The sequence below is a fragment of the Lentzea nigeriaca genome (assembly GCF_016907955.1).
Classification (GTDB): Bacteria; Actinomycetota; Actinomycetes; order Mycobacteriales; family Pseudonocardiaceae; genus Lentzea; species Lentzea nigeriaca.
This window is the reverse complement of record NZ_JAFBCX010000025.1, coordinates 1-56261: the sequence shown is the minus strand read 5'-3', so window position 1 is coordinate 56261 and position 56261 is coordinate 1. Positions and strand designations below refer to the sequence as shown.

54 protein-coding genes (2 of these 54 only partly in view) are annotated in these 56261 nt (G+C 68.9%); 25 read left to right on the top strand and 29 right to left on the bottom strand.

Annotation, left to right across the window (positions count from 1 at the left end; genetic code table 11):
- Nucleotides 1-12 carry the final stretch of a universal stress protein gene (locus JOD27_RS41865; protein ID WP_204767943.1) on the top strand. It extends 429 nt beyond the left edge of the window, so 12 of the gene's 441 nt are visible here — the last part of the coding sequence; its start codon lies off the left edge, out of view; the stop codon is at nt 10-12.
- A protein-coding gene (locus JOD27_RS41860) for an ABC transporter ATP-binding protein (RefSeq protein ID WP_204767942.1) crosses the window boundary here: on the top strand, nt 1-892 show its 3' portion. 32 nt of this gene lie to the left of the window's left edge; only the last 892 of its 924 coding nucleotides appear in the window; its start codon lies beyond the left edge, outside the window; the stop codon is at nt 890-892. The genes JOD27_RS41865 and JOD27_RS41860 overlap by 44 nt, the downstream gene beginning before the upstream one ends.
- Before the next feature lie 3 nt (nt 893-895).
- On the top strand, nt 896-2065 hold the full coding sequence (locus JOD27_RS41855) for an ABC transporter permease (protein ID WP_204767941.1): 1170 nt from the start codon (nt 896-898) through the stop codon (nt 2063-2065).
- Nucleotides 2062-3159, top strand: a complete 1098-nt coding sequence (locus JOD27_RS41850; RefSeq protein ID WP_204767940.1) for an ABC transporter permease — start codon at nt 2062-2064, stop codon at nt 3157-3159. Before JOD27_RS41855 ends, JOD27_RS41850 begins: the two co-directional genes overlap by 4 nt.
- On the opposite strand, the gene JOD27_RS41845 is transcribed toward JOD27_RS41850, so the two are convergent.
- Nucleotides 3116-4426: a wax ester/triacylglycerol synthase family O-acyltransferase gene (locus JOD27_RS41845; RefSeq protein WP_204767939.1), complete on the bottom strand. Its 1311-nt coding sequence runs from the start codon at nt 4424-4426 to the stop codon at nt 3116-3118. The genes JOD27_RS41850 and JOD27_RS41845 overlap by 44 nt on opposite strands.
- 94 nt (nt 4427-4520) lie before the next feature.
- On the bottom strand, nt 4521-5219 hold the full coding sequence (locus tag JOD27_RS41840; protein WP_204767938.1) for a CPBP family intramembrane glutamic endopeptidase: 699 nt from the start codon (nt 5217-5219) through the stop codon (nt 4521-4523).
- Nucleotides 5220-5231: 12 nt separating this feature from the next.
- On the opposite strand from JOD27_RS41840, the gene JOD27_RS41835 reads away from it, so the two are divergent.
- Complete coding sequence (locus tag JOD27_RS41835) at nt 5232-6287, top strand: acyltransferase family protein (RefSeq protein WP_204767937.1); 1056 nt, start codon at nt 5232-5234, stop codon at nt 6285-6287.
- A complete protein-coding gene (locus tag JOD27_RS41830; protein WP_204767936.1) occupies nt 6284-7084 on the top strand; it encodes a 2-oxo acid dehydrogenase subunit E2 in 801 nt (266 codons plus the stop codon). The genes JOD27_RS41835 and JOD27_RS41830 overlap by 4 nt, the downstream gene beginning before the upstream one ends.
- 317 nt (nt 7085-7401) lie before the next feature.
- Here the strand turns inward: JOD27_RS41830 and JOD27_RS41825 are convergent, their stop codons facing one another.
- Nucleotides 7402-7653, bottom strand: coding sequence for a hypothetical protein (locus JOD27_RS41825; RefSeq protein WP_204767935.1), 252 nt, complete (start codon nt 7651-7653; stop codon nt 7402-7404).
- Nucleotides 7654-7817: 164 nt separating this feature from the next.
- On the opposite strand from JOD27_RS41825, the gene JOD27_RS41820 reads away from it, so the two are divergent.
- The 5 genes from JOD27_RS41820 to JOD27_RS41800 all read left to right on the top strand — a co-directional run bounded on the left by JOD27_RS41820 (nt 7818) and on the right by JOD27_RS41800 (nt 12334).
- On the top strand, nt 7818-8969 hold the full coding sequence (locus JOD27_RS41820; protein WP_204767934.1) for a site-2 protease family protein: 1152 nt from the start codon (nt 7818-7820) through the stop codon (nt 8967-8969).
- A complete protein-coding gene (locus JOD27_RS41815; protein ID WP_204767933.1) occupies nt 8966-10267 on the top strand; it encodes a phosphoribosyltransferase family protein in 1302 nt (433 codons plus the stop codon). Before JOD27_RS41820 ends, JOD27_RS41815 begins: the two co-directional genes overlap by 4 nt.
- Nucleotides 10264-11367, top strand: a complete 1104-nt coding sequence (locus tag JOD27_RS41810) for a carboxylate-amine ligase (protein WP_204767932.1) — start codon at nt 10264-10266, stop codon at nt 11365-11367. The genes JOD27_RS41815 and JOD27_RS41810 overlap by 4 nt, the downstream gene beginning before the upstream one ends.
- Before the next feature lie 62 nt (nt 11368-11429).
- Entirely contained in the window at nt 11430-11684 is a 255-nt protein-coding gene (locus tag JOD27_RS41805; protein ID WP_204767931.1) for a DUF4342 domain-containing protein, read from the top strand.
- Nucleotides 11681-12334: a LiaF transmembrane domain-containing protein gene (locus JOD27_RS41800; protein ID WP_204767930.1), complete on the top strand. Its 654-nt coding sequence runs from the start codon at nt 11681-11683 to the stop codon at nt 12332-12334. Before JOD27_RS41805 ends, JOD27_RS41800 begins: the two co-directional genes overlap by 4 nt.
- A 426-nt stretch (nt 12335-12760) precedes the next feature.
- Here JOD27_RS41800 and JOD27_RS41795 read toward each other — a convergent pair whose 3' ends face one another.
- The 6 genes from JOD27_RS41795 to JOD27_RS41770 form a co-directional block, all read right to left on the bottom strand.
- Nucleotides 12761-14143, bottom strand: coding sequence for a DUF4389 domain-containing protein (locus JOD27_RS41795; RefSeq protein WP_204767929.1), 1383 nt, complete (start codon nt 14141-14143; stop codon nt 12761-12763).
- 10 nt (nt 14144-14153) lie between these two features.
- Entirely contained in the window at nt 14154-14606 is a 453-nt protein-coding gene (locus JOD27_RS41790) for a universal stress protein (RefSeq protein ID WP_204767928.1), read from the bottom strand.
- 85 nt (nt 14607-14691) lie between these two features.
- Entirely contained in the window at nt 14692-15126 is a 435-nt protein-coding gene (locus JOD27_RS41785) for a universal stress protein (protein WP_204767927.1), read from the bottom strand.
- 73 nt (nt 15127-15199) lie between these two features.
- Nucleotides 15200-15760 (bottom strand): CBS domain-containing protein, encoded by a 561-nt coding sequence (locus JOD27_RS41780; RefSeq protein WP_204767926.1) that lies wholly within the window; start codon nt 15758-15760, stop codon nt 15200-15202.
- Between the two features lie 78 nt (nt 15761-15838).
- Nucleotides 15839-16744, bottom strand: coding sequence for a universal stress protein (locus JOD27_RS41775; protein ID WP_204767925.1), 906 nt, complete (start codon nt 16742-16744; stop codon nt 15839-15841).
- 147 nt (nt 16745-16891) lie between these two features.
- Nucleotides 16892-18007 carry a lycopene cyclase family protein gene (locus JOD27_RS41770; RefSeq protein WP_204767924.1) on the bottom strand — a complete coding sequence of 372 codons (1116 nt, stop codon included), beginning with the start codon at nt 18005-18007 and terminating at the stop codon, nt 16892-16894.
- 106 nt (nt 18008-18113) lie between these two features.
- Here JOD27_RS41770 and JOD27_RS41765 point away from each other — a divergent pair, with 106 nt between their 5' ends.
- Together JOD27_RS41765 and JOD27_RS41760 are read left to right on the top strand one after the other, a co-directional pair.
- The gene (locus tag JOD27_RS41765; protein ID WP_204767923.1) at nt 18114-18716 is read left to right on the top strand and encodes a hypothetical protein; all 603 of its coding nucleotides are present in this window, start codon (nt 18114-18116) and stop codon (nt 18714-18716) included.
- 1 nt (nt 18717) lies between these two features.
- Nucleotides 18718-19560 carry a hypothetical protein gene (locus JOD27_RS41760; protein WP_204767922.1) on the top strand — a complete coding sequence of 281 codons (843 nt, stop codon included), beginning with the start codon at nt 18718-18720 and terminating at the stop codon, nt 19558-19560.
- Between the two features lie 409 nt (nt 19561-19969).
- On the opposite strand, the gene JOD27_RS41755 is transcribed toward JOD27_RS41760, so the two are convergent.
- Genes JOD27_RS41755 through JOD27_RS41740 form a run of 4 tightly spaced genes read right to left on the bottom strand, consistent with a single transcriptional unit; the run spans nt 19970 to nt 24376 of the window.
- A complete protein-coding gene (locus JOD27_RS41755) occupies nt 19970-22237 on the bottom strand; it encodes a heavy metal translocating P-type ATPase (protein WP_204767921.1) in 2268 nt (755 codons plus the stop codon).
- The gene (locus tag JOD27_RS41750) at nt 22234-23634 is read right to left on the bottom strand and encodes a multicopper oxidase family protein (RefSeq protein ID WP_204767920.1); all 1401 of its coding nucleotides are present in this window, start codon (nt 23632-23634) and stop codon (nt 22234-22236) included. The genes JOD27_RS41755 and JOD27_RS41750 overlap by 4 nt, the downstream gene beginning before the upstream one ends.
- Nucleotides 23631-24158, bottom strand: coding sequence for a hypothetical protein (locus tag JOD27_RS41745; RefSeq protein ID WP_204767919.1), 528 nt, complete (start codon nt 24156-24158; stop codon nt 23631-23633). The genes JOD27_RS41750 and JOD27_RS41745 overlap by 4 nt, the downstream gene beginning before the upstream one ends.
- Nucleotides 24159-24175: 17 nt before the next feature.
- The gene (locus JOD27_RS41740; protein WP_204767918.1) at nt 24176-24376 is read right to left on the bottom strand and encodes a DUF2933 domain-containing protein; all 201 of its coding nucleotides are present in this window, start codon (nt 24374-24376) and stop codon (nt 24176-24178) included.
- 253 nt (nt 24377-24629) lie between these two features.
- Between JOD27_RS41740 and JOD27_RS41735 the strand changes: the two genes are divergently transcribed.
- Together JOD27_RS41735 and JOD27_RS41730 are read left to right on the top strand one after the other, a co-directional pair.
- A complete protein-coding gene (locus tag JOD27_RS41735; RefSeq protein WP_204767917.1) occupies nt 24630-25253 on the top strand; it encodes an SRPBCC family protein in 624 nt (207 codons plus the stop codon).
- Nucleotides 25250-26473, top strand: coding sequence for a wax ester/triacylglycerol synthase domain-containing protein (locus JOD27_RS41730; protein ID WP_204767916.1), 1224 nt, complete (start codon nt 25250-25252; stop codon nt 26471-26473). Before JOD27_RS41735 ends, JOD27_RS41730 begins: the two co-directional genes overlap by 4 nt.
- A gap of 146 nt (nt 26474-26619) precedes the next feature.
- Here the strand turns inward: JOD27_RS41730 and JOD27_RS41725 are convergent, their stop codons facing one another.
- Genes JOD27_RS41725 through JOD27_RS41715 form a run of 3 tightly spaced genes read right to left on the bottom strand, consistent with a single transcriptional unit; the run spans nt 26620 to nt 29158 of the window.
- Complete coding sequence (locus JOD27_RS41725) at nt 26620-27399, bottom strand: ABC transporter permease (RefSeq protein ID WP_307830628.1); 780 nt, start codon at nt 27397-27399, stop codon at nt 26620-26622.
- The gene (locus tag JOD27_RS41720) at nt 27396-28307 is read right to left on the bottom strand and encodes an ABC transporter ATP-binding protein (protein WP_204767914.1); all 912 of its coding nucleotides are present in this window, start codon (nt 28305-28307) and stop codon (nt 27396-27398) included. The genes JOD27_RS41725 and JOD27_RS41720 overlap by 4 nt, the downstream gene beginning before the upstream one ends.
- Nucleotides 28304-29158 (bottom strand): SAM-dependent methyltransferase, encoded by an 855-nt coding sequence (locus tag JOD27_RS41715; protein ID WP_307830627.1) that lies wholly within the window; start codon nt 29156-29158, stop codon nt 28304-28306. Before JOD27_RS41715 ends, JOD27_RS41720 begins: the two co-directional genes overlap by 4 nt.
- 131 nt (nt 29159-29289) lie before the next feature.
- Between JOD27_RS41715 and JOD27_RS41710 the strand changes: the two genes are divergently transcribed.
- Complete coding sequence (locus JOD27_RS41710) at nt 29290-29733, top strand: DUF3592 domain-containing protein (protein ID WP_204767913.1); 444 nt, start codon at nt 29290-29292, stop codon at nt 29731-29733.
- 172 nt (nt 29734-29905) lie between these two features.
- Here the strand turns inward: JOD27_RS41710 and JOD27_RS41705 are convergent, their stop codons facing one another.
- Together JOD27_RS41705 and JOD27_RS41700 are read right to left on the bottom strand one after the other, a co-directional pair.
- Nucleotides 29906-30304, bottom strand: coding sequence for a hypothetical protein (locus tag JOD27_RS41705; RefSeq protein ID WP_204767912.1), 399 nt, complete (start codon nt 30302-30304; stop codon nt 29906-29908).
- Between the two features lie 64 nt (nt 30305-30368).
- The gene (locus JOD27_RS41700) at nt 30369-31898 is read right to left on the bottom strand and encodes a hypothetical protein (protein ID WP_204767911.1); all 1530 of its coding nucleotides are present in this window, start codon (nt 31896-31898) and stop codon (nt 30369-30371) included.
- Between the two features lie 1241 nt (nt 31899-33139).
- Between JOD27_RS41700 and JOD27_RS41695 the strand changes: the two genes are divergently transcribed.
- The 3 genes from JOD27_RS41695 (at nt 33140) to JOD27_RS41685 (ending at nt 34391) form a co-directional block, all read left to right on the top strand.
- Nucleotides 33140-33379 carry a hexameric tyrosine-coordinated heme protein gene (locus tag JOD27_RS41695; RefSeq protein ID WP_307830626.1) on the top strand — a complete coding sequence of 80 codons (240 nt, stop codon included), beginning with the start codon at nt 33140-33142 and terminating at the stop codon, nt 33377-33379.
- 8 nt (nt 33380-33387) lie between these two features.
- On the top strand, nt 33388-33828 hold the full coding sequence (locus tag JOD27_RS41690; protein WP_204767910.1) for a MarR family winged helix-turn-helix transcriptional regulator: 441 nt from the start codon (nt 33388-33390) through the stop codon (nt 33826-33828).
- Nucleotides 33829-34148: 320 nt separating this feature from the next.
- A complete protein-coding gene (locus tag JOD27_RS41685; RefSeq protein ID WP_204767909.1) occupies nt 34149-34391 on the top strand; it encodes a hypothetical protein in 243 nt (80 codons plus the stop codon).
- Nucleotides 34392-34928: 537 nt separating this feature from the next.
- Here JOD27_RS41685 and JOD27_RS47035 read toward each other — a convergent pair.
- Nucleotides 34929-35972, bottom strand: a complete 1044-nt coding sequence (locus JOD27_RS47035) for a GGDEF domain-containing protein (RefSeq protein WP_204767908.1) — start codon at nt 35970-35972, stop codon at nt 34929-34931.
- Nucleotides 35973-36392: 420 nt separating this feature from the next.
- Nucleotides 36393-37922: a S8 family serine peptidase gene (locus tag JOD27_RS41675; RefSeq protein WP_239571433.1), complete on the bottom strand. Its 1530-nt coding sequence runs from the start codon at nt 37920-37922 to the stop codon at nt 36393-36395.
- Nucleotides 37923-38157: 235 nt separating this feature from the next.
- Here JOD27_RS41675 and JOD27_RS41670 point away from each other — a divergent pair, with 235 nt between their 5' ends.
- Together JOD27_RS41670 and JOD27_RS41665 are read left to right on the top strand one after the other, a co-directional pair.
- Nucleotides 38158-38703 carry an ATP-binding protein gene (locus JOD27_RS41670; protein WP_204767907.1) on the top strand — a complete coding sequence of 182 codons (546 nt, stop codon included), beginning with the start codon at nt 38158-38160 and terminating at the stop codon, nt 38701-38703.
- Between the two features lie 339 nt (nt 38704-39042).
- The gene (locus JOD27_RS41665; RefSeq protein WP_307830625.1) at nt 39043-41526 is read left to right on the top strand and encodes an AMP-binding protein; all 2484 of its coding nucleotides are present in this window, start codon (nt 39043-39045) and stop codon (nt 41524-41526) included.
- Here the strand turns inward: JOD27_RS41665 and JOD27_RS41660 are convergent.
- The 4 genes from JOD27_RS41660 to JOD27_RS41645 all read right to left on the bottom strand — a co-directional run bounded on the left by JOD27_RS41660 (nt 41444) and on the right by JOD27_RS41645 (nt 45338).
- The gene (locus tag JOD27_RS41660; RefSeq protein WP_204767905.1) at nt 41444-42478 is read right to left on the bottom strand and encodes an ABC transporter ATP-binding protein; all 1035 of its coding nucleotides are present in this window, start codon (nt 42476-42478) and stop codon (nt 41444-41446) included. The two genes, JOD27_RS41665 and JOD27_RS41660, sit on opposite strands and share 83 nt — an antisense overlap.
- Nucleotides 42475-44016, bottom strand: a complete 1542-nt coding sequence (locus JOD27_RS41655; RefSeq protein WP_204767904.1) for an ABC transporter permease — start codon at nt 44014-44016, stop codon at nt 42475-42477. The genes JOD27_RS41660 and JOD27_RS41655 overlap by 4 nt, the downstream gene beginning before the upstream one ends.
- Complete coding sequence (locus JOD27_RS41650; RefSeq protein ID WP_204767903.1) at nt 44017-45027, bottom strand: iron ABC transporter substrate-binding protein; 1011 nt, start codon at nt 45025-45027, stop codon at nt 44017-44019.
- Nucleotides 45028-45098: 71 nt separating this feature from the next.
- The gene (locus tag JOD27_RS41645) at nt 45099-45338 is read right to left on the bottom strand and encodes a ferredoxin reductase domain-containing protein (RefSeq protein ID WP_204767902.1); all 240 of its coding nucleotides are present in this window, start codon (nt 45336-45338) and stop codon (nt 45099-45101) included.
- 249 nt (nt 45339-45587) lie between these two features.
- On the opposite strand from JOD27_RS41645, the gene JOD27_RS41640 reads away from it, so the two are divergent.
- The gene (locus JOD27_RS41640) at nt 45588-46286 is read left to right on the top strand and encodes an SAM-dependent methyltransferase (RefSeq protein WP_204767901.1); all 699 of its coding nucleotides are present in this window, start codon (nt 45588-45590) and stop codon (nt 46284-46286) included.
- 140 nt (nt 46287-46426) lie between these two features.
- Here the strand turns inward: JOD27_RS41640 and JOD27_RS41635 are convergent, their stop codons facing one another.
- From JOD27_RS41635 to JOD27_RS41620, 4 genes are all read right to left on the bottom strand, one after another.
- Nucleotides 46427-47884, bottom strand: a complete 1458-nt coding sequence (locus tag JOD27_RS41635; RefSeq protein WP_204767900.1) for an NAD-dependent succinate-semialdehyde dehydrogenase — start codon at nt 47882-47884, stop codon at nt 46427-46429.
- Between the two features lie 39 nt (nt 47885-47923).
- Complete coding sequence (locus JOD27_RS41630) at nt 47924-48973, bottom strand: phosphotransferase (RefSeq protein WP_204767899.1); 1050 nt, start codon at nt 48971-48973, stop codon at nt 47924-47926.
- A 21-nt stretch (nt 48974-48994) separates the two neighbouring features.
- Nucleotides 48995-50344, bottom strand: a complete 1350-nt coding sequence (locus tag JOD27_RS41625; RefSeq protein WP_204767898.1) for an aspartate aminotransferase family protein — start codon at nt 50342-50344, stop codon at nt 48995-48997.
- A 136-nt stretch (nt 50345-50480) separates the two neighbouring features.
- Nucleotides 50481-51653: an ROK family transcriptional regulator gene (locus tag JOD27_RS41620; RefSeq protein WP_204767897.1), complete on the bottom strand. Its 1173-nt coding sequence runs from the start codon at nt 51651-51653 to the stop codon at nt 50481-50483.
- Nucleotides 51654-51839: 186 nt separating this feature from the next.
- Here JOD27_RS41620 and JOD27_RS41615 point away from each other — a divergent pair, with 186 nt between their 5' ends.
- Both JOD27_RS41615 and JOD27_RS41610 read left to right on the top strand, forming a co-directional pair.
- On the top strand, nt 51840-53114 hold the full coding sequence (locus tag JOD27_RS41615) for an NAD(P)/FAD-dependent oxidoreductase (protein ID WP_204767896.1): 1275 nt from the start codon (nt 51840-51842) through the stop codon (nt 53112-53114).
- Between the two features lie 174 nt (nt 53115-53288).
- Nucleotides 53289-53771 carry a (Fe-S)-binding protein gene (locus JOD27_RS41610; protein WP_204767895.1) on the top strand — a complete coding sequence of 161 codons (483 nt, stop codon included), beginning with the start codon at nt 53289-53291 and terminating at the stop codon, nt 53769-53771.
- 230 nt (nt 53772-54001) lie between these two features.
- Here the strand turns inward: JOD27_RS41610 and JOD27_RS41605 are convergent, their stop codons facing one another.
- Entirely contained in the window at nt 54002-54670 is a 669-nt protein-coding gene (locus JOD27_RS41605; protein ID WP_204767894.1) for a haloacid dehalogenase type II, read from the bottom strand.
- A 495-nt stretch (nt 54671-55165) separates the two neighbouring features.
- On the opposite strand from JOD27_RS41605, the gene JOD27_RS41600 reads away from it, so the two are divergent.
- The gene (locus tag JOD27_RS41600) at nt 55166-56101 is read left to right on the top strand and encodes an ABC transporter substrate-binding protein (RefSeq protein ID WP_204767893.1); all 936 of its coding nucleotides are present in this window, start codon (nt 55166-55168) and stop codon (nt 56099-56101) included.
- Nucleotides 56102-56261 lie beyond the last annotated feature (160 nt).

The following is a 56261-nucleotide window of genomic DNA, read 5'->3' as shown; positions in this document are numbered from 1 at the left end:
CCGGTTCGATGACGTCCTGGCAGTGGACGACGTTTCGTTCACGATCGCCGAAGGCGAGACCTACGGCCTGCTTGGTCCCAACGGCGCGGGCAAGACGACCACGATCTCGATGATCACCGGCGTGCTCGAACGCGACGCGGGTGAGGTGTTCGTCGACGGAGTCGCGATGTCGACGCACACCATCGCCGCCAAGCGCCTGGTCGGGTACGTGCCGCAGGAGCTCGCGCTCTACCCGGACCTCACCGGCCGGGAGAACCTGCGGTTCTTCGCGAATCTCTACGGCGCGGGCCGCAGACGGGTGGAATTCGTCCTCGACGTGGTCGGGTTGACCGAACGCGCAGACGACCTGGCCCGTGAGTACTCCGGAGGCATGAAGCGGCGGCTCAACGTCGCCATCGGGCTGCTGCACGAACCGCGGCTGCTCGTGCTCGACGAACCCACCGCCGGCGTGGATCCGCAGAGCCGCAACCAGATCCTCGAGAACGTCCGCGCCCTTGCCGCCCAAGGCATGGCCATTCTCTACACGACGCACTACATGGAGGAAGCCGAGCGGTTGTGCGACCGGGTCGGCGTCATCGACTCCGGCCGCCTGATCGCCGAGGGGACGCGCCGCGAGCTGGTCGAGCGGCTCGGTGAACGCGACCGGATCTCGCTGCAGCTGGACGGCGATCTCACGCACGCCGCATCCCTGCTCGGCGCGATCAGGGACGTGCGCGGTGTGGCGCCACACGGGCACGGGCTCGAGCTCGTGGTCGACGACGCGCGGGAATGCCTGCCCGCGGTGCTGTCGGCGATCTCCACCAACGGTGTCGTGGTGCGGTCGGTCGAGGTGACCGAACCGAACCTGGAGACCGTGTTCCTGCACCTGACCGGCAAAGCGCTGAGGGAGTGAACCGTGCGCCACGCACTGCTGATCGCCGCACGCGACCTGCGCGAACGCGCGCGTGACCGCACCGCGTACGTACTCGCGATCGTCCTTCCTCTCGGACTCGCCGTCGTCTTCAGCCTGATCCTCGGCGACATCAGCGGTGACAGCCGGCTCTTCACCTACGCCGTCGCGGACGCCGACCGAGGTGTGATCGCCCGTACGTTCACCGACGACGTGTTGCGCAAGGCGGCGGCCTCGGGGGCGATCGAGCTGCGCACCGTCTCGTCCGAGCACGAGGCCAGGCGGCTGGTGGACGACGGCACGGCGACCGCCGCGTTCCTGCTGCCCGCCGGGCTCACCGAGGACGTGCGAGCAGGCCGCGCCGCGCGGATCGAGGTCGTCGGCGACGTCGACGCGCCCACCGGCACCGACGTCGCACGGTCGCTGGCCCAGGCCTACACCGACCGGCTCGACGCTGTCCGCACCGCCGTGACCGCAACCGTCCACTCCGGAGTGACGACCGCGCCGGACCAGCTCGCTGCCGCGGCGGCAGCCGCGCTGCCCCAGGCCGCGGTCGCCGAGGACACGACCGGCCGCAGACAGCTCGACGCGAAGACCCAGTACGCGGCGGGCATGGCGGTGTTCTTCCTCTTCTTCGCGGTGCAGCCGGGCGTGACCGGCCTGCTCGACGAACGCCGCAACGGCACGCTCGCGCGGCTGTTCGCCGCGCCCGTGCGCCGCTCGTCGATCCTCGCGGGCAAGCTGCTGACCAGCGTGGTCGTCGGCGTCGTGAGCATGGCGGTCCTCGTGGTGGCCAGCTCGCTCCTGATGGGCGCCCATTGGGGAAATCCCGTCGGCGTGGTCGCGCTGGTCGTGTCCGGAGTGCTGGCCGCGACCGGAGCGATGGCGGTGGTCGCGGCCGTCGCGAAGACCTCGGAGCAGGCGGGTGGCTGGCAGGCGATCGTCGCGATCGTGCTCGGCGCGCTGGGCGGTTCGTTCTTCCCGGTGTCGCAGGCGGGTGGCCTGCTGGAGCAGCTCAGCCTGATGGCACCGCACAGGTGGTTCATGCGCGGGCTGGCGGACCTCGCGGGAGGCGGCGTGCCGGCGGTGCTGCCGGCGGTCGCGGCCATGGCCCTGTTCGCGGCCGTGACGGGCGCTGCCGCTCTCCTGCTGTTCCGGAAGGTGGTGCGACCGTGAAGGTCCTGTCGATCGGCTGGGTCAACGTGCGACGCGTGGTGCGCGACCGCACCGGCCTGTTCTTCCTCGTGGCGCTGCCGCTGATGCTGGTGTTCATCCTCGGTGCGGCATTCGGTGGCGCGACGACACCGGTGGTCGGGGTGGTGGGCGACGCCGGCGCGCTGAGCGCCGACGACGCGGTGCGGGTGCGGAACTTCCCGGACGAGCCGGCCTTGCGGTCGGCCGTCGAGCACGGCGAGGTCAGCGCCGGACTCGTGCGAACCGACGACAACGCTCCTCGGCTCCTCGTGCGCGCCGACCGCACGGGTCAGCAGCTGCGGATGCTCGTGACCACGTCGTTGACCCGTGAGGCGAACCGGATCGCGGCGGGCGAGTTCGTCGCGGCGCAGACCGGGCTGGACCGCGACACCGCTCTGTCCCTTGTGGACTCCGCAGGGGTGGAACCGGTCGAGGTGCGAGTGAGCACCACCGGCGAGGCGCTGTTCCCGGCGGGCTACTCCGGGTTCGACCTCGGTGCGGCGAACCAGCTCATCGTCTTCACCTTCCTCAACTCGCTCACCACGGCCGCCTTCCTCGTCGAGACGCGCTCGCTCGGCGTCACCCGGCGCATGCTCGCCACGCCGACGCGAGCCCGGACCGTCGTGGCCGGGGAGGCGCTGGGCCGGGTCTCCATCGCACTGTTGCAGGGTCTCATCGTGCTCGTCGGCTCGGCGTTGCTGTTCGGGGTGCGCTGGGGTGATCCGCTGGGCGCGGCATCGTTGCTGTGCGCCTTCGCGCTGGTCTCCGGTGGCGCAGGGCTGCTGCTCGGGTCCATCTGCCGGACTCAGCAGCAGACCACCGGGGCCGGTATCCTGCTCGGGCTCAGCCTCGCCGCGTTCGGCGGGTGCATGGTGCCGCTCGAGTTCTTCAGCCCGCTGCTGCGGAAAGTGGCGTTCGCGACCCCGCACGGCTGGGCCAACGACGGGTTCGCCGCGCTCACCAGGCGCGGCGGAGATCTGCTCACCGTCGCACCACACCTGGCCGTGCTGCTGGGATTCGCGGCCGTGCTGTTCAGCCTTGGTGCATGGACGCTACGTCGCGCCGTGACGCGGTGAGCAGCTCGATGATCGCCTTCCCCAGCGCCTCGGCCAGCACGTCGACATCGGCGGTGCTGTCGCGGTCGGCGGTGATGCCGATCGCCAGCCGGTCGGTGTAGGACAGCACCGCGATTCCGGTTCTGATCCGGATGGCGATCGGGACGTAAGGCAGGATCTCGACGATCCGGCGACCCAGCACTCGCAACGGCTTGCGCGGGCCCGGCACGTTCGTGGTCACCGTCACGATGCTGCGCTGCGGCATCATGGCTCCCAGCCGCACGCTCCACGCGAGCGGCGCGAAGGGCTCGTACCTCGCGAGTTGCGCCAGGGCATTCCCGGACTCGGCCTGATGTCCCCGTTTGGCGTCGGTGAAACGCTTGTGCACCAGCGACAGCGCCTCCACGGCGGTGCCTGCGTCAACCGGCAGGAACGCGAGCCTCAGACTGAGCTGGTTGTCCAGCCGCCGATCGCCGCGGACGGACACCGGCACCATGGTCCGGATGCTGTAGGGAGACGGCCGTTCGCCGCGCTCCACCAGAAGTGCGCGGTACGCCTGGGTGATCGCGGCCAGCACGACGTCGTTCACCGTGACATCGAAGGCATGGGCGATCTCCTTCACCTCGGGCAGCAAGGCCCGCACCGCCCGGTAGAGCCGGGGTGAGCCGATGTGCCCGTAGAGCGAAGTCGCGCGTACCGGCAGCAACGACCACATGAGCGAAAGCACGCCACCCACCAGATCCAGGGGTGCACGCACGACGTTGCCCAGCAACGAAAGCAGGCTCGCGGCTGGGGCGTCCTCCGCGTGTTCCGGTGGGGGCGCGTCGCCGTACATGACGTCGTACAGCATCGTGCCGCTCACACCGTCCGCCATGCAGTGGTGCACCTTGGCCAGGATGGCCCACCTCCCGTCGCCAAGGCCTTCCACGACCCAGTACTCCCACAGCGGCCGGTCCCGGTCCAGACGCTGCCCCATGATCCGTGCGACCAACGCGCACAGCTCCGCGTCGCCACCCGGTGCGGGCAAAGCCGTGCGTCGCACGTGATAGGTCAGGTCGAACGACGGATCGTCCTGCCACGCCGGCGTGCTCAGGTCCAACGGAGCGCGTACGAGCTTCTGCCGGGCACGGGGCAACACCGGCAGCTTCGAGCGCATCAGCGCGAGGAACTCGTCGTGGCTCGGCACAGGGCCCTCGACGACCGCCACTGAGGCGATCGCCAGTGAAGCGTGCGGGTCAGCGTCCTCCACTTCGAGGAACGCGGCGTCCAACGGGCTGAGCTGGTCCATTCGTCCAGTGCAGCACCATGGGATTCTGCCGCCCACAGTCCTGCGTCCCGCTGCCCGCGAGCCCTTCGACCCTGCCCGCTCAGGCGTGTCGCGATCACGCTGAGGACAGGACGTACCAGGCGACGAGCACACCGCCGGAGTTCGTCGCGAGATGCACCAGCGCCGGGGCGAGCACGCCACGACCGGTGTGCCGCCACCACAGCAGCACCACCCCGGCGATCGCGGCGGCCAGCATCGCGACCGACGACACGACGACCAGCGACGCACCACCGAACACCGCGCTCACGGCGGCATTGCGCGTCAAGGCGAGTGAGGGAAGCACGTGCCACAGCCCGAAGAGCGCCGACGCCCCGAGCACCGGCCCCCAGCGCCAGCGGTCGCCACCGCCGAGCAGCGCGGGCAGCACGCCGCGGAACGCGATCTCCTCCAGCAGCACGGTGCCCAGCGGGATGCGGATCAACGCCACCCACAGCATGGAGCTCACCGCCAGGTCGGGCATCCGGCCGTCGTGGAAGAACGACCTCAGCTCGGGGACGACGAGAGCGATTCCGAACCCGAGCGCGATCACACCGAGACCCACCAGGCCGAAAAGACCAGCTCGGCGCAGGTGTGCGCGGTCGAGCCCGATGGCGGCTGCGCGCAGGCCGGACCAGCGCGCCAGCCCGACCAACGTGGCCGCGGTGACGAGACCGCACAACGGATACGCCCAGCCGGGCAGCACGCGGTTCGCCAGCGTGGTGGCCAGGACGAGCAACAGGACAGCGGCGACGAGAGCCGCGACACGACGACTCATGATGACTCCAGTATGCGCCCGCGCGATGAGTACCTGGACTGGCTGCGGGCCACCAGCCTCATCGTGGTCGTACTGTGGCACTGGGCTTTCACGATTCTGCGCTGGACACCGGACGGCCCGGTGCCGACCAGCCCGCTCGGTTTCTGGTCCGGCGTGTGGATTCTCACGTGGCTGCTCCAGGTGCTGCCGATGTTCTTCTACGTCGGCGGCTGCGTGCACAGCAGCTCGTGGGCCCGGGACCACGCGCAGGGTGTCCGCCGGTACGTGTGGCGTCACGTCCGTCATCTGGTCGTACCGGCCCTCGCACTCGTGTGCACCTGGGCCGTGCTCGGCCTGGTGGCCGGCGCGGTGTTCGGCCTCCCGTGGATCCGCGGCGTGGTCCTGCTGGTCGTCAGCCCTCTCTGGTTCCTCGGGGTCTACGTCGTGCTCATCGCACTCGTGCCCGTGAGCTCCTGGCTGCACCGCCGGTTCGACGTGCTGGTGCCCATCTGGCTCGGCGGCCTGGCGATGACCGTCGACGTGCTGCGGTTCCGCTACGAGCTGCCGTGGATCGGCTGGGTGAACATGCTCGTCGTGTGGTGGCTCGCCCACCAGGCGGGCTTCTTCCACTACCGGCTGACCAGGCGCACGGGCTGGGCGTTGCTGTTCGGCGGGCTCTTCGGTCTCGCCGGCCTGGTGTTCTCCGGGCTGTATCCGGGATCGATGGTCGGAGTGCCCGGCGACCGGCTGTCCAACGTCGGTCCGCCGACCTTCGTGATCGTGGCTCTGCTCGTGTTCCAGATCGGTTTCGCGGTGGTCACCCGTCCGCTGGTCGAACGCGTCCTGGACGGCACAGTGGCGCGGCGGGTGGTCGCGGTGGTCAACTCGATCGCGCTGCCGTTGTTCCTCTTCCACAGCACGGGGATGGCGCTCGCCAGGGTGTCCGGGTTCCTCCTGCTCGGCGGGCAGATCTCCGACGACCGCGCTCCCGACCTGATCTGGTGGTTGCAGCGCCCGCTGGCGGTGGTGGTGCCACTGCTGTTCACTCTGCCCGTGATAGTCCTGTTCGGACTGCGGAGGCGCACATGAGGTCACGGACCATGCCCACCTGGCGCAAGCTCGCCTGGGCGGCCTGGCGCCCTCCGGCGGACCCCCAGTTCTACGGCGAGCTGGACATCGACGCGACCGAGTTGCTCGCCTACCTCGACCACGTCCGCGAGGTCAGCGGAACCCGTGTGACGATCACGCATCTCATCGGACGCGCGGTCGCCCACGGCCTCGTGCAGGTGCCCGAGCTGCGCGTGCGCGTGGCGTTCGGGCGGGAGTACGAGCGCGAGACCGTCGACGTCTTCTTCATCACCTCGGTGGAGAACGGCAAGGAGCTCAGTGGCGTCAAGATCAGCGATGTCGAGCACAAGTCCGTTGTGGACGTCGCTGCTGAGCTGACCCGCAGGCACGCCGCGATCTCCTCGGGCGCCGATCCCGAGTTCGGCAAGAGCAAGGCGTTGCTCGGATGGCTGCCCATCTGGTTGTTGCGCCCGGTCATGCGCTGCGGAGCCTGGCTCACCACCGCACTCGACCTCGATCTGAAGGCACTTGGCATGCCACGTCAGGCGTTCGGCGGGGCCATGGTCACTTCGGTCGGGATGTGGGGTGTGCGGCGGGCGTTCTCGCCGCTGGCCGCGTACTACCGGATGCCGGTCCTGGTGCTCGTGGGCGCGGTGGAGCAGCGGCCGGTGGTCGTCGACGGCGAAGTGGTCGCCCGCCCGGTGCTGGGCGTCACCGCCACCTTCGACCACCGGTACGTCGACGGGGCGCAGGCTGTGCGGTTCGCGGCCGCGGCGCGTGAGTACTGTGCCAACCCCCGCGCCTTCGAACCGATGTGACGGTCAACCCGGTCAAGCCACCTGTCCGAACTCGATCCGGACCGCCGTGGTGAGCGGCGGATGGGCGATCACCCGCACGGGACGTGCCCCTCCAACACGTGCGTTCTGCCGCTCACTGATGCCGACGAGCGGATCACGTCACCGCTCTTCGGCGCGTCGACCTGTAGGCATTCCGCACGGGTGCCGGTAACACCGTGGGACCGGCGAGCAGCTCGTTGAGCGCAGCCGTCGCGACCACACGATGAGCGTGACGACGAGTCCGACGACGACCACTTGCCGCCACCGCGCTGAGGATGATCCGTGTTCGTCTGGCTACGTCACACCGCCGCGAACGAGTGGAGAACCTCGACACCGGACGTGGTGAGCACGGCCGGGGCCGATGCTCCGACCGCCGCTTCCCGCGCAGGGCGGAACAGCCCGCCGGTGAACAGCTCGACCGTGGCGGTGAAGTCACACCAGAGGCCGTCGACGCTCAGGCTGGGGGTGCGCCCGCACACCAGCTCGCCGCGTCCGTCCGCGATCGCCTGCAGCATGGCCCGGTGCCGCGCCGTGTAGCCGTTGGTGGTCATCTCGCACCCCTTCCTCCCTGGTTTCCAGCAACTGAGGTGAGCCTGCTCTTCACCGCAGGGTGTGATGCAGAACACAAGGTGGGCATCAGTCCGGGACCATTGCCGCGAACACGACAGACCTCGGTCTCTGCTCCCGGCCCCGGCCGGGTCGGGACGCTGGTCCCATGAACACCGGAGTGCCATCAGTTCCGCTGGGGCGTCTGCGCGGGATCGCGGTCGGAGCGCACTGGTCGACGCTCGTGGCGGTGATGGTGATCGCCGAGGTGGTCGCCGTGTCTGTGCTCCCTCAGGCGGCACCTGGCCACGACGCGGTCACCTACTGGATCGCGGGCGTGCTTTCCGCACTCGCGTTCATGCTGTCGTTGCTGGCTCATGAGCTCGCACACGCACTCGCCGCGCAACGATTCGGGGTCGGCGTCGACCGCATCGACCTGTGGCTGCTCGGCGGCGTGTCGCGGCTGTCGTCCTCGCCGCGCAGTCCGAGGGCCGAGTTCCTGATCGCCATCGCGGGCCCGGCGACCAGTGTCGTCATCGCGATCCTCGCGGGTGCCGCCGGCAGTGGGCTCGCGACGTGGGGCGCGCCCGCGCTGATCACCTCTCCCCTGTTGTGGCTCGCGATCACCAACGGCGTTCTCGCAGTGTTCAACCTGGTGCCCGCCGCACCGCTGGACGGCGGCCGTGTGCTCGCCGCGGCCGTGTGGTGGCGCACTGGCGACGAACACCGCGGCACGAAAGCGGCAGCCGTCGCCGGCCGGGCATTCGGCCTGGCGCTGGTCGCATTCGGGCTGATGCAGGTGTTCGCCGGTGCGCTGTCCGGGCTGTGGCTGGTGCTGCTCGGTGCGTACCTGATCCTGAGCAGCGCGGCGGAACAGTCCGCGGACGAGATGCAGCACCAGCTCGGTGGTGTGCTCGTACGGGACGTCATGACCCCGGATCCGCCGATCGCACCGGGATGGTGGACCGTGCGAACGTTCCTGGACAGCCTCACCTCCGGCCCGCACCGGCAGGTGTTCCCGGTGATCTCGTTCGACGGCGCCGCCGCGGGCGTCGTCAGCCTCGCGGAGCTCGTCCGCGTGCCGGATCCGCTCAACACCAGGGTCGGCGACATGTGCCGCGCGCTGCCCGGGGTGCCGGTCGCGTCCCTTGGCGAGCCGCTGCTCGACGTGCTCGGCCGGGCATCACTCAGGCAGGGGCGGGATCTCGTGCTGGTCCTGCGCGAGGAGCACCTCGTGGGCGTCATCGGCCCTGAGGACGTCGCCTGGGCCCTCGAACTGTCCCGCGGCGCACCGATCAGCCACCACGGGGCGACGTCATGAGATTCAGCGACCGCACCCAGGCAGGCCGTCTCCTGGCAGGACGCCTCGGCCACCTGCGCGGTCAGAACGTCGTCGTGCTGGCCGTCCCGCGCGGTGGCGTCCCGGTCGCGGTGGAGGTGGCGAACGCGCTCGATGCTCCGCTGGACATCGTCGTGGTCCGCAAGCTCGGCCTGCCGTTCCAGCCGGAGACCGCAGCAGGCGCCATCGGCGAAGGTGGGGTCCGCGTATTCGACCGCCGCGTGCAACGGCTGTCGGGCGTGACCCCGGCGGAGCTCGCCACCGTCGAACACGAGCAACGCCGAGAGCTCCTGCGCGGACTGCGCCGCTACCGGCATACGCCACCAATCCGGCTCAGCGGACGTACCGCCGTCGTTGTCGACGACGGTGTCGCAACGGGCGCCTCAGCACGCGCCGCCTGCCAGGTCGCCCGCGCACGCGGTGCTGCTCGCGTGGACTTCGCGACGCCGGTGTGCCCAACGGACGTGATCAGCCTGCTGCGGCAGGACGCCGAAGAGGTCGTGGCGGTCACGACACCACCGGAGCTCGACGCGGTCGGCCGCTACTACGACGACTTCCGCCAGGTCAACGACGCCGAGGTGGTTCGCGCGCTCATCCCGCCCGCCGCCGGCTTCCCTCCTCCTGGCCGCACTGCGCGACAACGGCCGATCGAAGTGCCGGTCGGCCGGGTGCGCCTGCGGGGCGACCTGGCGGTGCCGGAGCATCCCATCGCCGGTGTGGTGTTCGCACAGGCCAGTGCCGGGCACAGCTCTCGCATCCGCCACATCGCCGCAGAACTGAACCGCGCCGGCGTGGCGACGGTGCTGGCCGGCCTGCTCACCCACGAGGAGGAGCTCGACCGTGCGGCGGTGTCCGACGTCAACCTGCTCAGCCACCGGCTGACCGCCATCACGAGATGGGCTCGTGGCGAGACGAACCACCGGCTGCTGCCCGTTGCCTGCTTCGGGACAGGCCACGGCGCCGCGGCTGCGCTCAGAGCCGCCGCGGATCCGATGAGCGACCTCTGCGCCGTCGTGAGCCTGAGTGGGCGTCTGGACCTCGCCGAGCCCTGGCTGGGCCGGGTGCGGCCACCGACGTTGCTCGTGGTCGGCAGCGCCGACGAGCAGGGCATCGCGCAGCACGAACGCCTGGCTCCCCGGTTGCGCTGCGAACGTCGGCTCGTCGTCGTGCACCGCGCGAACGAGCGGTTCGACGAACCGGACGCACTGGACACCGTCGCCCGGCTGGCCCGTGACTGGTTCACCGGCCACCTCGCGTCGTCCGCACGGCCCAGCGCATGATCGCCGCGCTCTCGCTCGGAGTCGAGGAGGAGTACCTCGTCGTCGACGCCGTCAGCAGGCGTCCGCTCGCAGCGGGTGCCTCGATCGTCGCCGAACTGTCCGAAGCGGACTTTCATCGGGAGTTCTCGCCCGCACAGATCGAGTTCGCGGCACCGGTGTGCGCAGACCTCCCGTCGCTGCGGCGCGAGCTCAACCGCGGCCGCGAGGTGCTCGCGGGTGCTGCCCGCCGCCACGGCGCGCTGCTCCTCGCGAGCGGCACGCCACCGTTGGGACGGCCGGGCCCGCCTCCTGTGACCACAGCCGAGCGCTACCAGCGGATGGCCGCCGTGTACGGCGCGCTGGCCGAGGACCAAGGCGTTTGCGGATGTCACGTGCACGTCGGCGTGCCGGACGCCGACCACGCGATCCGCGCGAGCAACCACATCCGCCCGTGGCTACCCGCTCTGCTCGTGCTCGGCGCGAACTCGCCGTTCTTCGACGGCAGGGACACCAAACATGCCAGCTGGCGCACGAACATCTGGTCACGCTGGCCCGTGTGCGGTGTGCCGCCGCGGTTTCGCAGTGCCGCTCACTACGACGACCTTGTAGCCCGGTTGGTCGACTCCGAGGTGATCACCGATCCGGGCATGGTCTATTACTACGTCCGCCCGTCACGGCATGCTCCGACCGTTGAGGTGCGGATCGCGGATGTTGCAACCACCGTCGACGAGGCACTGCTGCAGGCGGCACTCACGCGCGCATTGGTCAGCACCGCTCTGGTTTCCACGCCAACGAAGAGTCCTCCCGACGCTGTCCTGCGGGCCGCGTGCGCCCATGCCGCGATGGCCGGGTTGGACGGCCGCTGTCTCGACGCCGTGTCCGGCCGGCCTTGCACAGGCTGGGACCTGGTCGACCGGCTGGTATCCCACGTGCGCCTCGCCCTGCACGACGTGGGCGACCTCTGCTTCGTCGAGCAATGCCTCTCGTGGCTGCGGAGCTGTGGCGGCGGTGCGGCCCGGCAACGCCGGGTGTTGAGCGAGCGAGGCGACCTCAGTGCCGTCGTCGACCACCTGGCTGTGACGCCGTCGACGCAGCAGTGGCCGACGTCCCCGCACGCATGACCGAAGGTCACTGCCCTGCCGCCGCACGCGGGTAGATCGTGGTGGTGGAAGGGAGACGAACCATGTCTATCGAACAGAAGACCGAGACCCGTCTGCGCGGCGAGGCACTCGTCCAGAAGGCCAAGCAGCTCATCCACGAGGGCAACGTCCGGCGCCTCATCATCAAGAACGACAAGGGACACACCGTGCTGGAGGTCCCGGTCACCGCTGGTGTCGTGGCCGCGATCGCCGCGCCCGTCGTGACGGCCATCGGTGCCATCGCCGCGCTCGCGAGCGAGTGGACCATCGAGGTCGAACGGCAGGGAGAACAACCGTGAAACCCGTGCGACTGTGGATCGGGTTGGTGTTGCTCGCACTCGGTGTGTTCGGCATCCTCGACGCGGTCGGTGTTCTCGACTCCGGTCCGGTCATCGCGGACTGGTGGCCGGTCGCTGTGGTCGTGCTCGGCGTTGTCGCCATGGCCGCGGAACGGCGGGTGTCGCTGGGTCCGGTCGTGATCGTGGTACTCGGCCTCGTGCTGCTCGCGGGCACTCTCGACTGGACGAGCGGGGACCTCCTGTTGCCCACACTGCTCGCCGGGGTGGGAGTCGCCGTGCTCATCGGACTGCGTCGGCACCACGGGACCCGCACGCCCATTGCGATGTTCGGCGGCGCCAGCACGAAAGAGCGCTCGAAGCACCTGCGGCACGCCGATGTCTCGGCCATCTTCGGAGGTGCGACGCTCGACCTCCGTGAGGCGCACATCGACAATGACGCTGACATCGACGCGTTCGCGCTCTTCGGCGGAGTCGACGTGCTCGTGCCGGAGGGCTGGCGCGTATCGGTCGGCGGGCTGCCGTTCATGGGCGGCATCGACGACAAGACCACCAACGAGCACCGTGACCTCCCCGACGACGCACCCGTGCTGACCGTGAACGGCACGGCGCTTTTCGGTGCAGTTGTGGTCGCGAACCAACCGAAACCATGACCGACCCGCCTGCGCCGGCAGCACCAGGGCGGCATCGCCGCCCTGGTGCTGCCGGCGCTCGCGTACGTGGGCTGGCGGGCCGCGGCGGCGTTGGCCGCTGTGCTCGTTCCCCTTGCGGTGGCGGTACTCCTCGCGGCGCTGCTGGCGCCCGCTGTGTCGTGGCTCCGCAGTCACCGAGTGCCACGAGCACTGGCCGCCACGCTGGTACTGCCGATCTCGGGTACGCCGGCCGCACGGGACCTATCGACATCGTGGTCCTGCCAGAAGGACCGGTTGCTCAGACGTGTCGCCACGGCCCCTACGACGCCATCACCGCCACCTACGAGGCCGTGTTCGCGTGGATCCACGCGAACACGGCCACCACCAAGCAGGTCCGCCGCGCGAGCTGTACCTTACGGGACCGGGCACGGCGAAGAGCCCCGACGACTACGTCACCGAGGTCGTCGTACCGTTGCGCCGGGACTGACCGGCGGTCAGCGCGGCCACCAGCATCAAAACCAGGCCCAGCAACAACATCACGCTGCCGCCGATGATCAGGCCGATCGACACCGGCCGCAACGCGGGCACCTGAGCCTGCGCGACGAGACGGGTTTCGACCACCTGAGAGCGATTCGAGTTCAGCACCACCGCGGTCCAGCTGCCCTGCTCGGCCCGCCAGGTCACCTCACCGGTACCGGATGCCGCCCAGAAGGTCTGCGCGGCAGGATCAGCGGGCGCTCCGCCGTCGCGATGCAGGTAGCTCACCCTCGACTCGGCCATGCTCACCTCGTCGTGCTCCACACCGGACAGATAGCGCGTGACGTCGTCAGTCCTGCCAATACCGATGAACACGCCGTTGTCCGCCTTCAACCGGACCTCGCCGAGCCAGTCGTCGGCGAGCACCCAGTCCGCGTCGGTCCAGCGCAGCTCCAGCGTGCCGAACTCCAGCGCATAGCCCGTGCCGCGGAACGACTCCGCGCCGGTGCTGAGGAATCCGGCCGCGTCGCGTTGTGTCGAGTCGGCCCAGAGCCCGAACCCGCCGGTGCCGCCGATCGCGCCTCCGGTGAGGAGCAGCAGCGCCCCGAGCACGACCGAGATGACACGTCCTGTCGTCCAGCCACGGTGCTCGGCAGGAGGCGGAGGTGACTGTTCGATCGTCGTGCTGCCCGGCTCGTCGCCGCCGGTGTCGAAGCGGAACGGCGGATAGGTGTCGGTCATCAGCCCGGCGTAGGCGGCCACGCGCAACGCCCAGCGGTCCATGCCGAGCACGAAGTCGAACAACCCCTTCGGGTAGCGGCCGGTGAACAGCAGCGCCACGCCGGCGAAGAACGCCATCAGCCCGACCAGGCCGCCCCCGGAGTTGTACACGGTCTGGCCGGTTTCGTAAGCGACATAGCTGCCCCCGCCGACGAAGAACCCGACGATCAGGTAGTGCGGGATCGCCAGCAGCCACCACTTCACCAGCACCAGTCCGCGGGACAGGTGTTCCGGGTAGGCGATGTCGAGCGTCGCGGGGTAGTCCGGCTCGGCGCCGAGGCTGAACGGCGGGTAGCGGTCGGTCGCCAGTGCACCGTAGGTGTAGTACGCGACGCGCCACGACCACCGCAGCACACCGACGTTGAAGTCGAACAACGCCCGCGGATAGCGGCCGGTGAACAGGATCGCGAAGAACGCCACCACGCTGAACACCGCGAACCCCAGCCACAGGAACGCGAGCACCAGGTAGTGCGGAATCGCGAGGAACCACTTCACCAGCCACAACCACCGGCTCAGGCCGGGGTCCAGCCGTGCGTGCACGTGCACCGGATAACCGGTAGTGGCGGTAGTCATCATTGCCTCCCTACGTCTCGTCACTCGCTGAGTGCTCGTTCACCGGGATCACGACCACCGGCGCCGACGAATGCCGCACGCAGTGCATGCTGGTCGAACCCATCACGATCTGGCGCATTCGATGCCCGGTGTGCGACGCGACCACCAGCAGCGCCGCCCCCTTCGACGCCTCCTCCAGCACCTCGGCGGCGTCACCGCGCAGGCTGCGCCGCTCGATCTCGGGCTGCTCGGACCGGCCCTCCAGCGCTGCACCGACAGCTTTCTCCACCAGCGCTTCCGACTGCCGCATCCGCTCCTGCACAGTGGTCTCGTTCCAGTCGACCATCGGCTCGAACGTCCACGCGTGCACGACGTGCAGCGGACAGGTCCGCAAGGTCGCCTCGTCCATCGCCCAGCGCAGTGCCTGGTCGGACGCGGGCGTCCCGTCCACGCCGACGACGATCGGTGCTTTCTCGGTGGTCATCGCAGCTCCTCATCGACTCGGATCTCGATCTCCGGCGGCTGCCGGAGCGTGTTGTGAACGGCGAGCCGGTGCGGCATCGCGTTCATCAGGACGCCTTGATGACGACGACGGGACAGCTCGCGTGGTGCACGCAGTAGGCGCTCACCGATCCCAGGAGCAGCTCGGTCGCCGCGTTGTGCCCGCGGTTGCCGACCACGAGCATCCGCGCGTCCCGGGACATCTCGACGAGCAGCTTCTTCACATCGCCCTCGATGAGAATCCGCCGCAGGTCCACGTCGTGGACGTCCGCCGTCGCCGCGTCGAGCACGGACCGGTTGGCCGCCTCGATGCCGGCCGGGTCCAACCCCGAGGCGGCCGCCCCAGGCGCCATCATGACGCTGTAGTCCATGTGCCACACGGAGACGGCGTCGAGCGGCGAGTCGTGGCGGCGCGCTTCCTCCGCAGCCCAGCGAAGTGCCGCTCTGCCGGCCGCGGACCCGTCGACACCGACCACGATCGGGCGAAGTTCGTTGTCGCTCATGTACTTCAGCGTCTCGGGAGACCTGCCTGGCGGTCAGTGGCCCGGGACCCGCCCTGCTCGGGACCTAGGTCCCTCAGGAGGCGACGCTCGACCCGCGCACGCCGGGTACGGTGCGCACCAGCGCCTCGACCACCTTGCGTTCGGCCACGTCCGCGAACGGACCGGACACGCTGACGTCGCCGGCGTGTACCGACACCGTCCACCGTGGACTGCCGCTGTAGGCTCGCAGCGCCGCGTCGACTCGCGCCGCGAGCACCGCGTCGGCGGGGGTGAGGATGCGCAGCAGGTCGCTGCGGCTCACCACCCCGACCAGCAGCTGCCCTTCCGTCACGATCGGCAGGCACCGCAGCCGTTGCGACAACATGGTCGTGGTCAGTTCCGCGGGCGTGGCCGTCGTCGGCGCGCTGATCACCGCCTTGCGCATCACCCGTGCAACGGGCCCGTTCACGGTCTCCGGCGTCATGCCCGCCAGCAGGAGGTCGGCACCGGACACGATCCCGACCAGTCTGCCCTCGTCGTCCACCACGGGCAGGGCGGAGAACCCGTGATCACCCAGCAGCGCACTCGCGGCGCGGACCGTGGTGGCCGGGTTCACCACAACCGCTGGACTGGTCATCACATCTGCAGCGTTCATACCGTTGAGCCTGTGCTCCGTCGGCGCAGCCGGGCAGTGCGGTTGGCCATCTCCCGGTGGGGACGTAGGTCCTTGCCGTCACTCCGGTGCGCGGACGATCGCCAGCGGACAGGGGGCGTGGTGCACCAACGCCTGGCTCGTCGAGCCGATCAGCATGCCTGCGAAGCCACCGTGACCGTGGCTGCCGACGACCAGCAACTGCGCCTCCGCTCCGTACCGCATGAGCGCCCGTGCCGGCCGCTCGCGCAGCACCACGCGATGGACCTCGACATCCGGGTACTTCTCCTGCCACCCGGCGAGCCGCTGGGCGAGCAGCCGGCGTTCGTCCTCCTCGACCTGTGCCCAGTCGGTCGCGATCCGTGAGACGTTGTACGCGCTGTCCACCGTGAAGTCCTGCGACGTCATGACCGCGATCAGCACCGCACCCCGCATCGAGGCCGCCTCGAACGCGAACTCCACTGCCGCCTCACTCGTCGGGGAACCGTCCACGCCGACAACGACAGGACCGTGGGGCATCTCCGTGCCGCGCACCACGACCACCGGGCTGTGGCCGTGCGCCACCAGCGCGACCGCGGTGGAACCGACGAGCAGTCCGGTGACCGTACCGAGCCCCCGCGAGCCGACCACCACGAGCCGCGCCCTCTTCGACTCCTCCACGAGCAGACCTGCCGCGCCGCAACACAGGACCTCGGTCGTGATCTCCACGTCCGGCGCCGTCGCGCGAGCAGCCGCAGCCGCCTCGGTCAGCCAGTCCCGCGCCTGCCGCTCGATCGCATGGCGCGCTTCGGTGCCGGTGATCAGCATCTCCGGGTAGCCGCTGGTGGGCAACATGAAGCCGTGCACCAGCCGCAGCGGCACGTGCAGCCGCGCGCCTTCGGCCGCAGCCCAGCTGGCGGCGGCAAGCGCCGAAGCGGATCCGTCGACGCCCACCACGATCGGCGCGGACGGTGACTTCTTGGCATCGGTACCGGAATTTCCTCGCATGCGACCCACGATTCGCCCTGTGTCGTGACCCGAGCAGAGCGGACGTGCCCGCGCCGTCCGGGCCCTTGGACTCTGCTCCGCACGGGCCGCGCTCACCGTCGCTGCCACGATCGTCGTGGTGCGGTGGCACGGAACGCACCACCGGCACTAGCGGACGAGACGGTGCCGCGCGGCCGCCAGGTAGGTCGCCGCGGGCATCCCCGCGAACAGCTGCCATTCCTGCGGCACCGACGTCGCCTCGTCGAGGAACCGCAGGGCGGGCTCAGCGGTGCGGTACCGGAACAGCGCACCGAACGCCCGCTCGAGCTGCGCGGGTTCGCGGGTGACGACGTCGAGCAGCACGCCGTCGAACAGCCGGAACCGGGCAGGGGCCACCGGCAGGTCGAACGGATGGCCGTGGCGCTGCAGCGACTCCGCGATCGCCGCGCTGTCCCGCTGGACGCGCTGGTAGGCGAAGCCGGTCGACGCCTTCAGCAGACCTCCGAGTGCCCCGATCGTGAGCACGTGGCCGTGCCGGCGCGAGGCAGGGGCAGCGCACAACGGCAGCACCGCGTGCTCTTCCCGTTCGATCTCGTAGTCGTCAGCGCCCGCGACCTCCGTCAGGTACTCGGCAAGAGCCTCCCGCTGAGCTGCCTCGTCCTGTGGTGTCCCCGGCGCGACGAACGACGTGTGCTCCACCAGAGCGTGATGCGCGTCCTCAGGCAACACATACACGAAGCTCGCTCCCTTCCGCTGCGGTGTGCGGAAGTCGAACAGCGTCGGGATCTCCGCATCGAACACCGCCCGCTCGCTCGAGACCCGCCACCCGCGGAACGCGAGCTGGGCGTCCGCAGGAGGTTGCATGTCCGCGCCGATCACGCTGTCGAACACCCACCTGGCCCGCAGAAACTGCCCGTCGACGATCACCCCGCCGTCGGCGATGCCGTCGACATGACCGTCTTGGCACGTGAAGTGGCGCAGAGGATCGGTATACCTGCGCACGACGGCGGCAAGATCCTCTCCGCGCACGACCCGGTAGCGATAGGAGCCCAGTCGCAGCACGGTCGTCCGCCCGTTCACGTGCACGCGGATCTTGTCGAACCACCGGCTCGCCGCTGCGTCGAGCAGCCCTGGCCTGGAGCTCCAGGACGCCCACGTCCTGGTCTCCAGCGGCGTACTGCCGTCGTCGACCACCACCACGGGATGCCGGTGATCCGCCACCGCGAGATGTGCCGCGAGACTCAGCCCGCTCATCCCTCCTCCGGCGATCACGATGCGCGTCATCCCACTACTCTCGTCCCCGATACATCGCACGGAAACGGCTTTGCGCTCACCAAGGTGAGGACCTTCGTCCCTGCGCCCGCCGTCGCCGCCGTCGCACTGTTGAGTCATGAGCACCACGCTGACGACCAGCACCTGGACAACCTGGTTCGCCTGGGTGACCGCCGGCGAGTTCGCAGGCTTCCTCGCCCCTGCTCTCACGGGTGCGCTGACGTCGTCCGTGCCCTTGGTCGTGCTCGCGGGCATCACCGAGGGCGCGGTGCTCGGTGCGGCGCAGTGGCTCGTCCTGCGCCGCACCCTTCCCAGGCTCGACGCCAGGGACTGGATCGGCGTCACCGCCCTGGCCGCGGGCTTCGCCTGGGCCGTCGCGATGCTCGCCGTCCACTACGGCGAACCTCTCGGCACGGTGCCGCTCGCGGTGTTGCTGCCCCTCGCCGCCGTGGCCGTCATGGGAGTTCTGCTGTCCATGAGCATCGGGCAGTGGCTGGTACTCCGCCACCACGTCGACGGTGCCTCCGCGTGGGTATGGGCCAACGCCATCGCCTGGTGCGGAGGCCTGTTCGTGTTCTCCGCCTTCACCACTCCCCTGCGGCAACCCGGCCAGGCCACCGCACTCATCGTCCTCATCGGCGCCGTCGGCGGTGCGCTGATGGCCGCCACGATGGCCGCCATCACCGGCGCCGCCCTCGTCCGCCTCCTGTTCGGACGCTGACATGACTGCCGCACCCGCCTCCACAGCGGCGTCCCGGCTGAGGCCACTGTGGACAGACCTGGCCACCTGGTCGCTGGCGGGCGTGCTCGTGGCCGCCACGCTGTACGGACTGCTCTCCGAGCGCGCCTACCGGCTGGACCGCGCACTGCAGCTCGAGTCGATGGCCCAGGACGTCCTCACCCTGGCGATCGTCCCCGTGTTCGTCTGGGCAGGCCACCGCAGTCGCACGGGTTCGCTACCAGGACATCTGCTGTGGCTCGGACTGCTCGGCTACATCGCCTACACCTACCTCGTCTACGCCTTCGGGGTGCCGCACAACTCGGCGTTCCTGCTCTACGTGGCCGCGGTAACGCTCTCGCTGGCCGCGCTGATCGACGGCGTCGCGCGAATCGACGTTCGCCGGGTACCGCTCGATCGACACGTCCGCACCGGCTGGTTCCTGATCGTCGTCGGTCTCGCGTTCGCCGGCTTGTGGCTCTCCGACATCGTGCCGACCATCGGCGGCGGTCTGCCCGGCACGATCGGTGTCGGTGAGCTGCCGTACCCGGTCTACGTGCTCGACCTCGCGATCGCCCTGCCAGCGATCATCGCGACCGGCGCCGCTCTCGTCCGAGGTCACGTGGCCGCACCCGTGCTCGGTGCCGTCGTGCTCGTCAAGGTCCTGACACTCGGCCTCGCCATCTGGGCAATGGCGATCGCGTTGCTCCTCAACGACCATCAGCCCAACTGGCCGGTCGCAGGTTTGTTCGCCGTGATGATCGCCGTTTGTGCCGCGATCTTGTGGCGCGGCCATCGGCACCTCACCGCGGCTTCAGGATGGCTCCGTCCAACGCTCTGGCAGTGACACGGGGCCTTCGACGCTCCCACGACGCATCAAAGGAAGGGTCATCGTCGTCGTGTGCATCGCCCTGCTGGTCCAGCTCGTCGTGCTGGTGCGGCTCGTGGTCACCGGAAGTACCCACGGCCGAACCGGGCGGCATCAAAGATCACCCGCGCCTGGGACGCGATCCAGGTACCGATCGGCTCTGATCGCCCGTCCAGAACTGTGCGAGCCGAGCCAACCGGTTCACAGGAGCGGACACCACGGCCGAGCCAGACAAGATCGGACTCACCGACCACCTTTGCGAGAACCTGCGCGCCGACGTGCTGGCGTTCGACCTGGCGGTGCTCGTCGGGTCCTCGACGAGAGGACGGACGGCATCCTCGGGATCAGCAGGCACGACGTTCACAAGCCGCGTGCGACTGATGAACGGTCAACTGGTCGGTAGCCGCAGTCGCTTGAGCGCCAGGGCGTTGACCGCGACGATGACGCTCGACCCAGACATCGACAACGCGGCGATCTCGGGCCGGAGCATGAGTCCGAAGGCCGGTTCGAACACTCCGGCCGCGATGGGCAGCGCGATGGTGTTGTAGCCGATCGCCCAGCCGAGGTTCTGCCTCATCTTGCGCAGGGTGCCGCGGCCGATGCGCAACGCGATCGGGACGTCGAGCGGGTCGGAGCGCATCAGCACCACGTCGGCGGTCTCGATGGCCACGTCGGTCCCGGCTCCGATGGCGATGCCGAGATCGGCCTGGGCCAGGGCGGGCGCGTCGTTGACGCCGTCGCCGACCATGGCGACGCGCCGGCCACCAGACTGCAGCTCCGCCACCTTCGCCGCCTTGTCGCCGGGCAGCACCTCGGCGATCACGGTGTCGATGCCCAGCTGCCCCGCGATGCGTTCGGCCGTCGCGTGGTTGTCGCCGGTCAGCATCACGACCTCGACGCCGAGGTCGTGCAGCGCCTGCACGGCGGCGACCGAGGTTTCCCTTGGCGCGTCGGCGATACCGATCACCGCGGCGGCTACACCGTCGACGGCGGCCAGCACCGCGGTCCGCCCGGTGGCGGCGAGTTCGTCCCGGCGGCTCGCCAACGGGCCGAAGTCCACTCCTTCCCGTTCGAGCAGGCGCCGGTTGCCGACGATCACCCGTCGTCCGCCGACGTCCGCGATCGCGCCATGTCCCGGGACGTTCTCGAACCGCGCCGCCCGCACCCCGTCGAGATCGCCGGCGCGGCGGACGATCGCCTCGGCGAGCGGGTGCTCCGACTCGCGTTCGACGGCGGCGACGAGGCGCAGCAGCTCGTCCTCTCCGAAGCCGTCGGTGATCACGTCGGTGACCTCCGGCTCGCCCTTGGTGAGCGTGCCGGTCTTGTCCATCACCACGACCTCGATGCGGGCGGAGGTCTCGAGTGCCATGGCGTTCTTGAACAACACACCGCGTTTCGCGCCGAGCCCGGTGCCGACCATGATCGCGGTCGGGGTGGCGAGCCCGAGCGCGTCGGGGCAGGTGATCACCACGACGGTGATGGCGAACAGCATGGCCGTCGCGAAGGAAGCACCGGACAGCAACCAGGCCGCGAGCGTGAGACCCCCGCCGACGAGTGCCACGAGCACCAGCCAGAACGCCGCCCGGTCCGCGAGCCGCTGGCCAGGCGCCTTGGAGTTCTGGGCTTCCTGCACGAGTTTGACGATCTGCGCGAGCGCCGTGTCGGAGCCGATCTTGGTCGCCCTGACCCGCAACGTGCCGTTGGCGTTGATCGTGGCGCCGACGACGACCGAGCCGGGAGCCTTGTGCACGGGCAGGCTCTCGCCGGTGACCATCGACTCGTCGACCTCGGACTCGCCTTCCTCGACGACACCGTCCACAGCGATCTTCGCGCCGGGCCGCACGAGCAACAGGTCACCGACGACGACCTCGGCCGTGGGCACCTCGACGGGCTCGCCGTCGCGCAGCACGACCGCCTTGGGCGGCGCGAGGTCGAGCAGCGTGCGGATCGCGTCGTTCGCGCCACCCCTCGCCCGCATCTCGAACCAGTGTCCCAACAGGACGAACGCGGCCAGCACGGTCGCGGCCTCGTAGAAGACCTCTCCCCCACCGGTCAGCGTGATCACGACGGAGTACAGCCAGCCCGCGCCGACCGCGACGGCCACGAGCACCATCATGTCGAGCGTCCTCGCCCGCAACGCCCGCCAGCCGCCGTCGAAGAAGATCCAGCACGAGTAGAAGATCACCGGCAGGCTCAGCAGCAACGACCACACGTCCGCTCGCATCCCGAACGGCGTGGGCAGGTGCAGCCCGAACACCTCGGTGCCGATCGGCGACCACAGCACGATCGGGATGGAGAACAGCACCGCCACCAGGAACCGGTTGCGCATGTCGGCGACCATCGCGGCCATCGACATTCCCGCATGGCCACCGTGACCCATCATCTCGTGCGGCGAGTGCTCGGCTCCCGGTTCCGCGGTGGGATCGCAGATGTGGTGCGGCACCGACTGACCGGCGCAGTGGTAGCCGCAGTCGATCACCCATTGCCGCAGTTGCGCCACGGACGTCACGTCCGGGTCGAAGTGCACGGTCGCCGTCTGCGCCGCCGCGTTGACCTCGACGCGATGCACGCCTGGTTGCCTGCCGAGCTTGGCGTCGACGACGTTCTGCTCGCTGGCGTAGTGCAGACCGCTGACGTCCAGCACCACGGAGTTCATCGCTGCTCCTCGTAGCCGAGCACGGTCATCATCCCGGCTTCGGCGTGGTAGGCGTTGTGACAGTGGACCATCCACTGGCCGGGGTTGTCCGCGTCGAACTCGCACGCCACGGTCTGACCGGGCAGCACGATCGCGGTGTCCTTGCGCGGGCCGTTCATCTGGAACGTGTGGCCGTGCAGGTGCATGGGGTGCCACATCATCGTGGTGTTGACGAACTCCAGGCGCACGCGCTGTCCACTTCGGACTCTCTGCAGGCCGTCCGAGCGACCGTTGACGCCCCACTCGTAGCTCATCATCCCCCCGGTCAGCTCCAGCCGGTGCACCACATCCGGCCGTCGCTGCGCCAGCGGCGCCGTGGTCTTGAGCTCGTCGTATCCCACGAGCTTGCCGCGCAATTCGTCCGGCCGCACCTCGGGCCCCGGCGACGCGCCAGCACCGGTGCGCACGACGGCCAGCCCCGCGCCGTTCTTGCCTTCCGCGACAGCCACGAGCGGAAACGCGCCGTCGGCGAGCGTTACCAGCACGTCGTAGCGCTCGCCCATGCCGATGACCAGGGCGTCGGTGTCAACCGGGGCGACGGGGAAGCCGTCGGTGTGCGTCACCGTCAGGCGATGTCCGCCCAGCGCGACGCGGTAGGCGGTGTCCGCGCCGGCGTTGACGAGCCGGATCCGGACGCGTTGCCCTGGTTTCGCGGCGAACGTGACGGGTGCGGCCGCGATCCGGCCGTTGACCAGGTGGTGCGGATGGGCCACGTCACCGCCGAGCTCGGCCGCGCCGTGCATCATGTGCCCGCTGCGCTTCCGCAGGCCCGCGAGCACCTGGTCCGGGTCGGTGCCGGTGCCGTCGAGCCAGTCGTCCAGCACGACCACCCACTCCGCGTCGTACGCACCGGGTTCGGCCGGGTCCTCCACGATCAGCGGGGCGTACAGGCCGCGGTCGAGCTGGGTGCCGGTGTGCGGGTGGAGCCAGTGCGTGCCCGGCGCGGGCACGACGAACCGGTAGGTGAAGTCCTCCCCCGGCCTGATCGCGTTCTGGGTCACCGGAGGCACGCCGTCCATGTCGTTGCGCAACGCCAGCCCGTGCCAGTGCACCGACGTGTCCGCGGGCAGCCGGTTCACCACCTTCGCCTCGATCAGGTCACCGGCGCCGACGCGGATCTCCTTGCCGGGCAACACCCCGTCGTAGCTCCAGGTGCGCACCACCGGGCCGCCCAGATCGATCTGCCCTTCCGTCGCGGTCAACGTGACCGCACGGGTGCGGCCGGTGCCGCCACGGGCCGTCTCGGTGCGGTTGACCACCGGATCGGTAGGCAGGACCAACGGGTTCCCGGCACCGGAGCACCCGGCGATCCCGAGGACGGTCGCGCCGAGGAAGGCTCTGCGGGTGAAGGGGCTCATGCGGTCGCGTTCCGGAACAGCCCGGCCGCCAGCACGCCGAGCCCGAGCAGCCAGCCCAGGCCCAGCAACAACGCCCCGGTCTCGTCGAAGCTCGTGGTCAGCCCGCCGTCGAGCAGCACGCGGTCGGCGCCGTAGCCGGGCAGGAAGCGTGCCCAGTCCGGTGGTTCCGCCCGCAGCATCGGGCTCTGCGCGATGCCGATGTCGAGGAACGGCACCAGGAACGCGATCAGCACGGCGCCCGACGCGCCGATGACCGGTGCCAGGTCTGTGATGTGGCGGGCGCAGCCCGCAGCTGAGGCCCCCGCGCCGCCACCTGCCGCCGCGCGCACGTCGGCGTGCAGCCGCTTGCGCCGGCGCAGTTCGACGAAGAGTCCTATCTGTGTACCGAACCCGCCGACGATCAGCACGAGCCAGGGCCAGTCCTCGGCCGTCTGCCGCCCCAGGTGCTCGAGGCCGCCCGCGAAGCCGACGACCAGCGCGTAGAACGCCACGAGGGCAGCAGCCGCCAGGACTCCTGCAGGCACCGCGCCCCTCGCCGTCATCACGGTCGGCCGGTGGTGTGGCGGTCGCGGTCCTGCTGATCGGATCCACCGTGGCCACCCATCATGAACATCATCATCAGGGGGCAGGCCAGGACGAACAGGCCGAGCAACATCGTCTGGACCGGAACTCCGGCGAAGGCGAGGCCGACGATCAGGATCGCGAGTGCGATCGCGTACAGCCCGAAGTGGTAGCGCTTCACGACGTCCTCCTCTGCTACCTGGACGTCTTCGAGCATCGACGCTTGAACCGGCGGCCATCAGAGCAGCTCGTCGCGACCGGCGGAGTCTGAAGGCCCCACCGGGGACCGGCCTAGGTCCCTGTCTCCGTCCTACGACGTCACTTAGGAGGTTCTTATCCACTGAAAGCCATCCTGCGCTATCGAACGGACGGCCTTGCCAGGTCGGGTCCAACGACTCTGAGTGAACGGCACGTGCCGAAGCACCGTAGAAGACATGAAGACGTCCAAGATCGCGGGATTGGTAGTGGGCGCCACCGCCGCGGCGGTGGCGTCGTATCCGCTGTTGTGGCGCGAATGGTGCCTGACCTGGGGCGCGACCGAGCGAGAGGCTCATGCCACGTTGCCCGGCGACGACCTCCTGCCCCAACCTGACCTGCTGACCACCCGCGCGATCACGGTCGAGGCGCCTCCCAGCCGGATCTGGCCGTGGCTGGTGCAGATGGGCAGCGGGCGGGGCGGCGCCTACACCTACGACTGGATCGAGAACCTGTTCGGCCTCGACATGCACAGCGCCGACGAGATCCTTCCGCAGTTCCAGGACCTGCACGTCGGTGACGTCCTGCCGGTCGGGGAAGGTGGCCCCAAGCTGCTGGTGGAGATTCTCGAACCCGATCACGCGCTCGTGCTGCGTTCCGACGACGGGCGGTGGGTCTGGGCGTTCGTGCTGTACGAGATCCCAGGCGGGACCAGGCTGATCAGCCGCAACCGCATCGCCGTTCCTGACGCGTCGCTGCCGGTCCGGTGGTTCAACCAGCTCGTGATGGAGCCGGGAAGCCTGGTGATGGAGCAGAAGATGTTGCGCGGCATCAAACAGCGTGCCGAACGGTACCTCCGATGATCGACCGGACAAGTCCCGACGACATGGTGTCGCTGGCCTCGGACATGCAGGTCGGCGCAGTGGTCGTACTCGAACGGGATCCTGGCGACGTCGAATCGCTGCTCGCGGACCGGGTCCGGGCTGTTCCGCGGTTGCGCCGACGCCTGGTCAGGACGCCGTTCGGATGCGGCCGCCCCGTCTGGGTCGACGACGCCGGCTTCGACATCACCAAGCACTTGGGCCGGATGGTCTGCCCTGCTCCTGGCAACGAGGTGGCGTTGCTGGACATCGCCTCGGCGCTGGTGATTCGCCCGTTGCCCCGGTCGTCCCCGCTCTGGTCGGCGACGCTGGTCACCGGGCTGGCCGAGAACAAGGCGGCGCTGGTCCTGGTGTTCCACCACGTGTTGTCCGACGGCATCGGCGGCCTCGCCGTGCTGGCGAATCTGGTCGACGGGGCGCCCCATGCAGAAACCGCGCCCTTTCCCGCTCCCGCTCCTTCCCGTCGCGAACTCGCCAAGGACGCCTGGACCGCCCGGCTGAGGCTGCCTGGCCGCGGGCCGTTCGCCGGGTTGCAGTGGCCGTCCGCCGGTTCGCGCTGCTCCCTGAACCAGCCGACCGGCCCGCGGCGGAAGCAGACCATGGCACAGGCCAGCGTTTCCCGGTTGCACGCCGCCGCACACCGCTGCGGCGGCACGGTCAACGATGCCCTGCTCGCCGCCGTCATGGGTGCACTGGGCACGGTGCTGACCAAGCGCGGCGAGCACGCCGACGAACTGATCGTCTCGGTCCCCGTGTCCACGCGCCGCTCGACCACGGCCGCTCACCTCGGCAACAGCACCGCCGTCATGCCGGTCGCGCTGCCGACCGACGGCGACATCTGGTCACGTCTGACCCGGATTGCCGCCATCACCCGGTCACACAAGAAATCGGTCAGCTCGGCCACGCCGATCTTCCGGACGTTGAAGGCGATCGGGATGGCGGACTGGTTCATGAACCACCAACGCCTGGTGCACACCTTCGTCACGAACGTGCACGGTCCTGATCACGCCATGCGCCTGGGCGGCGCACTCGTCCTCGACCTCATCCCGTTGTCGGCCACCACCGGCAACGTGACCGTGGCGTTCGCGGCCTTGTCCCACATGGACACGTTCACCGTCACAGTGGTCGCCGATCCCGATCATGTGCCCGACCTGCTCGTGCTCACCGAGACCCTGCAGGCCGAGCTCGACCTGCTCGGCTGACTGCCTCAACACCGCGACCAACTCGGCGCTCCGTCCCTGCTCCGGCACGACTCCGTCTACGAACCACGCCCTCACTGCAGGTGCTCACTCACCCAACCCAGCACATCACCGAGCACGCCCGACGGCGGTCGTGCCCGGTTGGTCGCTCAACGGTCGTGATCGGCCTGGCGCCACCAGAGTGCCGTTCCCGCCGCGCCTGCCGCGCCGACCAGGACCACCAGTACGACGCCGAGCGTGCCGGGTGATGGTTGGTCGGGGCCGGCCAGCCCGCTGAACAACGCTGGTACCGACCAGGGGAAGTACTGGCCGTAGCCGAGCGCGGCGACGATCTGGGCGCAGAACACGGCGGCGATCATGACGCCCACTCCGGGCAGGTAACCGCGCCCGACGCAGGCCGCGAACGCGACAGGTGTCGTGAGCAGCACCGTCAGGAGCGCGACCGCACCGACCTGCAGCAACCCGCTGAACACCTGGACCGTCGACCAGCCCGGCAGGCGGAGCACGGTGCCGATCAGCAGTCCCAGCACGAGCAGCTGCGCCGTCAGCAGCAGGCACCAGGCGGCGACGACGGTGAACTTCGCGGCGACGATCGTGACGCGCGGCGTGGGCAATGCCAGGAGGTCCTTGACGGTGTACTGGCTGAACTCGCGGCCGAAGGTCCAGATCTCGACGAGGCCGAACACGATCATCCCGCCGACCGCGGTGCTCTGTGCCAGGAACGACAGGTAGGTCGGCCAGTCCGCGGCGCCGCCCGCCAGCGACGCCTTGGTGCCGATCAGCCCGATCGACCGCGCCCGTTCCTGGTCTTGCAGGATGAACATGAACAGGCCGCCCACCAGGGCGACGACGGTGAACGCGAGCGCGGTCACCCAGGGCACGCGCGAGCGGCGTGCCTTGAGCAGCTCGGTCGCCAGCACGTTGATCACGGCTCCACCACCCTCAGGAAGAACGTCTCGAGGTCGTCCTGTTCGACGGCGAGGCGATACGGCGGGCATCCGGCGGCGACGAGAACTCCTGCCACGGCCTCCGGCTCGCCGATCGCGCGTGGATCAGTGAGCACGATCTGGTCACCCTCGCTGTGGATCGCGTCGAAACCCGCTGCCCGCAAGGCTTTCTCCGCGGCGACGCGGTCGCGAGCCGACACGCTCAACCGCTGCCGGACGTGCTCGGCGAGGTCTACCGCCGCGATCTCGCGGACGAGGCGTCCGTGGTGGATGACGCCGATGCGGGTGGCGAGCCGGGCGACTTCGGTGAGGATGTGGCTGGACAGCAGCACGGTGACGCCCTGGTCGCGGCTCAGTTCGTGCAGGAGGTCGCGGATCTCGGCGACGCCGGCGGGGTCGAGGCCGTTGGCGGGCTCGTCGAGGATCAGCAGTTCCGGTTGGTGCAGCAGGGCTTTGGCCAGGCCGAGCCGTTGCGCGTTGCCCAGCGACAGCGTGCGGGCCCGGTTGCGCGCGTACGGGGTCAGCCGAAGCCGCTCGATCACGTCGTCCACCTGACGGCGTCCCCGCAACCCGCGCAGGCGGGCGGCGACCGTCAGGTTCTCCGTCACGGTGAGATCCGGGTACGCAGCCGGTGTCTCCACCAGATAGCCGACCCGCGACCACACGCTGTGCGCGCCAGGCCGTATCTCGGAGCCCAGCACCGTGACGCTGCCACCGGTCGGGCGCACCATGCCCAGCAGCATCCGGATCGCCGTCGTCTTGCCCGCACCGTTCAGTCCGAGCAGAGCGTAGATCTCACCGGCGGCGATCCGCAGCGACACGTCATCCACCGCGACGACCTCGCCGTAGCGCTTGGTCAGTCCATTCGCGACGATCACCGGGGCCGTCATGTCGTCGTCTTGACGCAGTAGACCGTGCGCTCGATCTCCGACACGGGCAACATCCGGCCGGACGACTCCAAGAACCGCTCGGCGAACTCCTGCGGCCCCAACTGCTCGACCTCCGCCCACCCATACGGCGTGAGGAAGCCGGCCACCTCGTCCGGTAGCAGCCCGAACTTCCACAGGCGCCGCTTGACCACGAACTCGCGGTAGGCCGCCTCGCCACCGAACATGGTGGTTCCGTCGAGGAAGTCCTTGCGCACGAACGTGAACACGAGCTCGCTGCCCACCGGCGCCTGGGCGAGGAAGTCGAACATCTCGCGCACCGCATCCTCGGTCAGGTACTGCGTGACCGCCTCCCACACGAAGAACACCGGCTGGTCGGTGCGATATCCGTGCTCTGCCAGGACATCGGCGATCCGCTGCCGCTCGAAGTCGATCGGCACCAGCGTGACACCGGCGGGAACGCTGCCGAAGACAGCCCGCAACCGCTCCCGCTTGCTCGCCACGTTCACGGGAAGATCGACCTCGAACACCCGCCGTTCACCAGCGCGGCACCCCCGCGTGTCGAACCCGGCGCCGAGCACGACGACGGTGCTCGCACCGCTCGCGTCGAGCTGCTCGTCGATGTACCGCTTGCGGCACAACATGCCGGCCCACAGGCCGGGAATCTTCTTCTCGGTCGCGGCGAACAGCAGGGTGCGCACCGGCCGCCACCGAGCGGCGGCCACGGCAAGCCGTCCGGCGGCGGGCAGCATCCGCGCCGCGTGGTCGTCCCGCACCAGCGGGTGTTCGTCGAACTGGTCCACAGCGGCGATGACCATCGGACCGACGGCCGTGCCCGCGACGGTGCTGCCCACTCGAAGCTCCTTGAAGTCGGCGTCGTACTGACATCGCCGACCAGGCTTCCCGGCACACCTGCGGAGGATTCTACAACCCGCACCGCCGCCCGGTTAGGCTGTTTCGTCGGTGTGCCGTGGGGGAGGTCGACATGCGTCGGGATCTCGGCATCGTGCTTGCCGGCGTCGTCCTGCTGGTTTTGTTCTCGATCGGGGCTGTTCTGCTCGAAGATCGCCACGCCGCGTTCGAGGCCCGCGGCACGCGGGTGACCGGTGTCCTGGTGGCGGTGCAGCACGAAATCCGCGGCGTGCTGACCGCCGATGTCCGCTACCGCGTCGCAGGCGTCGACCGAAAGGGATCGGTCCAGCTCGACTACACCTACACGGAGGCGAAACCGGGCGATCCGGTCACCGTGATCTACGACCCGTCCGCCCCTGACGAGATCGCCGTGCCGGGCATCGCCAACGACCCGGTGTGGGCGATGTACGTGATGGTTGTGCTGCTGCTCGGTGGACTGGGCGCCTTCGTCGGCGGTGTGACCCGGCTGCTCCGTGCCGCCTTCGCACGCCGCCGACGCGGTCGTCGTCGCCGTTGAACTGCTCTGGCAGGAATTGCTTCGCCGAGTCTCTTACGGCATCTTTGCGCGTGGCGCGCCGGGAAGTCTGGTCGGCACGGCCTGTCCGCGTGGTGCGAGAAACCCGATTGCATCCGACCACCGCCGGATCCGCGAAACCCTTGTACAACCGGGTGACGCGTCGCATGGACCTTCACCTGGGCGGGGTCGGCGCGTCGCGGACACCGGAGTCGAAGGATACTTCCACGGTGGTGAAGTGGCTCGTGTCGACGTGCACGTCGACCGGTTGCGCGATCGGCAGCGGTGTTCCGGAGAGATTCGTGGCGTGCAGCGTGTAGTCACCCGGCGCCAGCGCGATGTGGAACCGTCCGTCCTCACCGCTGTTGATCGTGACGACCGCTTCGCCGGAACCTGCTCGGGTCACCTCGATCCGGGCGGACAGCGGCTTGTCCGGGCACGGTGGCGCATCACGAGCCGGTGGACACCCACCGTCCACCATCGTCGTGCCTTCGACACCGGAGTGCTGCGGAGAAGCTGGTTTCTGTCCGCAACCGGCCGCCATCAGCACCAGCACCGCGATCAGGACCTTCATCGGATGCACCACCGCGACATCGGGAAGGGGGCGGGCCGTCGTCGGCCCGCACCCCGTCAGCCTGTCAGGAGAAGAGCACGTTGTGCGGTTCCGAGTAAGCGCCTGCGGCGCCGCAGTTTCCTCCGGTGATCGCGTAGCCCGCGGCGACCCATTGGGCCGGGTTCGCCTTGTAGGTGCGCACCGTCAGGTAGTCACCCCAGCGGTAGAGCCCGCCGCTGGAGGTGCAGGTGTTCCCGGCGCCCCACAGGTAGTAGTTCGGGGAGGTGTCGATCGCGCTGGCCGGTGAGTTGTTCACCGCCGCACCGGGGTAGTAGTGCGTGGTGCCCGTGCCGCCGCCCCACGCGAACGTGCTGCCGACGCGGCCGGCGCTGTTGGGCGCCATGGACATGAACTGGATCGCACCCCAGCCGCCCCACTGGTCACCGGCACCGATGTAGGCCTTGGTCGACTCGTTGAACCACACGATCCTCGTGTACGGGAACGGGTGCGAGGCGTCCTGCTTGGCGTTGAAGGAGAATCCCAGGACGCCGCTCGCCCGGTACGCACCGAGCGTGCGGGAGTCGGCGAACTGGCACCAGTTCTTCACCACGCCGTCCGTGCTGCCGCAGTTCTGCCCGCTGTTACGGGTGAAGAAACCGTACGACGCCACGGTGCGGTCCCAGAAGAAGTAGGTGCCGGAGTTCTCCGCCCACGAGTAGATGCGGAACGACGAGCCGTTGGTCTGTCCCCAGTTGCTGCCCCAGAACAGGGTGTCGGTGGAGCCGGGGACGAGCTTGAAGGTGAAGCTGTCAGTGCGGTTGAGGAAGTTGTAGCTGAACCCGCTGCAGGTGCTCATCGGGACCTTCGGCAGCCGCACGATCGCCGAGCCCTGCGGTCCGGACGTCGGGAAGAAGTTGGTCGAGATGGCCACGAAGCTGTTGGTGATCGTGATGTCGTTGTAGTCCAGCGTGGTGCCCGCCGCCAAACCGAACCACGTCGCGTCGATGTTCCAGTAGCACCAGCTGGTGAACGCACCCGCGCCGGCCGCGGACGCGTTGGCGATCACCAGGTGGTTGTCGAACTGCAGCAACCAGAACTGGCGACCCGTCGCGGCGTCGTACTGGGTCACCTGGTCGCAGCAGAACCCGCTGCCGAACAACGTGAACGGATCGAGGAAGTTCCACGTCGCCCCGTTGTTCGTCGACCGGGTCGCGTACCAGTTGCCGGTCTGGAAGATGTTGCCGCCGTTGGCATCCGTGCTCGGCTCCTGCACGAACGACGAGAACGACGCACCACCAGAAATCCCGCTCGCCGGGATCGCCGAGTTGCGCAGCACGCTCGCGGTCGCGGTGCTGATCCCGCCGGGCACCGCCATCTCCGGCCCCAGCGCACCGTGGCGCGGCTCCGGCCCCTGCTTGCCGAGGTTGGCGGTGTGGTTGTCCTTCTCCTGCTTGCGCGCCGTGAGTTCGGCGGCCTGCGCAGCGGTATAGCTGCGCGGCTGGTCCGACACCGCCGCCTTCACACGTGCTCCCGCCGCCACAGCACGGGTCTGCGTACCGTTGATCCGCACCGGCGCCGCACTACTGACCGCCGGTGCGGACAACGTGCCGGCCACGAGCACGCTAATCGCGAAAATTAGCGTACGTCTACCACGGTATTCGTTACGAAATGACATATAACGCATGTGCCCCTCGCTCCACTGGTTGAGACAGGGTCCACAGAAGCGTCACGTGGCAGCTGTTACACAAACAGGGACCAAGGGCCCGACTTGCACTCACCGATCCGAATGCGATGCATCAGCTTCTCTCATAGCGTGTGGAATGAACGCATTCGACAGCAAATTGAGCGCCGATACAACCTGAAGCGCCGCGCCGCTAGGCCTCACCAGCATCGGACCGCCTGACAAGAGATCAAGCCAACTCACGCCTGGCCGCACCGCACGGCCACCGGACCAACCCGATCTCCGCCATTTGCCATGCACATTCTGAAGGTTGCTACGGGCAATTGGTGCACTCGCTGGCACCGTGCATCCTAATGCACTGCAGCGGACAGCCTGTTGGCCGATTCTCCGTTAGGCCTGCGTGACCGGCCAAATGGTGGTTGCACATTGCGGCAGCACCGTTTCTGGTATCCAGAGTCTGGGGCGCCGACCTCTCTTGATGCAGTGGCAAGGGCTACTGACGAATCGGCCGGGTGCGAGAAAATCCGTAGCTACACGAGCTACGCCCGGTGGGGCTGACCTGGTCTATCAGGCTGCCGCAGGTTCATACTTGTTGATCAAGCCGCCGAGTACTTGCCAGCGACGTAACGGACCCACGGCAGGGCGCTGCGATCGGGCGATCGGGTTGCGGTGGCTGTGGTGTCGCGCTTGATGTGGCCGCCGGTCGTCGGCCCGCCCTGCGCCCTGGTGCGCCTGCCTCGGAACCTGTCCAGGGTCGGCCGCGTGTCGCAATGGCCGAGTGGACGTTCATCACGCACGGGACCCGGCCGCCGGCATCGGCCCGTTCCTCCCTGTAGTCCACAATGGACAGTTGCCCGTCGGCGTCCTGCACAGCGTCGAACTCACGACGACGATGTTCTCCAGCGGGCCCTGCAGCTGCCGATGAATCGTCGACGCCAGCGCACGAACCGCCACGAACGGTGGCTACCACGTGGAATTCGACCCGGCGCCTGACCTCCCCACCGTGGTGGTGCAGCGACCAGTGGCGGCGACACGCCCTGTCGGGTGGATGCGTCACGCGTTCGGGATGCCGCACCTGGATGTCGTGCTTCATGCGGCTTATCCAGGCTTGACGGTCCTTTGGATAACGTGCTAATCATTAACGCGTTAACCATCTGTGGGAAGGATGACGAATCGTGGGAGCCGCGGTGGAACTGGTGCCTGGAGGGTCGTTGCTCACCGACACGCCCGAAGAGGGGCGCGCATTGGCCGTTAGGCTGGCCCGCCTGAGCGTGAAGACCACGCAGCCGGACGCCGAGGTGCGCGGGCGGCTGCGCACGGTCTACGCGGAGAACGCCGACTCGCTCATCGCCGTGGCGCAGGTGGTGGCGATCGAATTCGCTACTATCGCGGCGGCCAACAACTACTGGCGCTGACGACCACCATGGCGGACCCCATCGCTCACCGGCTGCACGACCAGCCGTGCTTCGCCCTGTACACCACCGTGCAGGCGATTCAGCGCGCGTACCGCCCGCTGCTCGAGCCGATCGGGTTGACCTATCCGCAGTACGTGGTGATGCTGTCGCTGTGGGAACGGGACGGTGTGAGTGTCGTCGAGCTGAGTCGCCGCACCACGCTCGACTCGCCGATGCTCACCCCCATCCTCAAGCGGCTGCAGCAAAAGGGCCTGATCGCCCGCACGAGGAACGCAGCTGACGAGCGCAAGCTCGTGGTCACACTGACCGAGGCGGGTCGCGCCCTGCAGCGGGACGCATGGGACATCCCGGCTCGCATGGTGTGCGAGGTAGGGCTGTCCGAGGAAGACCAACGAGTGCTGCACCGGTTGTGCACAGGCATTCAGCAATCGCTCGGCTCAGGCCGGTGAGGACAGCGACACCCCAAACGCCGGGAACGGCACCATTTCCCGGCGCACCGTGTCCCAGCCTGTGCACTCCGCCGAGATGCCGCCCTTGAGTGTTTGGCGCGGACTGATCGCTTTGTGAGACGTCATCAGCGGGCGATGGCACACGAGCGAGGGAAGAGTGCGGTTCCTCCAAGACCGGACACCATGGTTTCATGCCACGGCTCGGTCGACATGGAAACCCCGCTGTTTCGCGCTGTTGGCCTCGCGCGCAGCAACCTCTGCCTCTCCTTGACGTTGCCGTATGCGATGGTGATGGGCCAAGAGTCCGGGCGGCAGCGGCGGTGCGGCTGTCCGACGGTCAGGCCTTCCTCACCGTCGGCGGAGATGACGGCACGGTGCGGTTCTGGGACACCGCCCTCGGTACCGAGCGCACCCGTTGCGTCGTGGGCGGACCGATGCACGCCCTCGCGAGCGTTCCGGCGACAAAGACATCGCCCGCACCCCTCGCCGTGGCCGGTCCGGCCGGCATCGCCACGATCGTCGCTTGGCATGGCGGCGAGGATGGCGAGGGCACCGCTCCGTAGCTGAAGTCTTGGCTGGGTGCGAGTTCGAGGAGTCGGTCGAGAGTGGGGACGGTTTGCCGACCCCAGGCGTTGGAGACCAGCCAGGTGGCATCGTTGTCATGGATCGGGTGGTCGCGCCGATCGAGCGGTCCATCCAGCCGAGCCGCGGCTCGCCGGCGAGTTCAAGCCCGAAGTGCGCCGCGGCTCGCTGCAAGTTCTCGCGCGCATCCATTCGCGGAACTGGGCGTGGACGTCGCTGAGGTCTCCGTGCACCGCTACTCCTCAACGGCGTAGCGCAGGTAGGCCTCGGGCGTCCGCCATGTACCGGCGCCACCCGAACGCGGTGTCGCGCGCAGGAAGTAGCCCTTACGCTTGGTCCGCGGACCGATCCGAGGCCGAGCGCGGGGCCTTCGATCGGTCGTTGACGTACTTCCGCCCAGCCCGCCCCCAGGCGTCGAGCCCCCACGCCTCAGTGAAGGCCTTCGCCGTGGGCTTCCTGGATCCGTTCTCCCCGACCAGGAAGGTCACCGGCCGCTCGAACGTCATCCTCGAGTGCTGTCAGTCAGCCAACGATTCCCGCGGCGCGGGGGCACAGACCCGGTTGCGGCCGGTTTCCTTGGCGCGGTAGAGGGCGTCATCCGCGTGGCGGAGCACCGCGTCAGGGTCTTGCGGGTGGAAAGCGGTGAAGGCGGCGACTCCGACGCTCACCGTGACGACACCGCCCAGGCCGTGCGGGTGTGGCATGCGCTGGGCTTCCACAGCCGCCCGGACCCGTTCGGCACCGATTACTGCGGAAGCCAGATCCTGGTCGGACAACAGGACGAGGAACTCCTCACCGCCATACCGGTACACCAGATCGGCTTTCCGGGTGTTCGTGGTGAAGATGGCGGCGACCTGGCGGAGCACCTCGTCCCCTGCCAGGTGGCCTTGGCTGTCGTTGTAGCGCTTGAAGAAATCGACGTCGAACAGCGCGACCGCGTACCCGGAGTGGTTCCTGATGGCACGGGCGTGGATCGCTTCCAAGTCGTCGTTGAGGGCCAGGCGGTTGCGCAGGTGGGTGAGCCCGTCGGTGCGGGCCAGGCGGATCGCATCGTCCCGCGCGGCCTCGACCGCCGCGATCTGCCTGCCGACGAGCAGCGCGATGCCGACCACCACCGGCATCATGACGAAGACGCTGCCGATCACCACGCGCTCCGTTTGGCTCGCGACCAGCGGGACGACGTAGGCGATGGTGCCCAGCGGCGTGATCGCCCACGTCACCCAAGGCGGGAAGTTCAGCCCCACCCACACGAACACCAACAGCAGGAACGGCGCGGTCCCGCTGATGTAGCCGCCCATCGTCCACGTCGCCAGCGCGATCACCATGAACGCGGGAACGGACAAGGTCGCTGGCCAAAGCGGCGACCACTGTTGCCACGGCAGCGTCCACGCCACCAGTGCACAGACAAGATCGGCCGCCCCGATCGCGAGCAACAACGACGCCCGCTCGGGCAGCGACAGGATGCCGGGCAGCGTCACGACACCGGCGAGCGCGAACAGCGCACCGCACTGGCGGGCGGCGGCGCGGGGGCTCCGCGACGGGAGCCGATGCGTGGTGACCACTGCCCGAGCCTAAGTACAGCTGTCGCGACTTTCCCGGCTGTCGAGGGCGTTTCCCCTGTTCAGGGGACGCACACGACGAACAGTGACGCCGCTGCGGTACCGGGGCCTCACGTCGCAGTCGAACCAGATCTGGGAGCCGCCGGACAGCTGACCCGAGGAGTGGTCTTCGTTGTCCGAGGATCGCGTTCGGGCCGAGCCAGTCGACGAAGTTCGAGACAGTGTCCGACTTCCGTCGTTCGAGCGTGGCGATACTCCGACGCGTCTCGCGGGCCATCGGAACGGGGCATCCCGGATAGTCCCCGGATGCCCCGTTGTCTGTGCTCCCAGCTGTCGTTGAGGTTTGTGATCCTGCCCGCAGGTATCGCCGCCGACTCGTCGTGATGAGTTGGCTTGGGTTGCGGTGCGGACCGTGAGTCCGGTTCAGAAGGTGAGTTGCCAGGAATCGACGTAGCCGGTGTCGGTGGGGCGGTACACATCCTGGACGCGCAGCCGCCAGGTGCCGTTGGCGGTCTCGCTGGAGGCGTCGACGGTGTAGGGAGCGGCCAGGTTGTCGGTGGTGTCCGCTTCCTTCGCGGTCAGCAGGCGGTAGGCGCTGCCATCGGGCGCAAGCAGGTCGATGGTCAGATCGCCCCGCGCGGTGTGCTTGATGTCGACGGTCACCCTCAGCGTGGCCGGGGCGTTGCCGGCGCGGCCGGAGACCGTGATCGGGCTGGTGATCGTGCCTGTGCCGGGAATCGCCACGTCGGACGTGGTGGAGTACACCAGCGGTGCGAGGGGCGTCGTCGCTGCGGCACCGGTGTAGAGCAGGCGGTTCGGCGATCCGGTCATGGCGCTCGCGACGGAACCGGTGGTGGCGGTGGTGAGCAAGGCGGTCTGGACCTGGGCGGCGGTGGCGGTCGGGTTGGCCGCCAGATGCAGCACTGCCGCTCCGGCCACATGCGGTGTGGCCATGGAGGTGCCGCTCATCAACCCGGTGGAGGTGTCACTCGCGAACGTGGAGGAGGTGATGGAGACGCCGGGGGCGAAGATGTCGACGCAGGTGCCGTAGTTGGAGAAGGAGGCCTTGATGTCGGTCTTGTCCACCGCGCCCACGGTGATCGCCTCGGGCAGGCGGGCTGGTGAGACGGTGCAGGCGTCCTGGGCCACGCCCTGGGCGTCGCCGTTGCCCGCGGCGACCGCGTAGGTGATACCCGCGGCAATCGAGTTGCGCACCGCCTGGTCTGTCGTGGAGTTCGCGCCGCCGCCGAGGCTCATGTTGACCACAGCGGGCTTGCGTGCGTTCTGTGTCACCCAGTTGATGCCGCTGACGATCTGCTCGCTCGTGCCCGAGCCCTGACAGTTGAGCACCCGCACCGCGACCAGCTTGACCTGCTTCGCAACCCCGTGCCTGGTGCCGCCGACGGTGCCCGCGACGTGCGTGCCGTGGCCCTGGCAGTCCTGGCCGTTCTTGCCGTCACCGATCGCGTCGAAGCCGACGCTGGCCCGGCCGCCGAAGTCCGTGTGTGAGGTGCGGATGCCGGTGTCGAGGATGTAGGCGGTGACATTGCCGCCGGTTGTGGTGTAGCCGTACTTGGTGTCCAGCGGCAGCGTGCGCTGATCCAGCCGATCGAGGCCCCAGGGCGCGCCGGCCTGGGTGTCGGCGAGCCCCATCTCGACGACCGGTTCGACATACGCGACACGGGCGTCGGCGGCCAGCCGTCGCGCATTGGCCTCGGGTATCTCCACTGAGAATCCCTTGAGTGCGGCCGACCACGTCTGGCGCACCTTCCCGCCGTACAGAGTGGCCAGCAGATCCGCGACGAGCGAGGGCTCGGCGACCGAATCAGGAAGCACCACGATGTACTGGTCCTTCACGATTTTTCCCTGCACTGGCCGGATCGGATCCTGCACCGAGGCATCGGCCGCACCCGCGGCCACACCCAGCCCCGTCATTGTGACAACCAGCAACATCGCCACTCGTGTAGCGAACATGGTGGGATCTCCCCTGCATGACAAAAAGCGTCCTATGTGGACTCAGGCGGGATTGCCCGTTTCGGCCGCGACTACGGGTGCAGATCGGGTGCAGTACAGGTGCACACACCTGAACGACTCTCACAATCGCTGCCGCGGCTCGGTTTGAAGGGCGCGGCGTGGGGTACCGAAAGGCTTCGGATGCCTACAGCAGCAATGGGCACGAGGGAGAGCCATGAGCAGCGGCGACGACCCGGACGGATCCGACCCGCTGGTGCTTGATCTCAGCGACCACATCCCACCGTTGGTCATGGTGCGCCGCTGGACGGCCGAAGCGCTGGCCGACCTCACGATCGACGAGCTCTGCGACGTGTTGCTCGTCGCCACCGAGCTGGTGACCAACGCCTACGACCACGGCCAGCCCCCGTGCCAGATCCGGCTTCGGCGCCAGTACGAATCCTGTTCGGTCCGGATCGAGGTCGACGACAGCTCACCCGCGCTGCCGGTACTGGGCCACTCCAGGATCAGCCAGACCCGAGGGCGCGGACTGACCATCGTCAACGGGGTGTCCAAGGTCTGGGGCGTCACCACCCGCACCGTTGGCAAGACCGTGTGGGCCGACATCGCGTGCGAGTCGAGCCGCTCGTCGGCTGACATCACGTTGGGCGTGGGTGCCACCGAGACCGCCCGACTCGGACATCACGACGAGGAGTCGGACGTCACTGCTCAGGGCGCCACCGGTTCGATCTCGGATGAGGGTGTGACCGCGCCAGGTTCCTGAGATGCTCGGTTGCGAGGACGGGACTCGCCCGGCACCGCCGAGCGCGACCGTCTCCGTACCGTCGAGTCCATTCGAACCGCCGCGTAGGCACAGCTCTGGGTGCCGAGTTCCACTGGTACCTGCCGGGTGTTCCCGCCTGCCTCCACCACGCGGACCACCCTTGCCATCGTTGCGTGGCGGACCGCGGCAGGGATGGTGAACGAGAGCGCGCCCAGCATCCGGACTGTGCCATGGTTACGACCGTCACACACGTACTTAGGTCAGGCTATCTTTCAGTTTGGGTAGCCTATGCATATTCTCCTCCGGCCGTGGTTCGTCGCCCGCCGGTTGGAGGTCGCAGTGTTGCAGGAACGTACGCGTGTCTCGTTCGCCTCCGATCTGTCCGCGCACGGCGACCGGGCCGCGTTGATCTCTCCTGGCGGTGCCCAGCTCAGCTACCGCGAGCTCGACGACCGGGTCGCACAGGTCGCGGGCGTGCTGGGAGATGAACGCCGCCTGGTACTGCTCGCGGCCACGAACGATGTCGACTCTGTGGTGGCGTACCTCGCGGCACTGCGGGGTGGCCATCCGGTGCTGCTGGCGGGCGCCGAGCACGTCGAGACGCTGACCGCCGCCTACGACCCTGACGTCGTGTGTCGTGGTGGCAGGGTGGTGCAGCGCCGGTCCGGTACGGCGCACGACCTGCACGAGGAGCTGGCGCTGTTGTTGTCGACCTCCGGGTCGACGGGGTCGCCGAAGCTGGTGCGACTGTCCGCGGAGAACGTGGCCTCCAACGCAGAGGCTATCGCCGAGTACCTGGACATCCGCGACACCGATCGCGCGCTGCTTTCCTTGCCGCTGCACTACTGCTACGGCTTGTCCATCCTCAACAGCAACCTGTCCCGCGGCGCGGCCGTGGCGCTGTCCGACCGATCGGTGGTCGAGCCGGAGTTCTGGACGCTGGCCCGTGCGGTGGGCGCGACGAGTCTGCACGGTGTGCCGCACACGTTCGAGCTGATTGATCGCGTCGGTCTGCCGGAGCTGCCGTCGCTGCGCTACGTCACGCAGGCGGGAGGGCGGCTCGCGCCCGAGCACGTGCGGCGGTACGCGCGGCTTGGTCAGCAGCGGGGCTGGCGGCTCTTCGTGATGTACGGGCAGACCGAAGCGACTGCGAGGATGGCCTACCTGCCACCGGAGCTGGCGGCCACCCGGCCGTCGGCGATCGGGCGGCCCGTGCCCGGCGGCGAGTTCGCGATCCGAGGTGGCGGGGACGAGGGTGAGCTGGTCTACCGCGGGGCCAACGTCATGCTCGGCTACGCGACCGGCCCGGCAGATCTCGCACTGGGGCGCGTTGTGCAGGAGCTGGAGACCGGTGACGTCGTGCGGCGGGCTTCGGACGGGCTCTACGAGGTGGTGGGGCGCACCAGCCGGTTCGTCAAGCCGTTCGGGCTGCGGGTCGACCTCGACCGGATCGAGCGGATCCTGGGCAGTCACGGGCACGAGGTCGCCTGCACCGGTGACGACCAGGGCCTGCTGGTCGCCACGACGGCGCAGCCTGACCGGGTGCGGGAGCTCGTCGTGCGGGTGTCCGGTCTGCCCGCATCGGGCGTGCGCGTCGTCGAACTCGCTGAGCTGCCACGCCTGTTCAACGGAAAGCTCGACTACACCGGAATTCCCGTCGCAAGCGACACACAGCCCCGCGAGCAGTCAGTGCGCGCGCTGTTCTGCGAAGTACTGCACCTCGCGGATGTCGAGGACGATGCGACGTTCGTGTCGCTCGGCGGTGACTCGATGTCGTACGTGCAGATGTCGATCCGGCTCGAACGGCTGCTCGGTGAGCTGCCGGCGAACTGGCACACCACCGCGATCAGCGACCTCGAGGCGACCACCGGCAGAGGGGGCGCGCCGACCGTCGAGACGAACATCCTGTTGCGCGCCTTGGCGATCGTGCTCATCGTCGGGTCGCACATCGGGGTCTACCACGTCCTTGGCGGCGCGCATCTGCTGCTGGCCATCGCCGGATGGAGCTTCGCCCGGTTCGGACTGTCCAGTGTGGACGCGGGTGGTGCGGTCCTGCGTAGTGCCGCGCGCATCGCCGTGCCCGCGGTCGCGTGGATCAGCTGGCGGTCGGCCGTGCGGGACGACGTGGTGACCTCGAACGTGTTGCTGGTCAACAACTACCTGCACCACGGCACCTGGGGGTACTGGTACGTCGAGGTGCTCGTGCAGCTGCTGCTCCTGCTCGGCGCGCTGTTCCTGATCCCGGCGGTGCGCCGCGCGGAACGCCGCCACCGCTTCGCCTTCGCGCTGGGTGCCGTGCTGGTGGCCCTGGTCGCGCACCTCTTCGCGCACGACACCGCCGAGTTTCCCGAGCGGGCGCTGAGCACGCACGGAGTCGCATGGTTCTTCGCGCTGGGCTGGCTCGCACACCGCTCGGCCACGACCAGGCAGCGCTTGCTGACCGCCGCCCTCGCCCTCGCTGTGATCCCGGGCTACTTCGACGACCCGGTGCGCGAAGCCGTGATCATGTGCGGGTTCCTGTTGCTGCTCTTCGTGCCTCGCGTGGTGGCGCCCCGCGCGGTGCTGCGGGTCGTCGCCGTCATCGCGAGCGCGTCGCTGTACATCTACCTGTCGCACTGGGCGATCTACCTGCCGCTGGTCGACCTCGGGGTGCCGTACGTGCCGGTCCTGCTCGCCTGCCTGGCGGGCGGCACCCTGTTGTGGCGGGTGGCACAACGCGGCGAGGGTTACGTCCGCGCGTTCATGCGGGATAGGCGAGCGCGTCTCCGGAGACGACCAGGCCCACTCGCGCACCAGGCTCCGGCAGTGTGCTCTCACCGGTGATGCGGGCCGTCACCTGAGGCCCGTCCGGCAGCAGGACCAGCCGGACCGAGGCGTCGTGACCGTAGAAGCTGACCTCGTCGACCCGAGCGGCCACACCGGATCCGTTGTGATGCAGGTGGATCTGCTCCGGCCTGATCAGGACGTCCGCCGGTCCGTCGAACTCGCTCGTCCGCACCTCGAACGTGCCCAGGGCGCAGTGCGCGCGGCCGGCGCGTACCTCTCCCGGCAGCAGAACGGCGTCACCGACGAACCGAGCCACGCCCGCGTCGAGCGGGCTGCCGTAGATGGTGGCCGGAGCGGCGAGCTGCACGAGCCGACCCGCCCGCATCACCGCGACCTGGTCCGCCAGGGACAACGCCTCCGCCTGGTCGTGGGTCACCAGCACGGCCGTGGCCGAGGTGGCGCGCAGTGCTGAGGCCACCGCGCGTCCGGTCGCCTCGCGCAGTCCCGCGTCCAGCGACGAGAACGGCTCGTCCAGCAGCACCACCGACGGTTCGGGGGCGAGCGCCCTGGCCAGCGCGACACGTTGCTGCTGACCGCCCGAGAGCTGGTGCGGGTACCGGTCCACCACCCGGACGTCCAGGCCGACGAGCTCCAGCAGCTCCGGCACGCGGTGCCGGTCGCGGCGGGCCCGCTTCGGCAGCCCGAACGTGATGTTGTCGCTGACCGTGAGGTGCGGGAACAGCGCACCCTCCTGCGGCACGTAGCCGACGCGCCTGCGTTGCGGCGGAACGGACCGTCCCGCGCCGAACACGATCTCGTCGCCGAAGGCGATGGACCCGCCGTCGGGGTCGTCGAACCCGGCGATCAGGCGCAGCAGCGTCGTCTTGCCGCACCCGGACGGGCCGAGCACCGCGGTCAGCCGTTCCGCGGGGACGTGCAGATCGACTCCGCCGAGCACCTCGGTGGCGCCGAACGACTTGGTGACCCCTCGGATCATGAGCGACGTCATGCCGCGGTTCCTCTCCTGGCTTCGCGAGTCAGCAGGTACGTGGCCGGAGCTGACAGCAGCACCATCAGCGTCGCGTAGGGCGCGGCGGCTCCGTAGGCCGCGCTGTCGCTGTTGCTCCAGAACTGGGTGGCGAGTGTCGTGGTGCCGATGGGCGCCAGCAGCAGCGTGGCGGTGAGCTCGGTGACCACGGCGATGAACACCAGCGCGGCGCCCGCGCCCAGTCCGGGCGCGATCAGCGGCAGCACGACCCGCCGGAACGTCTCCGGCCGCGAGGTGCCGAGGCTGTGCGCCACGTCGTCGAGGACGGGCGGCGCCTGGGCGAGCGCCGAGCGGACGTTCACGACCGCGCGGGGCAGGAACAGGATCGCGTAGGCGACGACCAGGAGCACCGTGGTCTGGTACAGATCCGGCACCACGCGGATGCCGATGGTGACCAGCGCCAGCGCGACCACGATGCCGGGCAGGGCGTTGCCGAAGTACGTGCTGCGCTCCAGCATCGTGCTCAGCCAGCCGCGGTGCCGGACCGCGAGCCACGCCACCGGCATCGCCAGCACCACCGTGCACACCGCTCCGAGCGCGCCGAGCGTCAGGGAGGTGACCGTGGTCGTCGCGAGCTGGCCTGCGTCGAACTCCGCCGAGCTGCCGGTGACCAGCCAGAAGACGAGGCTGCCCACCGGAACGGCGACCGCCAGCGCGACCAGCGAGCCGAGTCCGAGCAGGATCGGGGCGGTGGCGCCGCCGAGCCGCACCCGTGTCGCCGGACGTGCCACGCCGGTACCCAGCCGGGACAGCCGGGCCCTCCCCCGGCCCCGGAGCTCACCGGTCAGCAGGAGCAGGCAGCACAGCACGAGCACGACGGCGAGCATGTTCGCCGCCGGGCCGTTGTACGTGGACTGGTACTGGTCGTAGATCGCGGTCGTGAAGGTCGGGAACCGCAGCATCTGCAGCGCGCCGAACTCCGCGAGCAGGTGCAGGGCGACGAGCAGCGCGCCACCGAGCAACGCCGGCCGCAGCTGCGGCAGCACGACCCGCCCGAACGTCCGCCGGCGCGCCAGGCCCAGGGCGTGCGCGGTCTCCTCCAGCGCGGGATCGAGACCGCGCAACGCCGCCGACACGGGCAGGTGCACGAACGGGAAGTAGGACAGCGTCACGACGAGCAGCGCCCCGCCGTACCCGGTCGCCGACGGGATGATCGACACCCACGCGTAGCTGTTCACGAACGCGGGCACGGCCAGTGGCGCCGCGAGCAACACGTGCCACAGCCGGCGGCCGGGGAGCGCGGACCGCTCCACCAGCCACGCGGTCGCCGTGCCGATCACCGCGCACAACGTCACCGCCCCGGCGGTCAGCCGGGAGGTGTTCCACAGCAGCTCTCCCGTGCGCGGCCGGAAGATCAGCTTTTCGGCCTCCACCCAGCCGGTGCTGATCGTGGCCCACACGACGAACCCCAGCGGCAGCAAGGCGACCGCGGCCACCACAGCCGCGGTCACCAGCACCGGCAGCGGGCTGTGACGCCGCGAGATCCGCGTGAGCGCCACCTAGATCAGGCCGGCCTGTTGCATCAGCTCGACGACCTTGGGGCCGTTGAGCTTCGCCACATCGATCGCCGGGGGCTTCAGTTCGCTCAGCGGCTTGAGCTTGCTGTTGGGTGTGGCGTCCTTGGCGATGCTGTACTCGAGCGCCTTGCTGTCGCTCAGGATCTGCTGACCATTCCTGCTCGTCAGGTACTTCACCAGCTTCTGGGCCTCTGCCTGCTTCTTGCTCGCCTTGACCACACCCGCCCCGCTGACGCTGAGGAACGCCCCGGGGTCGCTGTCGGCGAAGAACTTCAGCTCCGTGTCCTTGCTGTTCGCACCTGACTCGGCGCGGTCCTTGTACCAGTAGTAGTGGTAGATCACGCCGGCCTGGATCTCGCCGGAGTTGACCGCCTTCATCACGGCGATGTTGCCGGGGTAGATCTTCGCGTTCTTCTTCAGCGCCGCGAGCCACTGCTTCGTGGCGTCCTCACCGGTCGTCTCCAGCACCGCGCTGACGATCGCCTGGAAGTCCGCGCCCGCCGCGGCGACGCCGATCTTGCCCTCCCACCGCGGATCCTGGATGTCCATGATGGACTTCGGCAGCTGGTCCCCGGTGAGCTGCTTGCTGTTGTACGCGAACACAGTGGAGCGTGCCGCGAAGCCCACCCAGTTGCCGCTCGACGGCGAGTACTGGCTCGGCACCTGCGCGAGCGTGGCGTCGTCGACCTTCGTGAACCGGCCCTTGCTGTCCACCAGGCTCATCGCGGGCGAGTTCTCGGTGACGAACACGTCGGCCGGTGAGGCGTCGCCCTCCTGGACGATCTGGTTGGCCAGCTCGAAGTCCTTGCCGGACCGCAGGTTGACCTTGATCCCGGTCTCCTTCGTGAATCCCTCCACCATGGCCTTGATCAGGTCCTCGTGCTGGGCGTTGTACAGCGTCAGCGCGTCACCGCTGCCCGAGCTGCTGCCGCACCCGGCCATCGTCACCGCGACGGCGACCGCTGCCGCCGTCACCCGCCAAGACCCACGCATCTCGCCCTCTTCCCGCCCAGCCGTTCGGTTAGGTTAGGGCTACCTTAAAACATGCCACGTGACAGCCGATGTCACAGGTCGAGGACGAGGTGGTCGGACGACGCACGGGTACATGACCGAGCTGGACGATCGCTCGTCATGACCTCCGCCGGCAGTTCAGCGAGATCGGGCCTGCCGTCCGTGTCCTCCGGGACGAGCCGCACCCGAGCGGTGCCGAACGCGATCAGTTCGTCACGGAACGCCATGGTGCCCAGGCTGCGGCCCGCGTACACCAGGATCGCGGTGATGCCGATACCGCACGCGACGAACATGCCGCCGGGCGCCGGGCCGCCGCCAGTGCCGCCGCAACGACGTCCACGTCGCGATCAACTTGCTGCAACGTCAGCACAACTGGCCCAGAACATCGAGGACATGGCGAAGGCTTCGGTGGTGTACGGAGAACACCAAATACCTGCGACACAAGATCTGGATTCTGCTAGACAGCGCTGGTGGACCGACGCGAACTCAGCGCTATCGCGCACACAGACCATCCGATTTCGGCTCCACTGAGCGACAGCACGGTGGAGCACCTGCTCCACCGGGCCATCCGCGGGCAGGACGATCACCTGCTCGATCTGGGCTGCGGCGAGGGCGCCTGGTTGCTACGCGCGCTACAGGCGCACGGCGGCGTGACGGCTGTCGGAGTCGACATCTCGGGTGAAGGCTTCGACCGCGTCCTCAACGAGGCCGCCCGGCTCGGTCTGGAAGATCGGCTCGAACTGCTCCGTCAGGACGTCACCGAGTACCGGTCGACCAGGAAAGCGGACTTGGTGCTCAGCGTGGGAGCCGCCTACGCGTTCGGCGGGCTGCTCCCCACGTTGAACGCCGCTCGCGAGCATCTCGCCGAAGACGGGATGCTCCTGCTCGGCGACTGCTTCTGGGAACGCGAGCCCGACGCTGCCGTCCGAGCGGAACTGGAGGACGGTCCGCAGAAGTACGCGGATCTCCCGACGACCGTGGCCCAAGTCGTCGCCGACGGATGGACACCGGTCTACGGATACATCAGCACCATCGCGGAGTGGGACGAGTACGAATGGTGCTGGACCGGCACCCTCGCCCGGTGGGCTCTCGACAATCCCGAACACCCCAGCAGCGACCTCGCCCTTCAGACGTCAGCGGCCCACCGCACCAGCTGGCTGGGCGGCTACCGTGGAGTTCTCGGGTTCGTCGTTCTCCTGCTGCGCCGCACACCTCCCCCGGCATCGGCTGAGGTGTCCTGAGGGAAACCCTTGGCTCGTCAACTAGATGTACTTGGCCAACACGTTGGTGACGGTGTGTGGCGACCGCTCCGAGCGCCCCTTCTGCGGAGCTCGAAGCGATCGCCGGCGGATTCACCTCGGGGCAATACCCAGGCTCGGTGTCAGTTCCCCGTGGGGATAGCGATGTACTTGTACTCCAGGAAGCCGTCCATGCCGGCCCGTCCGCCTTCCCTGCCGAGGCCGGACTGCTTCACACCGCCGAACGGCGCGGCGGGGTTGGAGACGAGACCGGTGTTGAGGCCGACCATGCCGCTCTCCAGCCGCTCGCTCACGCGCAGCGCGCGGTCGAGATCGCGGGTGAACACGTAGCTGACGAGACCCCAGTCCGTGGCGTTGGCGGCGGCGACGACCTCGTCCTCGTCGTCGAAGGTGCGCAGCGCCGCTACCGGACCGAAGATCTCCGTCTGCACGATGGCGGCCTCGGCGGTGATTCCGGTCAGCACGGTCGGCGGGTAGAAGCAGCCGGGGCCGTCCGGCAGTTCGCCGCCCGTGACGAGCTTGGCGCCGTGCTGTACGGCGTCGAGCACGAGCTGGTGGACCTTGCCGCGGCCCGTGTCGTCGATGAGGGGGCCGACGTCGATGCCCGGTTCGGTGCCCACGCCGACGGTGAGGGCTTCCATGCGGTCAGCCAAGCGGGCTGCGAACTCCTCCGCGAGCGAGCTGTGGACGAAGATCCGGTTGGCGGCGGTGCACGCCTCGCCCATGTTGCGCATCTTCGCCAGCATCGTGCCTTCGACCGCGACGTCCAGGTCGGCGTCGTCGAAGACGATCACGGGTGCGTTGCCGCCCAGTTCCATGGACGCGCGCACGACCTTGTCGGCGCACTGGGCCAGCAGGATCTTGCCGACCTGGGTGGAACCGGTGAACGAGAGCTTGCGGATCTGCCCGCCGCGCAGCAGAGGCTCGACGACCCCGGCCGCGTCCGAGGTGACGACCACGTTGAGCACGCCGTCGGGCAGCCCGGCCTCGGTGAGGATCGCGGCGAGCGCGAGGGTGGACAGCGGGGTCTGCGGAGCCGGCTTGAGAACCATGGTGCAGCCGGCGGCGACCGCGGGACCGATCTTGCGCGTGCCCATGGCCAGCGGGAAGTTCCACGGGGTGATCAACAGGCAAGGACCGACGGGCTGACGCAGCACCATCAGGCGGTTCTTGCCGTCCGGGGCGGTCGTCATGCCTCCGTCGACGCGGACGGCCTCTTCGGAGAACCAGCGGAAGAACTCGGCGGCGTAGGCGACCTCACCGCGCGCCTGGTCGAGAGGTTTGCCCATCTCCAGGGTCATCAGCAGAGCGAGTTCCTCGGTGCGGGACACGATGATGTCGTAGGCACGGCGAAGGATCTCGCTGCGGACGCGGGGCGGGGTCGCGGCCCAGCTCGGCTGGGCCGCGACCGCCGCTTCGACGGCGCGCCTGCCGTCGGCGGGAGAGGCGTCGGCGACCAGGCACAGCTCTTCGCCGGTGGCCGGGTCGTCGACGGCCAGGGTGCGGCCGGACTCCGCGTTCTGCCAGGCACCGGCGATGAACAGCTGCTTGGGGACGTCCTTGATCACAGTCGGGCTCATGTGTCGTTCCTCGCAGTTCGGCTTCAGCGCAGTTCGGCTTCAGCGGAGTTGGGCGACGACCTCGTCGAGGGGCACGGCGAGCGCCCGCTCGACGTTGCTCCAGTCGTCTTTGGCGTGGGCCAGGAGGTAGCCGCGCCGTTGTGGGACACGCTGCGCGCGCCAATTCGTGATCAGCGCGCGCAGCGTGAGTCGGGCCAGCGCGGCGACGGGTAGGAGTGCGAGTTCCGAGTCCTCCACCGGCCGGACGCGCTCGTAGCCCTGCAGGAAGGCGCAGGCGTCCTGCCAGGGGTTCTCCTGGCCGCGGCCGAGCAGATTGGCCATGGGCACGGCCGGGTCGAAGATCAGGGCGCTGCGCACCGTGTCACCGAAGTCGATGACGCCGGTCACGAACGGCTCGCCGTGCGGGTCGACGACCACGTTGTACGGGCTGTAGTCACCGTGGATCACCTGTGTTTCCAGGCCGTTCAGGCGCGGTACGACGATCTCGCCGAACAGCCGGGAGACTTCGCCCGCCAGCCGGCGCTGCCCGGCGTCCGGCGTGTGCGTGACCAGCCCGGTCAGGTGGTGGAAGTGCTTGAGGTCCCACGCCAGCCCCCGCCGGTCTGCGGGGTGTGCGAATCCCGCGAGTGCCACGTCGACGCGGCCCAGCATCTCGCCCGCCCCGGCGAGCTGCCGCGCGTCCCGGTTCGCCCCGGCCCAGACCGGGCCGCTGACGTAGCCGAACACCCGCAGGATTCGTGTTCCGCGGTCGTCCCCGCCGACGACCACGCTGTCGTTCCCGTCGACGGTCAGCCGCACGCGCTGGACGGGCAACGCGGGAGCGGTGTCCTCCAGAAAGCGCATCGCGGCGGTCTGCAGGTCGACGACGCTCTCGTTCTCCCCCGGCGGCGACACCTTCACGAGGTGGTCACCGGAGCCGGTCGTGAGGCGGAACGTGTCGTCCTTCTCCGTCGCGAGCCGGTCGAGCCGCCCGCGCAGCCGGTAGTGCTGGTCGAGGAGTGTCTCCACCAGCGTCACGTCGACGGGCTCGTGGGCCGACGCCAGTCCGCTTTCGACCATGAGGCGCCTGCCGGGCGGTGAGATGGTCATGGTGCTCCCTCCGGTCGGCCGCTACAGCCGGTCCTGCGCGACCTGGGCGAAGGTCTCCAGGAACCGGGTCACGTCAGCGGCGTCGAAGGCCAGCGGAGGGCGGATCTTCAGCACGTTCGCCCCGCGCGCGGTGCCACTGATGAGCACGCGCCGGTCACGCAGGTCGTTGATGACGTCCTCGGCGAGCGCGCGGTCGGGTTCCAGCGTCTCCCGGTCCTTCACGAGCTCGATCCCGACGTAGAGACCGTTGCCCCGGACTTCGGCGACGTACGGCGACTCCCGCGTGATCTCTTCGAGCCCGGTGCGCAGAGCCCTGCCGTTTTCGAGAACGCGCTGCTGCACGTTCTCCTGCTCGAAGACGTCCAGCACCGCGGCCGCCGCCGCCACGGGGATCGAGCTGCCACCGAAGGTGTTGAAGTACCGCACACTCCGCCCGAACTCGTCGGAGACCTCCGGGCGGAAGACCACACCGGAGACCGGCAGCCCGTTGCCCATCGGCTTGCCCATGGTCACGATGTCCGGCACCACACCGTGGCGCGCGAAGCCCCACATGGACTCCCCGAGCCTGGCGAACCCGGACTGCACCTCGTCGGCGATGTAGACACCGCCGGCTGCGTGCACCTCCTCGACCACGGCCTGCAAGTAGCCGACCGGGTCGGTGAAGATCCCGTCGCTGCTGTACGCGCCGTCCGTGACCAGGGCGGCGAGCCGGTAACCGTGACGCTCCAGGTCGTCGATCGCGCCACGCACCTGCGCACGCATGTGGTCGGCCAGCGTCGACCCCGCCGCGACGAGCCGCGGGTCGGGCGGGTCGATCAGCCTGACGTTCGGCCCCAGCGGCGATCCAGAGCCCAGAGTCGGCGAGAAGCTCGCGACCTCACGCGTGATGCCGTGGTAGGCCCAGCGAGTCACGATGATGCCCTCGCCACCGGTGTGGAACCTGGCCACGCGCATCGCGAGGTCGTTGGCCTCCGAGCCGCTGCACGCCACGCTCAGCTTCGACAACTCCGCGGGAAAGGTCGCGAGCAGCCGTTCCGCGTAGTCCACCAGCGAGTCCTGGACGTAGCGCGTGTTGATGTTGACCGCCGACATCTGCCGGGTGACGGCCTCCACCACGTGCGGGTGCGCGTGCCCGACGCACGGCACGTTGTTGTAGGCGTCGAGGTAGTCGTTGCCGTCGCGGTCGATCAGGTGAGCGCCGTGACCGGAGACGAACTCGACCGGTGTGCGGTAGATGAGGGTGTAGCCGGGTCCCAGTACCTCGGTCCGGCGCCGGATCGTGTCCTGGAGACGGCCGGGGAGCGCGTCCAGCACGGCCGGGTCGAAGCGGTTCGGGTAGTTGGCGATCGCCCGGCTCAGTGTCGAAGTCATCGGCCGTCACTTTCCATCTGGTTCCGCCGGAGTCTCCTCCGCTCGTGATCTCACCGTACCATTTTTCGTTCCAGTTCCAAACTGAAACTTTTAAGCCGTGAGCTCGCCCCCTGCAGAGGACGAGCTCACGGGCGGCTCAGAACGCGGGCGCGGGCTGCTGCTCCGTACGCGGCGCTTGACGACGTGCGTCGAGCAGAGCCTCCCGCAGTCGGGCCTGAGCCAGCGTCAGGCACGAGTACACCGCGCCACGGGCGGTCGACAGCCCGAGCACCTGCGTGGCGACGGTGACCCGCGGAACGACAGGAAGACGTTCCTCGAGGCGTTTGCGCACCTCGGGCAGGACTTCCTCGACCAGCGTGCGCAGCCTGCCCACGAAGAAGATCGACTCCGGGTCCAGGGTCACGACGACGGTGGTCACAGCCGTCACCAACGCCGTGGTGAACGCCTCCACCACCGCCGCGCGCACCTCGTCGTGGTGCGTCTCGACCCAGAGGTCGTCGATGCGTCCCAGCCCCAGCCCCTGCTCACGCGCGAACGCGAGGAGGCCTCCCGTGCTCAGCAGCGCTTCGAGAGGCTTGTCGTGCACCCCGGAGAAGAGCACGCCGACGTCACCGAACGAGGGAGTGCTTCCGCGAGCCAGCTCGTGATCGGTGCAGCAAGCGAAGTTGAGCAGGCTGCTGACGCTGAAGAGCGCGGCGTTCCTGATCGTGACGTCATCGGCGAGGATGCCCAGCAAAGACGCGTTCGCGTCGCTGTCGAGCAGCACCGGAGCGCCGACCAGGTCCGCCAGCGCGCGTTGCAGGCGGGAGCCGGCGAGGTAGGTCATCGACTCCGCCGGGCCGAAGATCTCGCCACCTTCGCGAACCCGTCCTGGCACGGCCACGACGACCTGGCGCAGCGGCCCTTCCGCGGGCTGACTCGCGCCGGCGATCAAGCCGGCCAGCCAGGCGGCGGCCTTGCCGACGTCCTCGTGGTTCGCGGTGGGGACGATCACGTGCTGGATCTCGCGTCCCCTCAGGTCGGTCGCGAGAACACCGGTGGTCTGCGCACCGAAGCTCACGCCGACGACGTGCCCGGTGGTGCCGGGGATGTCCAGGTAGGTGGACGGCCGGCCACGACCGGCGATCGCGTCGACCCCGCGGTCCACGACGAAGCCGTCGGCTCGCAGCTCCTCCACCGCCCTCGACACCGTGGCCTTGCTCAGACCCGTCAGCTCGATGAGCTTGTTGCGCGTCAAGGGCGCCTGGGCGAGAACGACGTCGAGGACCGATGCTTTGTTGTAGTCGCGCGTGGTCGGGTTGATCGTCACACCACCACCATACCAAAGGTTTCAGTTTGGAACTGGAACAAATGGTGATAGAGTCTGCCAGCCGCAAAGAACTCCGACGAGCAGGGCAGATGTCGCCTGGGGATCTCGTCGACGTACGCCGGTACTCGTCGGACGGCGCGACCTCCGCGGACCACGCCGGCCGATCGCAATGGCAGGAGAACAGCGATGAAGTTCATCCCCTACTGGCTCGACACCGCTCCGCAGGGACCGGACCGGTCGGGCACCGAGATCGGCGGTCGTGTCGACGTGGCGATCGTGGGCGCCGGGCTGACCGGCCTGTCCGCGGCGCTGCACCTGGCTCGCAAGGGCGCCAACGTGCAGGTCTTCGAGCAGGAGACGGTCGGATGGGGCGCGTCAGGCCGCAACGGCGGCATGGCCACCGGGGGGCTGGGCATCGGTTTCCGCGACGCCGTCGCCCGGTACGGACTCGAGACCGCGGCCAAGTACATCGCGGTGTACGGCGACGCCATCGACACCATCGAGAAGATCGTCGCCGACGAGGGCATCGACTGCCACTTCGCCCGCACTGGCAAGATGGTCCTGGCGGCCAAGCCCGCTCACTTCGACGGCCTGCGCAAGACCGACGAGCTGATGAGGAGCCTGGGCTACGAGACCCGCCTGGTGCCGCCAGGCGAACTCCGTTCCGAGATCGGCTCGAAGATCTACCACGGCGCGATGGTCGACAAGCACAGCGCGGGCCTGCACGTCGGCAAGTTCGTCAGGGGCCTCGCAGAGGCGGCCGTGCGGGCAGGCGCCCGCATCCACGAGAAGGCCCCGGTCCGGCAGATCCGTCGGCTGGGCGGAACCCGGCACGAGCTGGTCACGCCCCGCGGCACCGTCGTGGCCGACCAGGTCCTCGTGGCGACCAGCGGCTACACCGGCCGGCCGTTCCGCTGGCTCCAGGTCAGGCTCGCGCCGGTCGGCAGCTTCATCATCGTCACCGAACCGCTGGGCGAGGAAGTCTGCGACGAGCTGCTGCCCCACCGCCGGATGGCCTCGACGTCCAAGAACCTGCTGCACTACTTCCGGATCACCCCGGACCACCGGCTGCTGTTCGGCGGACGGGCCAGGTTCGCCATGTCCAGCCCGCAGTCGGACGTGAAGAGCGGCCGGGTTCTCGAGAAGGCGATGGTCGAGGTCTTCCCGCAACTGGCCGGCGCGCACGTCGACTACTGCTGGGGTGGCCTCGTCGACATGAGCATGGACCGGATGGTGCACGCCGGCGAGCAGGACGGGCTGTACTACTCGGCCGGCTACTCCGGCCACGGCGTGCAGATGGCCACGCACATGGGCAAGCAGATGGCGGACTACATGAACGGCACGCCGACCGCCAACCCGTGGGGCGAGCTGGCCTTCCGGCGCATCCCCGGCCACTTCGGACCGCCCTGGTTCCTCCCCTTCGCGGGCGCGTACTACAAGTTCAAGGACTACCTGAAGTGACGGCGCCGGCGCCGTGCCTTCGCCAGGGCGAGGGTGTTCATCTGCACGGCGACGACGGCAGCGGCCACCTCGACTTCGACGAGCGCCCATACGCGTGGGCTGCGGCCGTGGCTGCCGGAGTGTCGGGACGATGACGCCCCTGGAGCGACTGCTGAACGAGACCTGCCGATCGTCGTGGCCGAGCCCAGCTGCGCGGCGGCGTTGAAACGGGACGTGCCCGAGCTGCTGGGCACCGACGCCGCCCGCCGGGTCGCCGTCCGCGTGCACACCCTCACCGGCGCACTCACCGATCTGTCCACTTCGGACTGGCATGCGGACGTGCCGGACTCGGTGGTGCTGCAGACGCACTGCCACGAGTACGCGACGTTCGGCGCCCGTCGCCCGCGGGACCTGCTGCGCAGGCTCGGCGTGCGGAAGGTGACCGAAGCGGAGGGCTGCTGCGGGCTCGCCGGCAACTTCGGCTTCGAGGCCGAGCACTACGACACCTCGATGGCGGTGGCGGACCTGTCGCTGCGGCCGCGTCTCGACGAGGAACCCGATGCCGTCGTCATCGCCGACGGGTTCAGCTGCGCGACCCAGATCGACCACCTGGCCGGCGGCCGGGGTGTCCGCGCCCTGCACCTGGCCGAGCTGCTCGACCCCGGGGAAGAAGCCTGACACCGAAGAGCCGCACCCCTCGGCGGGGCGCGGCTCTTCGGGTTGGGCTGTCAGAACGCTTTGCAGCCGACTGCCGGTGCGACGCGTACCGAGGTGTCCACTGTGGATGGTCTGGGCCGTTCGCAGCCCAGCCGCTTCAGGTTGGCGAGAACCAGCCGCGAGATGAGGAAGGCATGATCGTCCCGCTCCCGGGAGGCCCCGCCGCCGGGACCTCCCCGATCAGTCGCGGCTCAGATACCGAGCAGTGGCGGCACCTGAGACAGGGCCGTGACCTCGTGGTAGTCGTAGCCCGGGGTGCTCGGCTCGAACCCGCGGTTGACGTGGACCTTGTGCGTGACACCCAGGTCGTTGCAGACCATCAGGTCGTAGCGCGGGCTGGCGGAGATGTGCAGGACGTCCTTGGGCCCGCACCCGAGCTGGTTGAACATGTATTCGAACGCGTGGTACCGGGGCTTGTAGGCCTGGGCCTGCTCAGCGGTGAAGACGGCGTGGAACGGCGCCCCGAGCTTCTCCACGTTGCTCATCACCTGACTGTCGTCCGCGTTGCTCAGGATGACGAGGGGATAGCGGGACGCCAGAGCGCGCAGCGCCTCGGGCACCTCGGGGTACGGGCCCCACGTCGGCAGCGCGTCCACGATCGCCTGGCCGTCGGCCTCCCGGTACGGCAGGCCGAAGCGCGCCAGGGTCTTTCGCAGCGAGTCGTGCATCACGGCGTGGAAGGGCTTCCACGGCCCCAGTACTTCGTCCAGACGCTGCCACTGGAAGCTCTTCATGAAGTCGTCCATCTGATCAGCCGGCACGACGTCCGCGAGCCGTTGGCGCGTCATGGCCGCGAGCTGCCAGCGGATCAACGTCCCGTGCATGTCGAACGTGATGAATTTCGGCTCGAAGTCGATCATTCGCGTTTCTCTCTTTCTTGACTGGCCGCTCAACAGGGAAGTTGCACAGGCGTCACCGCACATAAAAAGTGCCCGACAGCTTCACAACCCGTGACCAATATCGTCTGCGTGGCGCGACAGGCCGATCAGCGCGGGCGGTGCTTCCGCCTTCGCCAGACCTGCGACCGGCTGCTGAACAGACCATACCACCCTTCGTTCCAGTTCCAACCTGAAACTTTTCCTGTCTGAGGCGTTGACAGTCCGTAGCAGGCCGCCTAGCGTCAGGTCACCCCATCCCGCTCGACCGGAAGGGTGACCATGAGCACCGCCACCGTTCACCCCAGAACGTCCTGACAACCAGTAGCCGATCGGCAACTCATCCGATCCCACCGGTTACGGACGGTTTTCCGGACGATTTTCTGCACCCAGGCGTGGGGAACTCACACTCACCGCCGTGGCACACGGCGCGCCCCCCATGCGCACAATTCTTCCCTCTTGATGAAGGAGCGGCCGAAAATGAGAGTCAAGAAAGCTTTGTGCGCTGTGTTCGGCGCGACGTCCCTGACAGTCGCGCTGGTCGCGTGCGGGTCGGTCGACGCCACCCAGCCCGCCGCCGGGTCGGACCATCTGGTCGAGCACACCGATGACATCTCGGCCGGCGTGCAGCCGGATCCGGCGGCGGTGAAGCTGTTGCCGGAGGCGGTGAAGGCAAAGGGCACCATTTCGGTGGCGATGGACCTGTCGAGTCCACCGACCACGTTCATGGCGACGGACAACAAGACGCCGATCGGGTTCAACCCGGACATGGCGCGGCTGATCGCGGCCAAGCTCGGGGTCAAACTGCAGATCGACAACGTCAAGTTCGACACCATCATCCCCGGTCTGCAGGGCAACAGGTTCGACTTCACCGCGACCACCATGGGCGCCACCGCGGAACGGCTCAAGGTGCTCGACATGATCAACTACTTCCAGAACGGCACCGGCGTCGCCGTCCCCCGCGGCAACCCGCAGAAGCTGAACGTCCACGAGCTGTGCGGACGCCGCGTCGGCGTGCAGTCCGGTACCACGGCGGAACTCAAGTGGCTGCCGCAGCTCAACGACAAGGACTGTGCGAGCCAGGGCAAATCCGCCATCACCGCAGTGACCCTGCCCAGCGTCAACGACGCCCTGACCCAGCTCGCCTCCAAGCGCCTCGACGCGGTCATGTACGACTTCACCTCGCTTTCATGGGCCGCCAAGCGACAGCCCGAGGCACTGGAGGTCCTGCCCGAGCGAGTCGTCTCCGCCACGGTGAACGTCGCGCTGCCCAAGGGTTCCGCGCTCACCCCGGCGATCCAGGCGGCCGTCCAGTCCATCATCGACAGTCCCAAGTACGCCGAAGCACTCGACCGCTGGGGCTTCCAGGGCCTGGGCATCAAGACCGCGGCGATGGCCGTCCCACTGGGGCAGTGATGCCGACCAAGACAACCGACTCGACGACCCGGAGTCACCCGGTGCGAGAACTCCCGGCCGAACACAAGAAGCGGATCACGCCGAAGCGTCCGCGCGACTATCTCTGTTGGGCGGTCGCTGTCGCGATCGTCGGCGGCCTGGTCACCACGACGGTGACGAA

Excerpts from the sequence above, each read along its gene's own strand:
- JOD27_RS41845 (WP_204767939.1), bottom strand. The coding sequence starts at position 4,426 with ATGGACCAGCTCAGCCCGTTGGACGCCGCGTTCCTCGAAGTGGAGGAC.
- JOD27_RS41840 (WP_204767938.1), bottom strand. The coding sequence starts at position 5,219 with ATGAGTCGTCGTGTCGCGGCTCTCGTCGCCGCTGTCCTGTTGCTCGTC.
- JOD27_RS41835 (WP_204767937.1), top strand. The coding sequence starts at position 5,232 with ATGCGCCCGCGCGATGAGTACCTGGACTGGCTGCGGGCCACCAGCCTC.
- JOD27_RS41830 (WP_204767936.1), top strand. The coding sequence starts at position 6,284 with ATGAGGTCACGGACCATGCCCACCTGGCGCAAGCTCGCCTGGGCGGCC.
- JOD27_RS41825 (WP_204767935.1), bottom strand. The coding sequence starts at position 7,653 with ATGACCACCAACGGCTACACGGCGCGGCACCGGGCCATGCTGCAGGCG.
- JOD27_RS41820 (WP_204767934.1), top strand. The coding sequence starts at position 7,818 with ATGAACACCGGAGTGCCATCAGTTCCGCTGGGGCGTCTGCGCGGGATC.
- JOD27_RS41815 (WP_204767933.1), top strand. The coding sequence starts at position 8,966 with ATGAGATTCAGCGACCGCACCCAGGCAGGCCGTCTCCTGGCAGGACGC.
- JOD27_RS41810 (WP_204767932.1), top strand. The coding sequence starts at position 10,264 with ATGATCGCCGCGCTCTCGCTCGGAGTCGAGGAGGAGTACCTCGTCGTC.
- JOD27_RS41805 (WP_204767931.1), top strand. The coding sequence starts at position 11,430 with ATGTCTATCGAACAGAAGACCGAGACCCGTCTGCGCGGCGAGGCACTC.
- JOD27_RS41795 (WP_204767929.1), bottom strand. The coding sequence starts at position 14,143 with ATGACTACCGCCACTACCGGTTATCCGGTGCACGTGCACGCACGGCTG.
- JOD27_RS41790 (WP_204767928.1), bottom strand. The coding sequence starts at position 14,606 with ATGACCACCGAGAAAGCACCGATCGTCGTCGGCGTGGACGGGACGCCC.
- JOD27_RS41785 (WP_204767927.1), bottom strand. The coding sequence starts at position 15,126 with ATGAGCGACAACGAACTTCGCCCGATCGTGGTCGGTGTCGACGGGTCC.
- JOD27_RS41780 (WP_204767926.1), bottom strand. The coding sequence starts at position 15,760 with ATGAACGCTGCAGATGTGATGACCAGTCCAGCGGTTGTGGTGAACCCG.
- JOD27_RS41775 (WP_204767925.1), bottom strand. The coding sequence starts at position 16,744 with ATGCGAGGAAATTCCGGTACCGATGCCAAGAAGTCACCGTCCGCGCCG.
- JOD27_RS41770 (WP_204767924.1), bottom strand. The coding sequence starts at position 18,007 with ATGACGCGCATCGTGATCGCCGGAGGAGGGATGAGCGGGCTGAGTCTC.
- JOD27_RS41765 (WP_204767923.1), top strand. The coding sequence starts at position 18,114 with ATGAGCACCACGCTGACGACCAGCACCTGGACAACCTGGTTCGCCTGG.
- JOD27_RS41760 (WP_204767922.1), top strand. The coding sequence starts at position 18,718 with ATGACTGCCGCACCCGCCTCCACAGCGGCGTCCCGGCTGAGGCCACTG.
- JOD27_RS41755 (WP_204767921.1), bottom strand. The coding sequence starts at position 22,237 with ATGAACTCCGTGGTGCTGGACGTCAGCGGTCTGCACTACGCCAGCGAG.
- JOD27_RS41750 (WP_204767920.1), bottom strand. The coding sequence starts at position 23,634 with ATGAGCCCCTTCACCCGCAGAGCCTTCCTCGGCGCGACCGTCCTCGGG.
- JOD27_RS41735 (WP_204767917.1), top strand. The coding sequence starts at position 24,630 with ATGAAGACGTCCAAGATCGCGGGATTGGTAGTGGGCGCCACCGCCGCG.
- JOD27_RS41730 (WP_204767916.1), top strand. The coding sequence starts at position 25,250 with ATGATCGACCGGACAAGTCCCGACGACATGGTGTCGCTGGCCTCGGAC.
- JOD27_RS41720 (WP_204767914.1), bottom strand. The coding sequence starts at position 28,307 with ATGACGGCCCCGGTGATCGTCGCGAATGGACTGACCAAGCGCTACGGC.
- JOD27_RS41710 (WP_204767913.1), top strand. The coding sequence starts at position 29,290 with ATGCGTCGGGATCTCGGCATCGTGCTTGCCGGCGTCGTCCTGCTGGTT.
- JOD27_RS41705 (WP_204767912.1), bottom strand. The coding sequence starts at position 30,304 with ATGAAGGTCCTGATCGCGGTGCTGGTGCTGATGGCGGCCGGTTGCGGA.
- JOD27_RS41690 (WP_204767910.1), top strand. The coding sequence starts at position 33,388 with ATGGCGGACCCCATCGCTCACCGGCTGCACGACCAGCCGTGCTTCGCC.
- JOD27_RS41675 (WP_239571433.1), bottom strand. The coding sequence starts at position 37,922 with ATGTTGCTGGTTGTCACAATGACGGGGCTGGGTGTGGCCGCGGGTGCG.
- JOD27_RS41670 (WP_204767907.1), top strand. The coding sequence starts at position 38,158 with ATGAGCAGCGGCGACGACCCGGACGGATCCGACCCGCTGGTGCTTGAT.
- JOD27_RS41660 (WP_204767905.1), bottom strand. The coding sequence starts at position 42,478 with ATGACGTCGCTCATGATCCGAGGGGTCACCAAGTCGTTCGGCGCCACC.
- JOD27_RS41650 (WP_204767903.1), bottom strand. The coding sequence starts at position 45,027 with ATGCGTGGGTCTTGGCGGGTGACGGCGGCAGCGGTCGCCGTCGCGGTG.
- JOD27_RS41645 (WP_204767902.1), bottom strand. The coding sequence starts at position 45,338 with ATGTTCGTCGCGTGCGGTATCGGCATCACCGCGATCCTGGTGTACGCG.
- JOD27_RS41635 (WP_204767900.1), bottom strand. The coding sequence starts at position 47,884 with ATGAGCCCGACTGTGATCAAGGACGTCCCCAAGCAGCTGTTCATCGCC.
- JOD27_RS41630 (WP_204767899.1), bottom strand. The coding sequence starts at position 48,973 with ATGACCATCTCACCGCCCGGCAGGCGCCTCATGGTCGAAAGCGGACTG.
- JOD27_RS41625 (WP_204767898.1), bottom strand. The coding sequence starts at position 50,344 with ATGACTTCGACACTGAGCCGGGCGATCGCCAACTACCCGAACCGCTTC.
- JOD27_RS41615 (WP_204767896.1), top strand. The coding sequence starts at position 51,840 with ATGAAGTTCATCCCCTACTGGCTCGACACCGCTCCGCAGGGACCGGAC.
- JOD27_RS41605 (WP_204767894.1), bottom strand. The coding sequence starts at position 54,670 with ATGATCGACTTCGAGCCGAAATTCATCACGTTCGACATGCACGGGACG.
- JOD27_RS41600 (WP_204767893.1), top strand. The coding sequence starts at position 55,166 with ATGAGAGTCAAGAAAGCTTTGTGCGCTGTGTTCGGCGCGACGTCCCTG.